Genomic DNA, 52,007 nt, shown 5'->3' on the forward strand with positions numbered 1-52,007 from the left:
AGCATCGAGCCGGGCAAGACCTACACCATCGGCTTCGCCATCCACGACGACCACACCAACGCCCGCTTCCACCACGTCTCGGTGGACTACAAGCTGGGCCTGGACAACGCCGAGGCCGGCATCAACGTGGTGAAGCAGTAACGAAGCGAGAGCCCTCTCCCCAGGGGAGAGGGCTCTTCGCTCGCCATCGTTCGCTTTCCTTTTTCGCCATCCCCGCGAAGATGGGGGTTCAGAGACCCGCGCGAAGCTCCGGCTTCGTGGGGTATCCTGGATCCCCGCCTTCGCGGGGATGACGTTTTTGAGAGCGCTTGTTCCGTCAGGAGGGTCCCCATGCGCCGAATCGCCCTGTCCGCCCTGCTTTTCGCGTCGCTCCCGGCCACCGCCGCCGAGGTCGCGGTGCGGATCGACAAGAGCGCCTTCGACCCCGCCCGGATCACCGTCAAGGCCGGCGACACGGTCACCTGGACCAACGCCGAAAAGCGCACCAGCCACGACGTGATCTTCGAGGACGGCGAGCGCTCGGTGCGCCTGTTGCCGGACGACGCCTGGTCGCGCACCTTCGCCACGCCCGGCCGCTACCCCTACCACTGTGAGCCGCACCCGCACATGAAGGGCGAGGTCGTGGTGGAACCCTGACTTGACAACGGTCAAGCAAACCCTTGCCGAATTGCGCGAGCATACCGGCCATCGGGGAGGCATCGCCTCCAATCCCCAGCGAGCGTGAAGACCCATGGCCGTCGGACGAGTGTATCTGGTGGGTGCGGGGCCGGGCGATCCGGACCTTCTGACCGTCAAGGCGCTCCGGCTGATCCGGGAGGCCGAGGTGGTGGTCTACGACCGCCTCGTCGGCGCCGGCATCATCGACCTGATCCCGCGCCGGGCGGAGCGCGTCTTCGTCGGCAAGGCGCCGCGCAACCACGCGGTGCCGCAGCACGAGATCAACGCCATCCTGGTGCGCCTCGGCCTGTCCGGGCGCCGGGTGGTGCGCCTGAAGGGCGGCGACCCCTACGTGTTCGGCCGCGGCAGCGAGGAAGCGCTGGCGCTCGCCGAGCACGGCATCCCCTTCGAGATCGTCCCCGGCGTCACCGCTGCCACCGGGTGCGGCGCCTACGCCGGCATCCCGCTGACCCACCGCGGTCTGGCGACCGGCGTGCGCTTCGTCACCGGCCACGGCAAGGACGACGAGGCGCTGGAGCACGACTGGGCCAGCATGGCCGACCCCAACACCACGCTGGTGCTCTACATGGCGCTGATGAACCTGGGCGAGATCCGCGCCCGGTTGCTCGACGCCGGCATGGACCCCGCAACCCCCGCCGCGGTGGTCGCCGCCGGCACCACCGACCGGCAGGCGCTGGTCACCGGCACGCTGGCCGACCTGCCCGAGCGCGTCGCCGGCGCCGACCTGCCGCCGCCGTGCCTGATCATCATTGGCCGCGTCGTCTCGCTGGCTCCCAAGCTCGCGTGGTTCGAGGCGGCGGAACCGCTTCTGGAGGCGGTGAATGCGTAACGTGCTTCTGCTGGCCGCTGTGGTGATGACCGCGGCGCCGGCCTGGGCCGGCGATCCGATTCCCTCGCCGGCCCGTCAATCCGAGCTGGACTACATGCTGCGCCAGGACTGCGGGTCCTGCCACGGCATGACGTTCAAGGGCGGCCTTGGCTCGCCGCTGCTGCCCGAGCATCTGGAGGGCAAGTCCGAGGACGCCCTGGCCGATGTCGTGCTGGACGGCATTCCCGGCACCCCGATGCCGCCGTGGCGCAGCCTTCTCACCCACTCCGAGGCGCGCTGGATGATCGCGCGCCTGCTCCGGGGACTGGAACAATGATCGCCAAGCTTCTGTATTCCGGCCTCGTGGCCTCCCTGATCGCGGGCACCGCCTTCGCCGGCGAGCCGCGCGGCACCAACGACATGGGCATCGTCGTCGAGCGCGCCATCGGCAAGGTGCTCGTGGTCGAGACCACCAAGCGCACCGTGCTGGGCGAGGTGGAAGGGCTGGGCGACCTCAGCCACGCCGCCGCGGTGTTCTCGCGCGACGGGCGCTACGCCTACGTCTTCGGCCGGGACGGCGGGCTGTCGAAGGTCGACATCCTGACCAACACGCTGGTCAAGCGCGTCATGCAGGCGGGCAACTCCATCGGCGGCTCGATCTCGCAGGACGGCACGCTGATCGCCGTGCAGAACTACGAGCCCGGCGGCGTGAAGATCTTCGATGCCGACACCCTCGACCAGCTCGCCGACATCCCGGCGACGTACGGGGAGGGCGGGGCGCGCTCCAAGGTGGTCGGCTTGGCCGACGCGCCGGGCAAGCGCTTCGTCTGGACGCTGTACGAGCCCGGCGAGATCTGGGTGGCCGACGTCGCCGACCCGAAGAACCCGCAGATCCGCAAGTTCAAGAACGTCGGCAAGCAGCCCTACGACGGCCTGATCACCCCGGACGGCCGCTGGTACATCGCCGGCCTGTTCGGCGAGGATGGGCTGGCGCTGCTCGACTTGTGGAACATGGACGCCGGCGCGCGGCGCATCCTCGACGGCTATGGCAAGGGCGACCCCGCGCTGCCGGTCTTCAAGATGCCGCACCTGCGCGGCTGGGGCTTCGCCGACGGCAAGATGTTCCTGCCCGCCATCGGCCGGCACGAGGTGCTGGTGGTGGACGTGAAGACCTGGAAGGAGGTCGGCCGCGTGCCGGTCAAGGGCCAGCCGGTCTTCGTCATGCCGCGCCCGGACGGGCGGCAGGTGTGGGTGAACTTCGCGCTGCCCGACAACGGCTTCATGCAGGTGATCGACGTGCCGAGCCTGAGCGTGCAGAAGACGCTGGAGCCCGGCCCCGGCGTCCTGCACTTCGAATTCACGCCGCGCGGCGAGACCGTATGGGTGTCGGTGCGCGACAAGGATGCCGTCAAGATCTACGACACCGGAACGCTGAACGAGGTGACGCAGTTCAAAGCCGACAAGCCCAGCGGCATCCTGTTCACCGCCCGCGCCAACAAGATCGGGCTGTAATCCCGTCCGACATCTTTCATTCTTCGTCATCCCCGCGAAGGCGGGGATCCATAGTTCCCAACGCGGCAAGCCATGGCACTTATGGATCCCCGCCTTCGCGGGGATGACGGAGGGGGAGCAGAATCGTAATGGAAACCGCATGATGGACGAGCTCGACCGCCGCCTGCTCGACGAGTTCCAGCGCGGATTCCCGCTGGACCCGCGCCCCTATGCGGCGATGGCCGACCGCCTCGGCTGCACCGAGGGCGAGGTGCTGGAGCGGCTGTCGCGCCTAAAGGGGCAGGGCGCCGTGGCCCGCGTCGGCGCGACGTTCCGGCCGCACCGCGTCGGCTCCTCGACGCTGGCCGCCATGGCGGTGCCGGAGGAGCGGCTGGAGGGCGTGGCCGCCCTGGTCGACGGCTTCGAGGAGGTCAACCACAACTACCAGCGCGCCCACCGGCTGAACCTGTGGTTCGTCGTCACCGCGCCGACCCGCGAGCGGGTGGAGGGCGTGATGGTCGCCATCTCCCGCGCCACCGGGCTGGAGGTGCAGGAGTTCCCGCTGGTACGCGCCCACCGCCTGGACCTGGGGTTTCCGCTATGGAACTGATCGCGAGAGAGCGCCTGCTGGGCTGGCTGCGCCGCGGCCTGCCGCTGGTCGAGCGCCCCTACCGCGCCGTCGCCGAGGACATCGGCTGCACCGAGGACGACGTGATCGCCGAGATCGCCCGGCTGAACGAGACCGGTGCGGTGTCGCGCTTCGGCGTCATCGTCGACCATCAGGCGCTGGGTTACACCTCCAACGCCATGGTGGTGTGGGACATTCCCGACGAGGCCGTGGACGCGGCCGGCGAGCGGCTGGCCGGCTGCCGCGGCGTTTCGCTGTGCTACCAGCGGCCGCGCCGCGGGGCGGAGTGGCCGTACAACCTGTTCACCATGATCCACGGCCGCGACCCGGACGAGGTGGCACGCTGCGTCGACGCCCTGGCCGAGACCTGCGGCCTGACCGGTGTGCGGCGCGAGCTGCTGTTCACCGTGCGGCGCTTCAAGCAGACCGCGCCGTGCTACGGCGCCCGCCGGGCATGACGGAGAGGGCATGATGGAGTTGGACACCACCGACCGCGCCCTGCTGAACCGCCTGCAGGACGGCATTCCCCTGGTCGACCGCCCCTTCGCCGCCGTGGGGGAGGAACTGGGCCTGTCCGAAGACGCGGTGCTGGCCCGCGTCGCGGCGATGAAGGAGGCCGGCGTGCTCAGCCGCTTCGGCCCGATGTTCCACGCCGAGCGCATGGGCGGCGGCCTGACGCTGGCCGCCATGGCGGTTCCGGCGGCGGACTTCGACCGCGTGGTCGAGCAGGTCAACGCCTTCCCCGAGGTGGCGCACAACTACGCCCGTGAGCACGCGCTCAACATGTGGTTCGTCGTCGCCACCGAGACGCCGGAGCGCGTCGCCGCGGTGTGCGCTGCCATCGAGGAGCGCACCGGACTGCCGGTCTACCCGTTCCCGAAGCTCGCCGAGTACTACCTGAACCTGAGGTTCAAGGCATGAGCGCCCCGGTCATGAAACAGGGCTCGCTTCTGGACGAGATCGACCGCCGCATCATGCTGGCGACGCAGGAGGGCCTGCCCATCGTGGCGCGCCCCTTCGCCGCGGTGGCGGAACAGGTCGGCGTCCCGGAATCCGAGGTGATCGCTCGGTTCCGCTTCATGCAGGATCAGGGCATCGTCCGCCGCGTCGCCGCGGTGCCGAACCATTACCGGCTCGGCTACACCGCCAACGGCATGACCGTGTGGGAAGTGCCGCTCGACGTCATCGACGAGGCCGGTCAGCGCCTCGCCGCGCTGGAGTATGTCAGCCACTGCTACCGCCGTCCGGCCAAGCCGCCGGAGTGGCCGTACACGCTGTTCGCCATGGTGCACGCCACCGACCGCGCCCAGGTCGAGGCGCGGGTGGCCGAGATGGCGGCGCTGCTGGACGGGCTGGCGCGCAGCCACACCGTGCTGTACTCGACGAAGATCCTCAAGAAGACCGGGCTGCGCATCCAGGGGTGATATCAAAGGCGCTTGATGGCTTCCATCAAGCGCCTTTGATGCAAACCCGGCAGCTCAATGCAACGCATTGAGCGAGAGGGTCATACGGCCGGCCGGTCATGGAAGCATCCATGCGCCGGCCGTATGACACCCGCCTCCCGCGCTCTCCGGCGCGGGAGGCGGGGACGCGACGTTACGCCAGCACCGCCACGTCCTCGAAGTCCAGACGCGGGCTGCGCGGGAACAGCTTGGCGGCGTCGCCGTAACCGAGGTTGCACAGGAAGTTCGCCCGCACGTTCCGGTCCGGGAAGAACTCCGCTTCCACCTTGGCGGCGTCGAAGCCCGACATCGGGCCGACGTCCAGGCCCACCGCGCGGGCGGCCAGCATCAGGTAGGCGCCCTGCAGCGAGCTGTTGCGGAACGCCGATTCCTGGATCATCGCGTCGTTGCCGGCGAACCACGGGCGCGCGTCCACGTGCGGGAAGACCCGCGGCAGCGTCTCCACGAAGTCCAGGTCGTACCCGACGATGGCGGTGACCGGAGCGGCCATCGTCTTGTCGACGTTGCCGGCGGACAGCGCCGGCTTCAGGCGCTCCTTGCCCTCCGGCGTGCGGACAAAGACGAGGCGCATCGGCTGGGTGTTGACCGCCGTCGGACCCATGCGGGCGAGGTCGTAGACCTGCCGCAGCAGGTCGTCGGACACCGGGCGGTCGAGCCAGCCGTTGTGGGTCCGCGCCTCCAGGAAGAGCCGGTCCAGCGCCTGCTGGTCCAGGGCGGTCGCGGGCTGAAGGGAGACGGTGTCGAGCGGCATGGGAAACTCCGAAATCCTGTGGTCGCCTCAGATTTATTCAATCTGATCGGCGATACAAAGGCGCTGATTCCCAACATTCTGTTGTTGAAATGACAACAAAAGCGGGGCGCCGAGCCGACATGACTTCGGTCAAGTAACCTCCGCTTCCCCCGCCGTATCAATGGGCTGAACGGCAGGGAGTCTCCGTCCGATGTTCCGCTTGAGCCAGTACATGCGCGCCCTGGTCGCGCCGGTCGCCCCGTCCGAGGCGCCGCGCCGGGGGGCCGCCCCGCACCCCTCCTCCGGTGCTCCCGGGGGTCCTCTCGGCCCGGTGGTGATCTGGAACCTGGTGCGGCGCTGCAACCTGTCCTGCCTGCACTGCTACTCCTTCTCCGCCGACCACGACTTCCCGGGCGAGTTGAGCACCGCCGAGGTGTTCCGCGTCCTCGACGACCTCAAGGCGTTCCGCGTGCCGGTCCTGATCCTGTCGGGCGGCGAGCCGCTGATGCGGCCGGACATCTTCGAGATCTCGGCCCGCGCCAAGGAGCTGGGCTTCTACGTCGGCCTGTCCTCCAACGGCACGCTGATCGACGAGAGCCGCATCGACGCCATCAAGGCCGCCGAGTACGACTACGTCGGCATCAGCCTCGACGGGCTGGAGGAGACGCACGACTTCTTTCGCCGCCGCAAGGGCGCGTTCCAGTCCTCGCTGCACGGCATCCGCCTGTGCCGGCAGGCCGGCATCAAGGTCGGCATCCGCCTGACGCTGACCGAGCAGACGGCGCAGGACATGCCGGCGCTGCTCGACCTGATGCTGACCGAGGACATCGAGAAGTTCTACCTGTCGCACCTCAACTACGCCGGCCGCGGCAACACCAACCGCGAGCGCGACGCGCTGCACGCGACGACGCGCCACGCCATGGACTATCTGTTCGAGACCGCCTACGACGACGCCACCTCCGGCCGTCACCGCGAGATCGTCACCGGCAACAACGACGCCGACGGCGTCTACATGCTGCACTGGGTGCGCAAGCACCTGCCGGACAAGGCCGCGGCCTTCACGAAGATCCTCCAGCGCTGGGGCGGCAACGCGTCGGGCGTCAACATCGCCAACATCGACACGCAGGGCGATGTCCATCCCGACACCATGTGGGGCGACCACACGCTCGGCAACGTCCGCAAGCGCCCCTTCGGCGAGATCTGGACCGACCTGTCCGATCCGCTGCTGGCGGCGCTGAAGCAGCGCCCGCGCCCGGTGACCGGCCGCTGCGGGTCCTGCTCGTACCTCGGCATCTGCAACGGCAACACGCGGGTGCGCGCCTTCCAGACCACCGGCGATCCCTGGGCCGAGGATCCCGGCTGCTACCTCACCGACGACGAAATCCGCGCCGCGGAGCTGATCCATGCGTAAGTCCATCCTCGCCGCCGCCCTGCTGGCGCTGCTCCCCGGAACCGCGTCCGCCCTGGAGGGCGCCGCGGCCACCTACGCCGAGCATTGCGCGGCCTGCCACGGCGGCGACCGGCTGGGCGCCATCGGCCCGGCGCTGCTGCCCGACAACCTCGGCCGCCTGAAGCCCGCCGAGGCCGCCAAGGTGATCGCGCAGGGGCGCCCCGCCACGCAGATGCCGGCCTTCTCCGACAAGCTCAACGAGCAGCAGGTGAAGGATCTCACGGCCTTCATCTTCAAGGCGCCGGACAGCGACCCGAAGTGGGGCGAGGCCGACATCAAGGGGACGCACGTCGTCCACAAGACGCGCGATCAGCTGCCGGCCAAGCCGGTGTTCCAGGCCGACCCGCTGAACCTGTTCACGGTGGTGGAGGCCGGCGACCACCACGTCACCATCCTCGACGGCGACAAGCTGGAGCCGCTCGACCGCTTCCAGAGCCGCTTCGCCCTGCACGGCGGCGTGAAGTACTCCCCGGATGGCCGCTTCGCCTACTTCGCCTCGCGCGACGGCTGGATCGCTGTCTACGACCTGTACAGCCTGCAGACGGTGGCCGAGGTGCGCGCCGGCATCAACACCCGCAACATCGCGGTGTCGGAGGACGGGCGCTTCGTCGCCGTCGGCAACACGCTGCCGCGCACGCTGGTCATCCTCGACGCCAAGGACCTCAGCCTCGTCAAGATCATGCCGGTGGCGAACAAGAAGGGCGAGACCTCGCGGGTCAGCGCCGTCTACTCCGCCCCGCCGCGCAAGAGCTTCGTCGTCGCGCTGAAGGACATCCCGGAGATCTGGGAGATCGCCACCAACGACGACGCGCCGCCGGTGTACACCGGCCTCGTCCACACCTACGAGAAGGGGCTGGACGAGGGCGTGCCGGAATCCGTGGGCCGCTTTGCGCTGCGCCGCACCGAGATGGCGGAGCCGCTGGACGATTTCTTCTTCACCACCGACTACAGCGGGGTGATCGGCGCGTCCCGCGACGGCGCGCAGGGCACGGTGATCAACCTCGACGCCCGCCGCAAGGAGGCGACGCTGGACCTGCCGGGCATGCCGCACCTTGGCTCCGGCATCTCGTGGATGCTGGACGGCCGGCGGGTGATGGCGACGCAGCACCTCAAGGGCTCGACCATCTCGGTCATCGACATGCAGGACTGGAAGACGGTCAAGCGCATCGACAGCCTGGGGCCCGGCTTCTTCCTGCGCAGCCACGAGAACAGCCCCTACGCCTGGGCCGACGCCATGCTGAGCCCGAAGAAGGACACCATGGCGATCCTCGACAAGCGCACGCTGGAGATCGTCCGCACCATCACGCCGGAGCCCGGCAAGACCGCCGCCCACGTCGAGTTCACGCGCGACGGCCGCTACGCCCTGGTCAGCGTGTGGGAGGACGACGGCGCCCTGGTGATCTACGACGCGAAAAGCTTCGAAGAGGTCAAACGTTTGCGCATGCGCAAACCGGTCGGCAAATACAACGTGTACAACAAGATCACGCTGTCCGAAGGGACGAGCCACTGATCAAGAAGCCCTCTCCCGCCCCGGGAGAGGGAGGGACCCGCGGCGGAGCCGCGGGAGGGTGAGGGTAAGTCCAAGGATCCTTGGCCGTACCCTCACCCGGCGCCTGCGGCGCCACCCTCTCCCGGGGCGGGAGAGGGATTGTAGGAGCCCCATGACCGATATGACCATTGACCGCCGCACCGAGGATTTCTCCGGCCTGCCGGGGAACCTCATGATGTGGATCCTGATCCTCAGCGAGATGGCCGTGTTCGGCGTCGCCTTCGTGGGATTCGAGGTCGCCCGCGCCTTCGATCCGACGACGTTCGACGCCGGGCAGGCGCACCTCGACCGGCTGCTGGGCGGCCTCAACACGCTGGTGCTGGTGACCAGCGGCTACATCGTGGCGTTGGGCGTCGAGGCCGGGCGCAAGGGCCTGAAGGCCAAAGCGAGCCGCCTGTTCATCGCCGCCTCCGCCGTCGGCAGCGTCTTCCTGGTCATCAAGATGATGGAGTACTCGGCGACGCTGAGCGCCGGCTACACCATCGACAGCGACGCCTTCTTCGGCCTGTACTTCATGCTGACCGGCTTCCACGCGCTGCACGTGGTGTTCGGCATCGGCCTGCTGCTGGTGGTGTCGTTCTGGAACAGCGTGGAGAACCTGGAGACCGGTGCCGCCTTCTGGCACATGGTCGATCTGATCTGGGTGCTGCTCTACCCCATCGTCTACCTGATCCGCTGAGGTGTCCCATGGCTTTGAACCGTTTGACCATCGCCTGGGGCGTGCTGCTCGGCCTGTCGGTCACCGCGCTCATCGTCGGCAACGCGGCGCCGGGGCATGCGCATGAGGCGCTGGGCGTGGCCGGCGTGGCGGGCGTGCTGCTCACCGCCTTCCTCAAGGGGCGGGAGATCCTGCTGCACTACCTGGAACTGAAGCACGCCGGCCGCGGCTGGCGCATCATCCTGCTCACCTATCTGCTGCTGGTGGCGGCGCTGGTGCTGGGGGCCTACGCGGCCGAGCATCTCGGTTGGATCGCAAGCCTGCGCCATTGAGCGCTCACGCCGGCTTCTTCGCCCCCGTGTCGCTCAGCGCGTTCTCCGCCATGCGCTTGACCGCGGGGTAATCGGCCTTGCCCGAACCCATGGTCGGGATCGCCTCCACCCACAGCACGGTCTTGGGCACCAACAGCTCCGGGATGCCGTGGGCGCGGGCGAAGGCGAGGAACTCCTCGCGGTGGGCGCCGGCGCGGCTGGTCAGCAGGACGATGCGCTCGCCCTTGCGGGTGTCGGGTAGTGCTACGGCGGCGTGCGCGTCGTCCGGCCACAGCTTCGCGGCGTGCGCCTCGACCCCGGCCAGCGACACCATCTCGCCGCCCAGCTTGGCGAAACGCTTCACCCGGCCGACGATGCGGGCAAAGCCGTCGGCGTCCACCGCCACGATGTCGCCGGTGTCGTGCCAGCCCTCGTGCGGCGGGATCAGCAGCGCCGGCTGGCCCGACAGGTAGTAGCCGAGCATCACGTTCGGGCCCCGCACGAACAGCTGCCCGCCCTCGTGCACGCCTTGCACCGGTTCCAGCCGGTGCTCCATGCCGGGCAGGAAGCGGCCGACGGTGCCGTCGCGCGCGTGCGTCGGCGTGTTCACCGCCATCACGGGCGTCGTCTCGGTGGCGCCATAGCCCTCCAGGATGCGCACGCCGAAGCGCTCCTGGTAGAGCCGGCGCGTGTTCTCGCGCACCGCCTCCGCCCCCGCCACGGCGTAGCGCAAGGACGACAACTCGCCGTCCGAGGCGGCGCGGGCGTAGCCGGTGAGGAAGGTGTCGGTGGCGAACAGGATGGTCGCCTTCAACTCCGCCACCAGTTCCGCCACCGCGCGGTAGTGCAGCGGGCTCGGGTAGAAGCAGGTCGGCACGCCGAGCAGCAGCGGCAGCAGCAGCCCCGCCGTCAGGCCGAAGCTGTGGAAGACGGGGAGCGGATTGACCACCCGGTCGGTCGGCCACAGGTCCACCACCGCCGCGATCTGCGCGGTGTTGGCCAGGAAGTTGGCGTGGCTCAGCACCACGCCCTTGGGCGTTCCCTCCGAGCCGGAGGTGAACAGCACCGCCGCCGGGGCGTCGGCCGCGGCGTTCCGGCCGCGCATCAGCGCGGGCAGCCGCGACACCGCGAGACCCCAGAGCTTGTCGAGCGCGCCGACCTCCTTGCGCACGTCCTCCAGGTAGACCAGCCGCGTGTGGGCGGCGAGCGCGTCGGCGATGCGCTCCAGCCGTCCAAGCGCGATGAAGCGGCGCGAGGTCAGCACCGTGCGCACCCGGGCGGCGGCGCAGGCGGAGACCAGCGCGTCCGGCCCCATGCTGTAGTTCAGCAGCGCCGGCACCCGGCCGAAGGCCTGCAGGCCGAACAACGTGACCGCCACCGCGTTGGCGTTGGGCAGCAGCACGCCCACCACCTCGTCCCGCACGCTCAGCCGGCCCAGCGCCCGGCCCAGCGCGACGCTGGCCAGCACCAGCCGTCCGTAGGTCAGCGGCTGCCGCTCGGCGTCGTTGAGGATCGGCACGCCATAACCGAAGCGGCTGCGGGCGTCGAGCAGGGCGTCGAAGACGCTGCGGTCGCGGTCGTAGGCCCGCAGCGCCGCATCGGCCATCACGTCGTAGAGCGCCCCGGCCAGGGCCGCCCGCCGCGTCCGGCCGCGCAGGGCCGCGTTCACCGACAGGCGGCGCGCCGGCAGCACGGTCAGCACGATCTTCGGGAACCACCGCACGCCCGGCCAGCCCTTGGACAGCGAGAACGGCGTGAACGCCGCGCCGTCGATGCGCACGGGCAGCACCGGAGCGTCGGCGGCGTGCGCCAGCAGGGCCGGCGCGCCGTACACCGGGGCCAAGTCCTCGGCGCGGTCGGCGACGCCCCGGGGGAAGACCACGCACCGCCGGCCGCCGCGCACCGCCTTCACCAGCGCGCGCAGCGCGCAGGGAGTCTCCGGGCCGAGCCGCACCGTGTCGAAGAGGCCGAGGATCCGCCGCGTCCAGCCGCCCCCGGCCCGGCGCGGGTCCACGGCCAGCACCGCATCGCCCGGAAGGAAGGCGGCGATCAGCAGGGCGTCGAGGCGCGACTGAGGGTTGGCGACGACGACGGTGCCTCCCCCGGCGGCGCGGGCGTTCTCCAGCCCGCGCACCTCGACCCGGTAGGCGAGCCGGAACAGGGCGCGCAGCAGCGCTTTGGCGATCATGGTCGCACCGTTTCACATCCATTCCGAGAACAGCCGGCACGCGCCAAGCTCACGAACGGCGCGGGCCGTCCCGGACTCTAGCGGATCTCTGTTACGGGCGGATGCGCGGCGTTGCCGCAGGGCGCCGAGGTCTCAGTGGACGCTCAGCGGCTCCATGTCGTTGAGGCGCAGCGCCGCGAAGGCGACGTCGCGGGAAGGGAAGCGGCCGAGAAAGCTGCCGTCGGCGGCGTGCACCGTCACGGACGTGCTGCCGCGACGTTTGGCGCGTTTCACGTAGGCGTGCTCCAGGATGCCGAGCTGGGCGAATTCGTCGGCCGCCGGGAACGGCTGCGGTGCGCTGAGCATGATGACCTCCTCCGTCTGGCGGTTCGGGTTGCGATAGACCCAATGTAGGCGCCGGGTCGGGGTAACGCTGTGATGCACATCACGAATCCGCCCGATTTTGCCGCCGTCCGCTGCGGAAGAGGGGGCGGGCGATACCTCACCCCGCCGGGGCTGATGAACGGACTGCACGCAGGTGTGAGCCGCCTCATAGTTCCTGCGCGAAGAAGAGGTCATACCGGGCGCGTTCACTCCGCCATCTACCGTCGGAGACGTGGACGAGTCCCCCCGCCGCTCCGATGGTTGGGATATGCCGTGTATGGAGGTCGCCATGCGACACGCTGCCCGCGCCGCCCTTCTCGCCGCTCTTCCTTTCGTCTGGGCTGCCTGCGTGCCGGCCATGCACGGCGCCGCCGCGGCGGACGCGGTGGTGATCGCCGCCACCGCGCCCGGCTACGCGCCCGGACAGCTGATTCCCGACGGGACCGGCGTGCGGTTGCCGGACGGCGCCAGCGCGCATTTCCTGTTCGCCAACGGCCGCACGCTTACCGTCAAGGGGCCGTACGACGGTCCGCTGGAGCGCCAGGGCGGTGCTGGAGGCAACCGCCTGACCGACCTTCTCGGCCGGCCGCTGCTGGCCCAGGACGAACTGGCCGCCTCGCGCGCCGTGACCCCGGCGCGGACCGGCGGCGGGCTGCCGACGGTCGATCCGGCGCTCGGTGGCACCCAGTGCGTGCCGGCCGGCGCGCGGGCGATGCTGCGGCGGACGGCGGACCCCGACCTCACCCTCGCCGACCCGGTGACGGGCCGCCGCGCCCGCATCGCCTGGGCTCCCGGCGAGGCCGAACGGCCCTGGCCGGACGGCATGGCGCCGGTGGACGGCCGCACCGTCGAGGTGACCTCGGCGGGCGGGCGGCGCAGCCTCGTGCTGCGCGTCGTCGATCCGGCGGGCGACACCACGGCGCTGGCGGTGCGCCTCGCCGCGGCGGGCTGCGCGCCGCAGGCGGCGGCGCTGCTGACGCCGGTGCGCGACGCGCTGGCGCCGCTCGACCTCTACCTGTCCACCGACCGCGGCTCCTATCCATCCTACAAGGCGGGGGAGCCGGTGCGGCTGCTGGTGCAGACCAACCGCGACGCCCACCTCGCCTGCACGCTGCGCGACGGGCGGGGCACCACGGTGCTGCTGTTCCCGACCGGCGAGTCCCGCGGCTCGCAGGTGCCCGGCCACGCGCCGCTGCTGCTGCCGGGCGACCGCATGCCGATGCCGCTGCGCGCCGGCACCGACCAGGAGGTGCGCTGCTACGCCACCGAGCGCGACCTGTCCGACGCGCTGCCGCGGACGTCCGGCCTCGTGCCGCTGACCGCGGCGGAGGCGGAGGGGCTGGAGCGCGCGCTGGCCGGGGCGGCCGGGCGGCTGGTGATGAGTCAGGTGATCCTGCGCGTGGAGGCGCGCTGAGGGTGGAAAGGGGTATGCCCCCCTGTTGGCGGTAGCCCGGCTGCCGCCTTGCCCGCAGGCCGCTTCCCACGACAATTCGGTAATCCCCAAGTGTGGGTTTCGCGTTGTGGGTTTCGTTTGGAGTGGCCGGCGGTATGCGTTTCCTACGGATCTTCCTGCTGATGCTGCTGGGCATGGGCGCCGCCCATGCCCCCGCCCGTGCCGAGGACCCGCAGCGCATCGCGCTGGTCATCGGCATCGGCACCTACGCCCAGGCGCCGGAGCTGCCCAACGCCCGCAACGATTCCCGCGCCTTCGCCGGGGCGCTGCGCAAGCTGGGCTTCGCGGTGGAGGAGCGCAACGACCTGCCCAACCGCGGGCTGGCCGAGGCGCTGCGTGACTTCGGCGTGCGCGCGCAGAAGGCCGAGGTGGCGCTGATCTACTTCGCCGGGCACGGCATGCAGGTGGGCGGCACCAACTACCTGATCCCGGCCGACGCCAAGCTGGCGCGCGAGCGCGACCTGGTCTACGAGGCGCTGCCGCTCAACCTGCCGCTCGGCGAGGTGTCGCAGGCGCGCAAGCTCGGCATCCTGATCATCGATGCCTGCCGCAACAACCCGTTCGTCGAGCGTCTGGCCCGCTCCACCCCCGGCCGGGTCGAGGCGCACGCCGGCTTCGCCCGCATCGACGATACGCCCAGCGACACCCTGGTGGCGCTCGCCACCCGCGCCGACGCGGTGGCCGAGGACGGCGCGGGCGAGCACAGCCCCTACACCGAGGCGCTGCTGAAGAACCTGGAGGTGCCGGGGCTGGAGCTGAGCCTGTTCTTCCGCCGGGTGCGCGACAGCGTCATGCAGACGACGCAGGGCCGCCAGGAGCCGTACATCTACGGCTCGCTCGGCGCCACGCCCTTCTACTTCAACCCGCAGCCGGAGAACCGCCCGCCGGAGCTGGGCGCCCTGAAGCCCCTGGAGCTCTCCGATCGCGCCGGGGCGGAGCCGATGCACATCGCCCGCCCGACCGATCCGGACGGCGACCAGCTGTTCGCCCAGGTCACCGGGCTGCCGCGCGGCGGCGCGGCGCGCATCGGCGACCGCGTGGTGCTGATCGGCGACTACCTGACGGTGGACCAGCTCGCCGCCGTGACCTTCAAGCCCGACGCCTCGCACGTCGGCGATGCCGGCAGCTTCGACTTCGCGGTGATGGACGGCCGCGGCGGGGTGGCGCGCGGCCGGGTCCCGGTGACCATCAAGCCGAGCAACCGCGCGCCCATCGCGGCGGCCGAGCGCACCGTGCACGCCGCCGCCACGGCGCTGCGCATGGAGCCGCCGGTCGATCCCGACGGCGATCCGCTGACCCTCACCGTCTCCGCCGTGCCGGAGCGCGGCGCGGTAAAGGACGGCGTCCGCACGCTGAAGCCGGGCGACCGCCTGAGCCCCGAGCAGCTGGCCGGCCTGACCTTCGAGCCGGAGCGCGGCGCCACCGGCCGCGCCGGCGCGTTCGCCATCCAGGCGGACGACGGTCGCGGCGGCCGCACCATGCAGAGCGTCGTCCTGGAAGTGGATCCGCCCGGCGCCGCGCCGCCCGACGTCGACGTGGAGGAGGCGCTGTGGCGCCGCGTCCGCGACAGCCGTTCGGCCGGCGAGGTGGAGGGCTTCCTGCGCTTGTTCGCCGAAGGCCCGCACGCCGCCCTGGCGCGCGAGCGGCTGGCGTCGCTGGTGGCGGAGGGCGAGGGCGGAGTCACCAGCCTCGCCGCCGCCCAGCCTCCTTCCTCCCAGCCGCCGCCGGCGCAACCGAAACCCGCGGAGCTGAAGGTGGAGACCTCGGCCGACGGCATGTACGTCGCCGTCGCCGACGCCAGCCTGCGCGCCGGGCCGGACAACCGTTCCGACGTGGTCGGCAACGTCGGCCGCGGCGCCACCGTGCGGGTGGTCGGCCGCGTGCAGGACGCCGACTGGTACCGCGTCGCCATGGAGGACGGCGTGCAGGGCTTCCTCTCCGGCCCGACGCTGCGCCCGGCCGGCCGGGAGGACCGCCAGCGCCTCGCGCTCGCCGCCCCGCCCAACCCGCAGCCGCGCGCCGAGACGCCCAACGCCTTCCAGGACTGCGCGGAGTGCCCGAAGATGGTGCACATACCCGCCGGCGGCTTCCTCATGGGCTCCGACAAGGGCGATACCTCGCAGCGCCCGGCGCATCGGGTGACGGTCAAGCCTTTCGCGCTGGGCACCTTCGAGGTGACGGTGGCGGAGTGGCGGGCCTGCGTCGAGGCCGGCGGCTGCTCCGAGATGCCGCGCATGGCGAACGCCACCGACGACACGCCGGTGCACAACATCCACTGGGGCGACGCGCAAGCCTACGTGGCGTGGCTCAGCAAGAAGACCGGTCAGCGCTACCGCCTGCCCAGCGAGGCGGAGTGGGAGTACGCGGCGCGCGCCGGTTCCACGTCACACTACGCTTGGGGCGATACCGGTGGGGTGGGCAACGCCAACTGCCGCGACTGCGGCGGCACCTTCGACCGGTTGCGGCCGGCTTCGGTCGGCAGCTTCAAGCCGAACGCCTTCGGCGTGCACGACATGCAGGGTGGCGTCGCCGAGTGGGTGGCCGATTGCTGGAACGCCAGCTACAAGGGCGCGCCGGCCGACGGCGCGGCGTGGACGTCCGGGGAGTGCAAGAAGCGCGTGCTGCGTGGCGGCTCCTGGCGCGACGAGCTGGAATCGATCACCGTCACCGCGCGCCTGGGCTACGACGCCGACGTGCGCTACGTGGCGGACGGCTTCCGGGTGGCAAGGGATCCGTAACGTGCAAAGCCCTCCCCCAGCGGGGCTGAGGGAGGGCCATTACTCGTCGTCGTCCAGATCCACCGTGACGCCGCCGGTCCGCACACGGACCCGGCCGTTGCTGGTGTCCACCACGACGTCGTCGTTCAGCGCCGGCATGCTGGGGCAGGCGTTCTGCCCCTTGCGCGTGTCGCAGACGACGCGCTGGTTCGGCGAATGGCTGCAGGTGGTGCGGCCGTTGACCGTCTGGCAGGACAGCGAGCCGGAGCCTTCGACGCAGGTGGTGTGGCCGTTGACGGTCTGGCAGGCGAGGTTCTCCGCCGCCGCCGGCTTGGCCGCCAGAGGCATGGCCAGCAGGGGCAGGGCGAGCAGGGCGAGGGAAAGCGTGCGCATGGTCCGCGGTCTCCGTGCCGATGGGGAGCGCCACCCTGCGGCGACGCCGCCTCGGCCGCTGTGAGCCGGCTCACATCCTGCACCCTTTTCTCTCGTGATCCGGTGGCGCGAAATCGGTAATCCCGAAGCACAGGCCGGAAGGATTCCTGTGTTTCCCAGGGCACACCTCCACGCTTCGAAAGTACATCTGCGCTTCGCCAAGACACCGATGGCGCGCGTGCAATGTTAACGTCACGCCGAAGCTGTGGAGGTTGCGGTGACGCGGATCCTTGTTCATCTGGTGTTGTGCGTCGTCCTGCTTGCCGGCGGTCCGGCACTGGCGGCCGAGAAGCGAGTGGCGCTGGTCATCGGCAACGCGCGGTACGAGCGCGGCGGCGCCGTGCCGGCCGCGGCGGCCAACGCTGCCGCTGTGGCGGAGGCGTTGCGGCAGACCGGCTTCGACGTGACGGTCGCCAACAACCGGGAGCATCGCGGCCTCGTCGCCGCGCTCAGCCACTTCGCGACACGGGCGCGCGGGGCGGAACTGGGGGTGATCTACTATTCCGGTCTCGCGCTGGCGGTGGGCGGGCGGAACTTCCTGGTGCCGGTGGACGCCAAGCTGGAGGCGGAGGGCGACGTGGTGATCGACACCCTCGACCTCGATCAGGTGCTCCAGCAGATGCAGGCGCCGAAGCGCGGCGTGCTGCTGCTCGACCCCGTGGTGCCGAACCCGGTTGCCGAGGCGCTGAAGACGGTGCGACCGGTGCCCGGCCCGCCGGGGCCGGCGGACACCCTGCTGATCGCCTACGCCCACCAGCCCGATACTCCGCCGGTTCCCGCCCGCGGCAGTGGACCCGGCCCTTTCGCCGCGGCGCTGGCGGAGGAACTGGTCAAGCCGGGCGCCGACCTGCGCGGCGCGCTGACGGAGGTTCAGCGCAGCGTCGCCGCCCGCACCGGCGGCGCGCAGAAGCCCTGGATGCAGGATCGCCTCGGCCCCACGGTCGCGCTGCTGCCCGAGCCGCCGCCGGAGCCGAAGGTCGAGCCGCTAGACGGCTCGTTCGTCACCACCCGCGACGTGAACCTGCGTCAGACGCCCGACAGCAAGGCGGCGGTGCTGCGCCGGCTGGCGCGCGACACCACGGTCACCGCCACCGGGCGCGTGCGCCAGGGAAGCTGGACGCGCGTGACCGTCGATGGCCAGCAGGGCTTCGTTTCCAACGACTATCTCAAGCGCCCCGGCCCACCGCCGGCTTCTCCGGCGCCCGTGGCAGCCGATACCGGCGTGCGCCGCGTGCTGCGCGACGCCACGCTGTTCGACCGACCGGTGCTCGGCGCGCGCGGGGTGCGCCAGCTGCCGGCCGGCATGCTGCTGACGGTGGTCGAGCCGGTGGCGGACGGCAATTGGGTCAAGGTGCGCGACCGCTTCGGCCAGGAGGGCTACGTCAGCGCCGGCACGCTGGGCATCGGCGAGGGTGAGGAGCGCATCCTGTCGGGCACCTCCGCTCCGCCGCCGTCGCCCGGCGGCTCCTCCGAGCAGGAACCGCCGCGGGCGGCGCGCGAGAGCGTCTCCGGAGGCGAGAGCGCCGCCAATCGCGCCCGCGCCATGGCGCAGCGGGGCACCGAGGCGCAAGAGCGCGCCCGCACGGCGGCGGAAACGGCGCGCAGGGGCACGGCGACCGCCTGGGTGCACCGCTTCACCAACGGCGACGTCTACGAGGGCGAGTGGATGATCTCTCCGTCCGGCGGCATGCGGCATGGCTACGGCGTCTACCACTTCGCCGACGGCCAACTCTATGAGGGCGAGTGGCGCAACGACGAGATGGCCGGCGCCGGGGTCATGGCCTTCCGCACCGGCGACCGCTACGCTGGCGGCTTCCGTGCTGGGCAGCCGGAGGGGCTGGGCGTGTTCCGCTACGCCAACGGGGACGGCTACGCCGGCGAGGTGCGCGCCAACAGCCCGGCCGGCGTTGGCGAACTGTCCTTCGCCAACGGCGACCGTTACCAGGGCCCGGTCTCCGGCCGGAAGCCGAGCGGCAACGGCGCGTCGGACCGGCTGGGCGCGTGGCAGGGCGCGGGGGCGGCGGAGTAGGCCCTGGCCTCGCCGCCGCCCCGGCGTTATACGGGAGGACCCACCTCCGGAGGTCTCCGCATGTCCACCATCCTGTCCCTGGCGGCCGAACTGGCGGCCGGCAGCACCACCAGCGTCGAACTGACCGGGCGCGCGCTGGCCCGCATCGCCGATCCGGGCGGGGAGGGCGCGCGGACGTTCACGCACGTCGACCATGAGGGCGCGCTGAAGGCGGCGCAGGCCAGCGACCTGCTGCGCGCGGCCGGCGTCGTGCCGTCACCGCTGGCGGGGATCCCGGTGTCGGTGAAGGACCTGTTCGACGTGGCCGGGCAGCCGACGCCCGCCGGCTCCCTGGTGCTGAAGGACGCGCCGCCCGCCGCCAGGGACGCGCCGGCCGTCGCCCGCCTGCGCGCGGCTGGGGCGGTGATCGTCGGGCGCACCAACATGACGGAATTCGCTTTCTCCGGCCTCGGCGTCAACCCGCACTACGGCACGCCGGGCAACCCGTTCGACCGCGCGCGCATCCCCGGCGGCTCGTCGTCGGGGGCGGCGGTGTCGGTGGCGGACGGCATGGCGGTGGCGGCGGTGGGCAGCGACACCGGCGGCTCGGTGCGCATCCCCTCCGCCTTCTGCGGGCTGGTCGGGCTCAAGCCGACGCAGGCCCGGGTGCCGCGCGACGGCGCGCTGCCGTTGTCCTGGACGCTGGACACGGTCGGGCCGCTGGCGCGCTCGGTCGCGTGCTGCGCGATCATGGACGCGGTGATGGCCGGCGCCGCGCCGGTGGTGCCGGAGGCGCTGGAGCTCGCCGGGCTGCGCATCGCCGTGCCGACCACCGTGGTGTTGGACGGCATGGACGACACCGTCTCCGCCGCCTTCGAACGGGCGTTGGAGGCGTTGTCGATGGCCGGCGCGCGGGTGGCGGAGATCGAGCTGCCGACGCTGGCCGCCATCCCCAAGGCCAACGCCAAGGGCGGCTTCGCCTCGCCCGAGGCCTACGCGTGGCACCGCGAGCTGCTGGCGCGCGCCGGCGACCGCTACGACCCGCGGGTGAGCGTGCGCATCCTGCGCGGGCAGGAGCAGAGCGCGGCCGACTACATCGAGCTGACCCGCCTGCGGACCGCGCTGATGGCCGAGGCGGAGGCGGCGACCCGCGCCTTCGACGCGCTGGCGATGCCGACCGTTCCGGTGGTGCCGCCGCGCTTCACCGAGCTGGAGGACGACGCGGCGTACGCGCGCATCAACATGCTGGTGCTGCGCAACCCGTCGCTGTGGAACTTCCTCGACCGCCCGGCGGTGTCGCTGCCGATGGCCACCGGCGGCCTGCCCGCCGGCCTGATGCTGGTCGGCAAGCGCGGACATGACCGGAACCTGCTGCGGGTCGCGCGGGCGGTCGAGCCGGTGGTCGCCTAGATACAGCGACCGCCGTCCACCTCCATGCACACGCCGGTCAGGAATTCCGCCTCGTCGGAGCACAGGAACAGCGCGGCGTTGGCGATGTCCCTGGGCTGCGACAGGCGGCCCAGCGGCACCGAGGCGCGGAACTGCGCGCGCTTCTCCGGCGTGTCCTCGCCCATGAACAGGTGCAGCATGCCGGTCTCGCCGGCCACCGGGTTGATGGCGCAGACGCGGATCTTCTCCGGCGCCAGCTCGACCGCCATCGACTTGGTCAGCGTGATCGCCGCGCCCTTGGAGCCGTTGTACCACGTCAGCCCCGGCCGCGGCCGCACGCCGGCGGTGGAGGCGATGTTGAGGATCATGCCGCCGCCCTGGCGACGGAACACCGGCACGGCGTGCTGCGCGGCGAGGTAGATGGACTTCACGTTGACCGCGTAGACGCGGTCGAAGGTGGCCTCGTCCACCTCCAGCATCGGGCCGTTGCGGTGCGTGTAGCCGGCGTTGTTGACCATGACGTCGAGCCGGCCGAAGGCGCTCACCGCCGCCTCCACCATCGCCTTCACGTCGGCGTTCACCGACACGTCGGCCTTCACCGCGATGGCGCCGTGGCCGGTCTCGGCGGCGACGCGCTTGGCCGCCTCCTCGTTGATGTCGGCGACGACGACCTTGGCGCCCTCCGCCGCGAACAGCTTGGCCATACCTTCGCCGAAGCCCGAACCGCCGCCGGTGACGATGGCGACCTTGTCTTGTAGGCGCATGTGTCTCTCCCGTTGGTCCCTTTTGCCCCCTCCCTAGCCCTCCCCCGCTGCGCGGTGGAGGGGATCAAAGCCCCCTCTCCCGCGAAGCGGGGGAGGGATGGGGAGGGGGCCGCGCTTTTAGTCGTGCTTGATGGCGACGGTCTTCACGGCCGAGAAGCCGTACAGCGCCTCGAAGCCCTTTTCGCGGTTGAAGCCGCTCTTCTTCACGCCGCCGAACGGCAGCTCGACGCCGCCGCCGGCGCCGTAGTTGTTGATGAACACCTGCCCGGCGTGCAGGCGCCGCGCCATGCGCAACTGCCGGCCGCCGTCGCGCGTCCACACGCCGGCCACGAGGCCGAAGGGCGTGCCGTTGGCGATGCGGACCGCCTCCTCCTCCCCGTCGAAGGGAATGAGGGCGAGGGCGGGGCCGAAGACCTCCTGCTGCTCGATCGCGCAGCCGGGCGCCACGTCGCCGAACAGCACCGGCGCGACGTAGAAGCCGCCCTTGGGCGCGCCATCGACGATGCTGCCCTCGGCCAGCACCGGGAAGCCGTTCGCCCGCGCCGCCGCGACCATGCCGGCGACGCGGTCGCGCTGCTGCGCGTTGATCAGCGGGCCGACGTCGTGGTCTTCCAGCGCCGGGCCGACCTTCAGCTGCCTGAAGCGGTCGGCGATCATGGCGGCGAAGCGCTCGTAGATCGGCCGCTCGATCAGCACGCGGCTGCCGGCCGAGCAGGTTTGCCCGGCGTTCTGCACCGAGGCCCGCACCACGAAGGTCAGCGCCTGTTCCAGGTCGGCGTCGGCGAACACCACCTGGGGCGACTTGCCGCCCAGCTCCAGCGTGACCGGCACGATGTTGCGCGCGGCGGCCTGCTGCACCAGCACGCCGACCTCCTGGCTGCCGGTGAAGGAGACGTGGTTGATGCCGGGGTGGCCGGACAGCGCCGCGCCGGCCTCCTCGCCGTAGCCGGTGACGACGTTCAGCGATCCCGCCGGGAAGCCTGCCTCGTGGGCCAGCCGGCTGAGGTGCAGCGTGGTCAGCGAGGCGTCCTCGCCCGGCTTCACCACGCAGGCGTTGCCCATGGCGAGCGCGGCGCCGACGCTGCGGCCGATGATCTGCAGCGGGTAGTTCCACGGGATGATGTGCGCCGTGACGCCGTGCGGCTCGCGCAGGGTCAGCACCGTGTAGCCGTTCTGGTACGGGATGGTGTCGCCGTGCACCTTGTCGGCGGCCCCGCCGTAGAACTCGAAGTAGCGGGCGCAGGCCGTCACGTCCGCCTTCGCCTGGGCGAACGGCTTGCCGACGTCGCGGCTTTCCAACTCGGCCAGGGCGTCGGCGTCCCGGAGGATGAGGGCGGAGAGCCGGAACATCAGCCGCCCGCGCTCGGCGGCGGTGAGCTTGCCCCAATCGCCGTCCAGCGCGTCGCGGGCGGCGGCCACGGCGCGGTCGATGTCCGCCGCCGTGCCGCGCGGGATGGCGGCGAAGGTCTCGCCGGTGGAGGGATCGACGCAGGGGATCGTCCCGCCGCCCAGCGCATCGACGAACGCGCCGCCGATCAGGAGCTTGGTTTCGATCTTGGTCATGGCCGTTTTCATGTTCCTTCTTTGACCGTCATCCCCGCGAAGGCGGGGATCCATTCCTTCCCGGTGCGTCGCTTCGTCGCGAAGCCTGGATCCCCGCCTTCGCGGGGATGACGGCCGAGAAAGTGGCGAATGTCCTCAGTACACCAGCCCGCGGAAGAACAGCGTCACCGCGGGCACGTAGGTGATGACCATCAGGCAGGCGAAGACCACGATGACGAACGGCACCAGCCGGCGGATGATCTGCTCCAGGCTCAGGCCGGCGACCTGGCAGGCGGCGAACAGGTTCACGCCGAAGGGCGGCGTGATCATGCCCATGGCGAGGTTGACCACCATGATCAGGCCGAAATGCACCGGGTCGACGCCGAAATGCACCGCGACCGGCGCCAGGATCGGCGCCAGCACGATGATCGAGGCGGAGGTCTCGACGAACATCCCCACCACGAACAGGAACAGGTTGACCGCCAGCAGGTAGCTGCCGGCGCTGCCGAACGTCTCGGAGATCCAGGCGCCGATGGCCGCCGGAACGCCGGCCCGGGTGATCAGGAAGCTGAACAGCCCGGCCGCCGCGATGATGAACATGATCACCGCCGACGACAGCACCGACTTGCGCAGGATCGGCGCCAGATCGGCCCAGGTCACCGCGCGGTAGACGAACATGCCGACGATGAAGGCGTAGACCACCGCCACCACCGACGCCTCGGTGGGCGTGAACACGCCGCGGTAGATGCCGCCGATGATGATGAAGGGCATCAGCAGCGCCAGCGCCGCGCGCTCCGTCGCCTTGACGAAGCCCATGCGGCCCTCGCGGTCCCGTTTGCCCCAGCCGTTGATCTTGCAGGTGACGTAGGTGAACACCGTCAGCGCGCCGCCGATCAGCAGCCCCGGCCCGATGCCGGCGATGAACATCTCGCCGATGGAGACCTCGGCCGACACGCCGTAGAGGATCATCGGGATCGACGGCGGGATGATGACGCCCAGCTCCGCCGAGGTGGCCTGCAGCGCCGCGGCGAAGTCTTTGGGGTAGCCGTGCGCGATCATCGCCGGGATGATGATGGCGCCGATGGCGAAGGTGGTCGCCACGCTCGACCCCGACACCGACGCGAAGATCATGCAGGTCAGCACGCAGGAGCAGGCGAGCCCGCCCTGGATGTTGCCGACCACCGACTTGGCGAACTCCACCAGCCGGGCGGAGATGCCGCCGGCCTCCATCAGGTTGCCGGCCAGGATGAAGAACGGCACCGCCATCAGCGGGAAGCTGTCGATGCTCGTCATCAGCTTCTGCGCGACGACGATCAAAGGCATGGTGGTGAAGAACGAGATGCCGCCGATGGCCGCCGCCGCGATGGCGACCGCGATCGGCACGCTCAGCGCGAACAGCGCCACCATGACGATGAGCATGAAGCTGGTCATGGCGTCACACCTCGTACACTTCCTGGGGGGCGGTGGACACCGGCTCGTGCCGGCGGACGGCGGCGATCTCCTCCGCCGCGCGGGCGAGGAGGCCGACCATGGACAGCACCGCTCCCACCGGGATGGCGGCGTAGACCCAGGCGATGGAGATGCCCTCGCCGGTGAACGGGTTGTCGACGCCGGCCAGCATCTGGAACTGCGCCCGGCCGACCATCTGCCAGCCGGCCCAGGCGATCACCGCCAGCACCCCCAGCGACAGGCCGGTGATCGCCGCCACCAGCGCGATGCGCGTGCTGCCGCGGGTGCGGGCGTGCACGAACTCGACGGTGATCAGCGCGCCCTGCCGGAAGGCGACGGCGACGCCCAGGTAGACCATCCAGATGTCGATGGAGCGGGCGGTCACCTCCGACCAGGTGGAGGGCTCCTCGAACACGAAGCGGGTGATGACCTGATAGAACGACACGATGCAGGCCAGCACCAGCAGCGCCATTGCGGCCCGCATGGTCCAGCGCATCAGGAACCTCTCGAACGCCGACAGGGCCGCGAGCATGGGGACTCCTAAGAGCGATGCCCCCTCCCTGACCCTCCCCCGCTGCGCGGTGGAGGGCATGGCGGCGGAGCCCCCTCTCCCGCGGAGCGGGGGAGGGATGGGGAGGGGGCATAGGCGGTCAGTACTTGTAGTTCCTGATCTCGTCGATCTTCGCCTGGCCGAACTTCTTGGCGTACTCGTCGTACGCCGGCTTCAGCGCGGCCTGGAAGGCGGCGGCGTCGACGCCGGTGGTCACTTCCATGCCCTGCTTCCTCAGCTCCTCGATGCCGCTGGCGGCGTCGTCCTCGGCCTTCTGGCGCATGGCCTTGGCGCCGGTGAGCGCGGCCTGCTTGAACCAGCCCTTCTCCTGGTCGGAGAGCTTGTTCCACACGTTCGGCGACAGGATGATCAGCGCCGGGGAGTACACGTGCTGGCTCACCGTCAGGTATTTCTGCACCTGGGAGAACTTGGCGCCGAGGATCACGCCGATGGGGTTCTCCTGGCCGTCCACGGTGCCCTGCTGCATGGCGGTGAACAGCTCCGGGAAGGCCATCGGGGTGGGGAGCACGCCCAGCGTCTTGAAGGCCGTCATGTGCACCTGGTTCTCCATGGTGCGGATCTTCAGGCCCTTGGCGTCCTCCGGCGTCTTCACCGGCTTCTTGGAGTTGGTCAGGTTGCGGAAGCCGTTCTCGCCCCAGGCCAGCGCGATCAGGCCGTGCTTGGGGAACTGGTCGAGGATCTTCTGGCCGATCGGCCCGTCCAGCACCGCGTGCGCGTGCTTGTAGTCCTTGAACAGGAAGGGGATGTCGGTGACCAGCGTGTCGGGCACGAAGTTGCCGACCGGGCCGGTCGAGGTGGCGACGATGTCGACCGTGCCGATCTGCGCGCCCTCGACCATCTCGCGCTCGCCGCCCAGCGCGTTGGCCGGGAACTGCTTGATGGTCCACTTGCCGTTGGACAGCCGGGTCAGTTCCTCGTTCATCGCCGTGACGCCGACGCCGTAGTGCGAGGTCGGCGGCAGCGAGTAGCCGGCCTTCAGCTCCTCCGCCGACGCGGGCGCCGCGGCGAGCCCGAAGCCGAACACGGTGGCGGCGATGATGGTCCTCAGGTGCATTGGTCTACCTCCCGTTTTATCGTTGTCGCTGGAGCGCTCACGCCGCGAGATAGCGGTGCGCCCAGTTCAGTCCGTCCAAGGTTCCGGCCCGCGGCCGGTATTCGCAGCCGACCCAGCCGGCGTAGCCGGTGGCGTCCAGTTCGCGCAGCAGGTGGTGCGGGTCGCACTCGCCCGAGTCCGGTTCGTGCCGGTCCGGCACGCCGGCGATCTGCACGTGGCGGATCGCGGGGCCGAGCCGGCGCATCCGCATGGTCAGGTCGCCCTCCATGATCTGCGCGTGGTAGAGGTCGAACTGCAGGCCGAGATTCGGCGCGCCGACCCGCTCGATCACCGCCATCGCCTCGTCCGAGGTGCGGAGCAGGTAGCCGGGCATGTCGCGGCTGTTCAGCGGCTCGATCACCACCGTGCGGCCATGGTCGTCGGCGCGGTGCGCGGCGTGGCGCAGGCGCTCGACATAGAGGGTCAGGGCGTCGGCGCGGTCCAACCCTGCGGGTGGGATGCCGGCCATGACGTGCAGCGTCGGGCAGTCCAGCGCCTCGGCGTAGATCAGCGCGCGCTCCACCGATTCCACGAAGTCCGTCTCGCGGTCGGGCAGGCAGGCGAGGCCGCGCTCCCCCGCCGCCCAGTCGCCGGGCGGCAGGTTGAACAGGGCGACCTGCACGCCGGCGAACTTGCGGGCGCGGGCGACCTCCTCGGGGGCATGGTCGTAGGGGAAGAGGAACTCGACGCCGCGGAAGCCGACCTCGGCGGCCGCGCGGAAGCGGTCGAGGAACGGCAGCTCGGTGAACAGCATCGTCAGATTCGCGGCGAGCCGGATCATGGCGTCTGCCGGAGTGCGGACGTGGTTCGGGCGGCGTGGGTCGTCATGGTCCTCCCTGGCGCGTCTGGTGCGCGCGTTCGTGGGAGGCGATTGTTGACACGAATGCTTTGGTCGTCAAGCAATTAGCGCCGCGCCGCCGGGGCGTCGCCCGGCGGCGCGGCACCAAAGGAGGTCAATGGTCCCAGAACGTCGGCATGGCCGTGCTGGCGGTGTAGCCGTGCTCGCCCATGGCCGACCAGCCGAGGTCGTGGATGCCCATGCCGAAGGCCGGAGAGGTGGCCTGCAGCATGTACTTGCCGTAGTAAGCGTCCACGAACATCGGGTTGCCGGTCACGTCCGCCTGCCCATAGGTCGGCACGTTGTAGACGAGGTTCTGGTCGATCACCGGATTGTTGGCGGTCAGCAGCTCGTGGTAGTCGTCCACCGGCAGGGTGCCGGCGACGATGTTCTTGATCACCACGTTGTTGATCGGCGTGCCGAGGTCGCCGAACTTCGGGTTCCAGCCGATGCGGATGAACTCCTCGGCGTTGCTGGTCATGATGGCGACGTTGTTCTCCACCAGATTGTTGTCGCCGCCATGGATGTGCACGCCGGCCTGGCTGGTGTGCTTCAGGAAGTTGTCGCGCACGGTGACGCCGCCGGTCAGGTCGTCCAGGTAGACACCGAAGCCCTTCCACTGCGACAGCCACTGGTCCGAGGCGTTGGTGGCGAGGCCGCCCACCCCCTCGATCCAGTTGTTGCGGACGATCATGCCGGTATCGACGCTGGAGCGGCCGAGGATCTCGATGGCGCCGGCGTCCGCCGTCTCCCGCACCGTGTCGGTGATGTGGTTGTTCTCGATGATGTTGCCGGTGTTGATGTTGGTCGCGTTGTAGTTCTTGAACGAGATGCCGTAGCGGGCGCTGTGCGCGATGTCGTTGTTGGAGATGACGTTGTCGTCGGCGCCGGTGGCCATGATGCCGGCCACGTGCTTGCGCACCTCGCCGATGTGCTGGATGTCGTTGGCGTAGATGCGGTTGGCGTTGCTGTCGTTGACCAGCTCGATGCCGTGGTTGGCGACGTGGGCGATCTCGTTGCCGCCGATCAGGTTGTTGCCCGCCGACTTCAGCAGGATGCCGGTGCCGACGTTCTCGAAGCTGTTGTTGCCGATCCTGTTGCCGCTGGCCGAGATCAGTTCCAGCGCCGCATAGTCGGTGCGGCCGTCGGTGAAGCCCAGCCCCTCCACCGTCACGCCGGTGGTGCCGTTCAGCTTGATCATGGTGCCGAGCCGGCCGACGGTGACGCCCGCCGCCTCGAAGCCGGCGGAATCCGCCGGCTTGATGACCAGCCGGCCGTCGGAGGCGCGGTAGGCGAACTCCCCGGCCTGATCGACGAACGACGCGTTGTCGAGCAGGCGGTAGGTGGCGCCCTCCTGCAGCACGAAGGGGATGGCGTTCTTGAAGGTGATGGTGCGGGTTGCGTCGTCGATGCGCGCCACCTCGACGATGGCGTCGGTCAGCCGCTCCACGTCGAAGACCTGGATCTTGGTGCCGGGCGCCAGATCGGCGGCCGAGACGTCGCCGGCGTGGTAGCGGATGGCCGAGGCGCTGGGCCCGTTGGAGGCCGCGTCGGCGAAGAACCAGCCGGACTTGACGTCGGCGGCGTCCCAGGCGCCTTTCTCGGCGAGGTGCTGGCGCACGCCGCCGATCATCACGTCGAAGCCGCTGGCGGCCGACACCTTGGCGGAATAGACGCCGTTGCCCTCGTGCACCCAGCCGGTGACCTTCTCGCCGCCGCTGAGGGTCGGCGTCTCGCCCGGGTAGTTCTTGAAGGAATGGCCGTTGTCGAGGGAGGTCAGCTCCAGCGTCTTGGTCAGGCTGTACTTGCCCTCGCGGACGTAGGTGGTGTCGATGTCGCTGGTCCGCATGGCGTCGCGGGCGCGCTCCAGCGTGGCGAACGGGCCGTCGGTGCCGTCGGCGTTGGGCGCGGACAGCTTGCCCGACCACGTGTCCTTGCCGTTGGCGGCGACGTAGAAGGCCGGGCCGGTCGGCGGCGGCAGGATGGGCTTCTCGAAATAGACCGACGGCGCGGTGAAGCCGAGGGCGCCGCCCCAGTACAGCCCCTCCTGCCCGGCGACCACGTCCTTGCCGTCGAACGCGCCCTTGTCGTAGGTGACGCCGGAGTCGGTGACCTTGACCTCATGGCCGTTGATCGTCACCGACTTGACGAACAGGTTGCGGTCCTGGCCGTTGGCGACCCCGTCGTTGTCGTAGTGGATCTGCACCTTGTGGGCGACGGTCGGGTCGAGGTCCGTCGTGAAGGTGAAGGGGGTGACGGCGCCCGAGGTGGCGCGGCCCTCGCCGATCTGCACGCCGTCCACCAGCACCTTGAAGTGCGGCGCCACGCCGCCGGCCGAGGAGCCCCAGGCGTTGACGACGATCTCCGCCGGCTTGGTCGGCGCCGGCTCGGGCGGGGGCGGGGGACGGACGATCGGGCCGCCGAATTCCTCCTCGCCCAGGCCCCAGCTCAGGGCGCCGCCCCAGTACAGGCCCTCCTGCCCGGCGACCACGTACTTTCCGTCCACCACGCCCTTGTCGTAGGAGGCGCGCGAGTCGTTCGCCGCGAACTCCTTGCCGTCGATGGTGATGGAGCGGACGTAGAGGTTGCGGTCCTGGCCGTTGGCGGTGCCGTCGTTGTCGTACCAGACCTGGACCTTGTGCGCCTCGTCCGGGTTTAGCGTGGTCTTGAAGCTGTAGGCGGCGAGCGAACCGGTGGCCGTGCCTTCGCCGACCACCACGTCGTCCACCAGCAGCTTGAAGTGCGCCTGCTTGCCGCCCGCGGCGTCGCCCCAGGCGTTGACGGTGATGGTGCTGGTCATCGACGGCGGCACCACCACCGGCGGCGGGGGCGGCGGCAGGAAGGCGGAGGCGGGCAGGGCGACGTTGAGCGCGCCCTTCCAGTACATGCCCTCCTGGCCCGAGATCACGTCCTTCCCGTCCAGCGCGCCCTTGTCGTAGGTCACGATGCGGTCGGTGGACTTGAAGACGTTGCCGTTCACCTCGAATGACTTCACGAACAGGTTCATGTCCTGCCCGTTGATCGTGGCGTCGTTGTCGTATTCGAGCTGCAGCAGGTGCGCGCTGTCGGACGGGACGTCGGCGGTGAAGACGTACTTGGTGGGATCGGAGGTACTGACCGTCGCCTCGCCGATCTTCTGCCCGTCGAGCCGCAGGATGAAGTGCGGCCAACGCCCGCTGGCGACCTGGCCGTAGGCGGTGATGGTGAAGGTGGTGGGGATGGTGGTCATGGTCGAAGCCTCGCTCGTGCGTTTGCACGCGATGCTCCGTTCGCTGGGTTAACCGCGGGAAACCAATGATGGTTAAGATTTGGCGAAGCGTTGCTTGTCACAGTGACAATTATCGGGCACAGCGGTTGGCCATCCCGGGACGCGCTCCGCGCATGCGCGCCATGCGGCGCCGGGCGGCCCTGGACAAGGCACGCGTGATGGTGCTTGGCTAGGCCCCAACAATCAGTCAGGAGGGACGACGGGACATGGCGTTGTTGGACGAGTCCGCCAAAGGCGTCTTCATCATAGCGGTCACCCCGTTCACGGACGGCGGCGACCTCGACCTCGCCAGCACCGACCGCATGGTCGATTTCTACCTGGAGCGCGGCGTCACCGGAATCACGGTGCTCGGCATCATGGGCGAGGCGCCCAAGCTGACCGCCGAGGAATCGCGCACCTTCGTGCGCCGCGTGCTGAAGCGCGTGAACGGCCGGATCCCCACGGTGGTCGGGGTCTCCAGCCCCGGCTTCGCGCCGATGAAGGAACTGGCCGACGCGGTGATGGACGACGGCGCCGCCGGCGTCATGGTCGCCCCGGCCGGGCACCTGCGCAGCGACGACCAGATCTACGGCTACTACGCCGGAGTCGCCGAGGCGCTGGGCAAGACGCCGTTCGTGCTGCAGGACTACCCGCTGACCACCAACGTGCAGATCCCGGTGGGCGTGCTGAACCGCATCCTCAAGGACATGCCCACCTGCGTGATGGTCAAGCACGAGGACTGGCCCGGCCTCGGCAAGATCAGCGCGTTGCGCGCCGCCTCGGACAAGGGCGAGGTGCGCCGCGTCAGCATCCTGACCGGCAACGGCGGCCTGTTCCTGCCGGAGGAGATGGGCCGCGGCGCCGACGGCGCGATGACCGGCTTCGCCTTCCCGGAGATGATGACCGGCGTGGTGGACGCCTACGGCAAGGGCGACGTGGAGCGCGCCCACGACCTCTTCGACGCCTACCTGCCCTACGCCCGTTACGAGCAGCAGCAGGGCATTGGTCTGGTGGCGCGCAAGTACGTGCTGGCCAAGCGCGGCGCCATCGCGTCCGCCGCGTTGCGCAAGCCCGGCGGCAAGCTCTCGCCCGCCGACGTCGCCGACATCGAGCTCCTGCTCGCCCGCCAGGATAAGCGCCTGAAGGAGATCGCCTGATGGATCTGGGAATCGCCAACCGCCGCGCCCTGGTGCTGGGCGCCAGCCGCGGCCTGGGCGCCGCCTCCGCCCGCGCGCTGCTGGCCGAGGGCGCCACCGTCATCGCCGCCGCCCGCACCGAGGCGCGCACGCAGGAGTGGATCGACGCCCTGCCGGACGAGCAGCGCAAGCGCGCCCGCGCGCTGCCGGTCGACCTCGCCGACCGCGCGTCGGTGGACCGGCTGGCCGACGCCGTGCTGGCCGAGGGCGGGGTGGACATCCTGGTCAACAACTCCGGCGGCCCGCCGCCGGGCATGGCGCGCGACGCGACGCTGGAGCAGTGGACGCAGCAGTTCGCCATGATGGCCGGCCACCTGTTCCATCTGGCGCAGCGCCTGCTGCCGCCGATGGAGGAGCGCGGCTGGGGCCGCATCATCACCATCGGCTCGTCGGGCATCGAGCAGCCGATCCCCAACCTCGGCCTGTCCAACGGCATCCGCGCCGCGATCCTCGGCTGGTCGAAGACGCTGTCGAACGAGGTGGCGTCGAAGGGCATCACCGTGAACATGGTGCTGCCCGGCCGCATCCAGACCGAGCGCATCGGCGAACTGGATTCCGCCAACGCCAAGCGCCTGGGCAAGACCCAGGACGAGATCGCGGCGTCGGCGAAGGGTGCCATCCCCGCCGGCCGCTACGGCCAGCCCGAGGAGTTCGGCGACGCGGTCGCTTTCCTCGCCAGCGAGCGGGCGCGCTACATCACCGGCGTGAAGCTGCGCGTGGACGGCGGGCAGACCAAGGGGGTGTAAGTCCTCAACGCCATCTTTCCGTCATCCCCGCCTTCGCGGGGATGACGGCTCCTTTTTGGGGAGACCTGCGATGACTGCCCCCGTCTGCCTGATCGTCCAGCCGATCCACATCGCTGGGGAGCGCCGGCTGGAGGAGGCGGGGATCGCGCTGAAGCGCGCGCCCTCCGCCGACACCAGGGACGTGGTGCCGCTGATCGGCGACGCCGACGCCGCCATCACCCGCAACGCCGGGCTGAAGGCGGCGTCGATGGACGCCGCGCCCCGGCTGCGCATCGTCGCCAACCACGGCGTCGGCGTGGATCAGATCGACATCCCGCACGCCACCGCCCTCGGCATCCCCGTCACCAACACGCCGGGCGGCAACACGGTGTCGGTGGCCGAGCAGGCCATCGCGCTGATGATGGCGCTCGCCAAGCAGATCGTGCCGGCGCACCGGGCGGCGCAGGCCGGCGACTTCGACGTGCGCTACCGGCTGCCCTTCGCCGAGGTGTCGGGCAAGGTGCTGGGCATCGTCGGCTTCGGCGACATCGGCCGGGCGACCGCGCGCATGGCGCACCACGGCTTCGGCATGCGCGTCATCGTGCACAGCCCGTCGGCCCCGAAGGAGCAGATCGAGGCGCTGGGCTACGCCAAGGTGGACAGCCTGGACGACCTGCTGCACGCCGCCGACGTGGTGTCGCTGCACCTGCCGCTGCGGGACTCGACGCGAAACCTGATCGGCCGGCGCGAACTGGCCCTGATGAAGCCCACGGCGTTGCTGCTCAACACCGGCCGCGGTCCGACGCTGGACGAGGACGCGCTGGTCGAGGCGCTGCGGGAGAAGCGCATCGCCGGGGCGGGCCTCGACGTGTTCTCGCGCGAGCCGCTGCCGGCCGGGCACCCGCTGCTGGGGCTGGAGAACGTGGCGCTCAGCCCGCACACCGCCAGTTCGACCGAGGAGTGCCTGGTGCGCATGGCGCTGATGGTGGCGGAATCGGTGATCGACGCGCTGGCCGGGCGCCAGCCGCTGCATCTGGTGAACCCGGAGGTGTGGGTCGGGCGGCGGTCGTAAGTGGCGTTTGCCCCCTCCCTAGCCCTCCCCCGCTTCGCAGGGGAGGGAACTCCGCCGCTCTGCCCCCTCCCCTGCGAAGCGGGGGAGGGATGGGGTGGGGGCCGCAACCTACCCCACCTCCACCCGGTTCCGTCCCGACCGCTTCGCCAGATACAGCATCTCGTCCGCTTTGCTCATCATGGCGTCCAGGCTGCCGGCGGTGCCGGTGCTCACGCCGATGCTGGCGGTCACCGGGACCGTCTTGCCGTCGATGGTCACCTCGATGCCGGAGATCGCCGCGCGCAGCCGCTCGAAGAAGCCGTACACCCCCTCCGGCGCGAGGTTGATGGCGAGCACGGCGAACTCCTCGCCGCCGATGCGGGCGATGATCTCGGCCTCGCGGGTGATGGCGCGCAGGTTGCGGGCCACCGCCTTCAGCACGTGGTCGCCGGCGTCGTGGCCCAGCGTGTCGTTGATCCGCTTGAAATGGTCGATGTCGAGGATCGCCGCGGTCAGCGCTATGGTGCCGCGCTGCATGCTGGCGAACAGCGTCTCGCCGACGTCGTAGAAGTGGCGGCGGTTGTACAGCCCGGTCAGGTAGTCGGTGGTCGACACCTCGCGCAGCGAGGTGATCAGCTCCAGCAGCTCCATGTTCTGCGCGACGCGGCAGTAGAATTCCTCGCGCAGGAACGGCTTGGGCAGGAAGTCGTTGGCGCCGGCCTTCAGGAAGCGCGCCGACATCGCCGTGCCGCCGCCCGACGACAGGCCGATGATGCACAGCCGCTCCTTGGAGTGGGTGGCGCGCATGCGCTTCACCATCTCGATGCCGTCCATGCGCGGCATGTGGAAGTCGCTGATGACGAGGCTGACGTCCGGGTGCTCGGCCAGCTGCTCCAGCGCCTCCTGGCCGTTGGTGGCGAGCAGGACGCGGAAATTGTACTGCCGCAGCAGGTCGCCGATGTAGGAGCGCGAGGTGACCGAATCGTCCACCACCAGCGCCTTGGCGTGCCGGTTGCGCACCAGCCGGCGAATCACCGAGACCAGCTGGCCGATGCTGGCCGGCGTGTCCTTGACGATGTAGTCGATGACGCCCTCGGCGGTCAGGCGCTCGCGCAGGTCCTCGGAGTAGGTGCCGGAGAACACCACGGTCGGCACGCCGGTCTCGCGGCACAGAGAGGCGACGGCGCCGTCGGCGGCGTCCGGCAGGATGACGTTGAGCACCGCCACCAGATACTCCCGCCCGTGCGACCGCAGCGCCAGCCGCGCCTCGGCGAAGGTGCCGCAGGTCTCGACGGTCAGGCCGGTGGCGGCCTGGATCTCCTCCTGCAGCACGGCGGCGAAGAATCGCGAGCTCTCGACCACCAGGATCTTCTGCGCCACCTCGGCCGGCGCCTCGCTGCGGGCGCGCTTGCGCAGGAAGCGGGCGTAGTCCATGTCCGCGACGAGGATGTGGTCGAGGATCCAGGACTGCAGGAAGCGGGCGACCCGCTCCGGCTGGCCCTCGCCGGCCATGGCGCGGATCTTCTCCAGCTGGGCCAGCAGGTGCGCGTGCGAGGCCTTGTGCGCCTCCGCCTCGGGATAGCCGGTCTCGTCGAGCAGCGCCTCTTCCCGGCTGAAGTGCTGGCGGGTGTAGGCCTCCAGATCGCGGAGCGCGGCCTTCACGACGTTGGGGCCGCGGCCGTCCAGCATGGCCGCCAGCACGTCGTTGGTCAGCGCGAAGAGGTGCTGGTGGTCGGTGTCGAGCGCGGCGGCGCCGACGGCCAGCGCCTCGCTCCAGCGGATTCGTACGTCAGGCATCGGCGCCCATCGGTCCTCACGAGGTGGACGCCGCGGCCGCCGTGCGCAGCAGCTCGGGGTCGAGGCGTTCGGTCTCCGCCAACAAGGTACGCATCTCTTCCGAGATCCACCAGCGGGACTTGCGCCGCTCGCTCACCGCCACAGCCAGAACGCGTTCGATCAGCCGCAGCTCGGCCGGGCCGCAGCGGACGCGGTTCGGCAGCGCCTCGCGCACCACGCTCAGCAGCCCCTCGTCCAGCGCGGTGATCTCAACCGGGTAGCCGACGAGCTCGGCGATCTCCGTCAGGTGCGCCAGGGTGGCCAGCCGGTCCTCGCGCGGGGAGGCGACGATCTGCCGGAACAGGCCGGTCAGGTGCTCGCCCACCGACGGCGGCCAGGGGTTGGGGGAGGCGACCAGCCCGCGCCGCCACAGCCGGTCCTTGAACTGCCGCACGAACCGCACCCCGGACAGCGCGGCGGCGGGCGGCACGTGCTCGTTCAGCTCCAAGATGCGGCGGGTCAGCGTCGGGATCAGCTCCTCTTCCAGGAGGGTCAGCAGCTCGCCGATGGAGGCGCGGATCTCGGCCTCCGAGCGCTGGTTCTGGTCGAGGTGGGCGGCGTGCGCGGCGTCGTACCAGCCGAAGTAGCGGTCGAGCAGCGTGTCCGGGTGGGCGGCGCGCTGCATGCGCGCACCGCCGGCGCCGCGGGCGCCGAGGCCCTGGCGCATCGCTTCGCGCAGCCGCTGCCCGGCGAAGCGCAGGTGCGCGACGATGGCCGAATCGACCAGCGGCAGCGCGAATTCGTGGTGCAGCACGACGGCGGTGGAGGGCTCGGCGCGGCCGTGCACGTGCGCCGCGGCGTAGAGGGCCGCCGCCTCCGGCCGCCGGGACGAGCGCTCCAGCAGCCCTTCGACCAGCGCGACGATCTCGCCGGCTTCGGCCTGGTGCGCCGGGCGGGGAACGTCGGTCCAGGCGGGGGCGGCCTCCAGCACGGTGAACAGCGTGTCGAAGTCGCCGGCGTCCAGTGGCGCCGGGGCGCCCCGGTCGGCGGTGGGCAGCAGCTTCAGCCGCTCGGCGTTGGCGGCGGCGAGGAACTTGGCGCGGGCCTGCGGGACCGCGCGCAGGGCGGACAGCTTGGCGAGGCTTTCCAGGCGCAGCATGTCCGCCCACTGGCGCGCGGAATCGGATGCGAAGATGCCGTCGAGCGGCATGGTCCGGCTGCGCTCCTCGATGGTGCCCTGGATCGCCACGGCGACGTGGGCAAGGCGCGGCGACAGCGCCCGCCACCAGCCGCCGGCGTCGGCGATGTGCACGCAGCCGGGCAGGCGGCGCTCGGCGTACAGCAGTTCGTCGTCGCGGACGATCACCGGCTCCAGCCAGCCGGTCCACAGCCGGCGCGCGTGCTCCGTCCGGTTGCCGTTCAGCACCTCCAGCAGCGCCGCGGCGATGTGCGCGCCCACGGGGTCGCTGGTCAGCTGCTTATCGACCAGATAGTCGAAGAGCTGGGCCTTCACGCCGCGGTTCAGCGGCAGCAGCGTCTGCTTGACCTTTTCCAGGCGCGCCTTCAGCGACGGCTTCGCATCGGTCATCGGCTTCCCCGCCGGCCCCAGAGATGATTCCACGCTTCACGATATAGCTTCCAATTGGTTAAAATTGTCTGCATGGTCGAAGCGCCAAACGGACGCATCGCGATGGGCGCTTTGGTGGTGAGGAATGCCTGCGGCTGCGTGTATCATGCCGCTCCCCGGACAATCGGTTAATCACTCTGGACAGGTCGAGCAAGCCTATGGCGGAACGGACGCAGGCCGAGATCGAGAACATCAAGGGCATCATCATCGCCCACCAGAACTGGCTGAAGCGCAAGGGCGGCAAGCGCGCCGACCTCAGCTTCCGCGACCTGACCGGCCTCAACCTTCCGAAGATCGACCTGACCGGCGCCAAGCTGTCGGGCGCCAGCCTGTGCGGCGCCAAGCTGATGGGCGCCAACCTGTCGCAGTGCGACCTGTTCGGCGCCGACCTGGAGGGGGCGAACCTCACCGCCGCCAACCTCTCCGCCGCCGACCTGCGCGGCGCCAACCTGCACAAGGCGGCGCTGACGGACGCCATCCTGCGCGGCGCCGACCTGCGCGCCGGCGCCGTCATGGCGGACGGTGGGGCGGGCAAGACGCAGGGCGGCGCGGCGCGCCTGACCGAGGCGCAGATGGACCGCTCGATCCTCGCCGGGGCGAACTTCGCCGGCTGCGACCTGTCGGGCGCCGATCTCGGCGACGCCGACCTGTCGGGCGCGGAGCTGACCGGCGCGGTGCTGGTGGGCACCGACCTCAGCGGCGCCACGCTGGACGGCGCGGCCTTCAACGGCACGGTGATCGATCCGGCGACGCTGAGCCGCACCTACATCCCCTTCGCCCTGCCGCCCGACGCCATCGCGCAGCCGTCCTACACCACCATGGACAAGGACGCCTTCATGGAGGCTGTGGCGGCGCACGAGCGCTGGGTGGATAGCGAAGGGCGGGAGGGGCAGCGCCTGGACCTCGACCTCGTCACGGTGCCGGACACCGATTTGTCCGGCCGCATCCTGTCGGCGGCGCGCATCCGCCGCTGCCGCTTCCCCAGGGCCAGGTGGCGCAAAGTGGGGCTGGAGATGGCCGACCTCTCCTACTGCGACCTGGAGGGCGGCGACCTCGGCGAGGCCGACCTGCGCGGCACCACGCTGCGCCGCGCCCACCTGGGCGCCGCCAAGTTGGCGGGGGCGAACGCCAAGCCGCTGATGCTGGCCGGCGGCAAGCCGTGGCCGACCAACCTGGACGGCGCCGACCTGTCCTTCGCCGACCTGCGCAACGCCGACTTCGGCGCCGCCATCCTGCTGAACGCCAAGCTGGACGGCGCCAAGCTGGAGGGCAGCGGCATCGCCCCGCCGTCCCCCGAATCCGCCCCGCCGCCGCGCCCGACGACGCCGACCGAGCAGCGCCGGCACAAGCGCTACGTCCGCCCCGTGGTGATGGTGCAGACCGAGCGCGGCGTGCACCACACCCGCAACTGGTCGCTGGGCGGCATGTGCTTCCGCATCTACGACCAGGAGGCGGTGTTCCGCCGCGGCGAGGTGGTGAAGGCCTCGCTGTCGATGGCCGACCGCATGGACATCACCGCCCAGGCCGAGTTCATCGTGCTCTCGGTCAACCCGCAGAAGGGGCAGGTGTCGGTGCGGTTCGAGCGCTACGGCGACGACCTCAAGGCGTTCCTGAAGTTCGCCTTCCAGGAGAACCTGCGGCTGGGCGGGTGAGGACCGGTCGCAGAGGAGGGCGGCGGCTTACGCCGCCTTCTTCTTGGCGCCGATCCTCGGTTCCTCGCCCTTCAGCAGGCGGCGGATGTTCGCCTCGTGCCGCACGAACACCAGCACGGCGATCAGCAGGCACAGCGCCGCCACGTCCGGCCCGGCGAGGAACCACGCGGTGACCGGGCTCAGCCCGACCGCGACCAGCGCCGACAGCGACGAGATGCGGAACAGCGCCGCCACCACCAGCCAGGTCAGGCAGGCGGCCACGCCCACCGGCCATGCCGCCGCCAGCAGCACGCCCAGCGTCGTCGCCACACCCTTGCCGCCCTTGAAGCCCAGCCACACGGGGAAGCTGTGCCCGAGCAGCGAGCCGCCCGCGGCGAACAGCGCCGCGTCGTGCCCGGCGAGGTACAGCGCCAGCAGCGTCGCGATGGCGCCCTTGCCGCTGTCGAGCAGCAGCGTGGCGAGCGCCAGCGGCTTGTTGCCGGTGCGCAGCACGTTGGTGGCGCCGATGTTGCCGGAGCCGATCTTGCGGATGTCGCCGTAACCGGCCAGCCGCGTCAGCACCAGCCCGAACGGGATCGAGCCCAGCAGGTAGCCCAGCAGGGCGCTTGCCGCGAGAGTCAGCACCGGGTCAGCCTTCCGCCTGCCAGACCGTGCGTCCGTCCACCACGGTGCGCAGCGGCCGGCCCTGCACCGGGCGGTCCTCGAAGGGCGAGTTCTTGGACTTCGACTTGAAGGCGGCCGGGTCCACCGTCCACGGCACCTCCGGGTCGAAGACCAGAAGGTCGGCGGAGGCTCCCTTGGCCAGACGGCCGGCCGGCAGGTCGAGGATGTCCGCCGGCTTGCAGGTCACGCAGGCCAGCGCCTGGAGCAGCGACAGCTTCTTCTTGTGCGCCAACTCCAGCGTCAGCGGCAGCAGCGTCTCCAACCCGATCACGCCGAACTCGGCCTGGCCGAAGGGCAGGCGCTTGTAGTCCTGGTCCTGCGGGATGTGGTCGGACGCGATGGCGTCGATGGTGCCGTCGGCCAGCCCCTCCACCACCGCGCGGCGGTCCATCTCGCCGCGCAGCGGCGGGGAGACCTTGGCGAAGGTGCGGTACTCGCCGACGTCGGTCTCGGTCAGCGCCACGTAGTGCGGGGCGGTGTCGCAGGTGACCGCGAGGCCGCGCGCCTTGGCGCGGCGGATGATTTCCACCGACTCGCCCGTGGTGACGTGCGCGAAGTGCAGCCGGCCGCCGGTCAGCTCGACGAGGCGCAGGTCGCGCTCGATCATGATGATCTCGGCTTCGCGCGGGATGCCGGTGAGGCCCAGACGGGTGGCGATCTCGCCGGCGTTCATCATGCCGCCCGACGCGAGGCTCGGCTCCTCCGGGTGCTGGATGATCAGCTTGCCGAAGCCCTTGGCGTAGCTCAGCGCGCGGCGCATCACCTTGGCGCTCTCGATGGCCCGGATGCCGTCGGTGAAGGCCACCGCGCCGGCCCGCGAGAGCAGGCCCATCTCGGTGATTTCCGACCCCTGGGCGCCGCGCGTGGCGGAGGCGTAGGCGTAGACCTTGACCAGCTTCACCTCGCGCGCCCGGCGGGCGAGGAACTCCAGGCCCGAGACGTCGTCGCGCACCGGCGTGGTGTTGGGCAGGCAGACGATGGAGGTGACGCCGCCGGCCGCCGCCGCGCGCGACACGCTCTTGATCGTCTCCTTCTGCTCGTTGCCGGGCTCGGCGACCATGACGCGCATGTCGACGAGGCCGGGGGCGAGGCACTGGCCGCCGAGGTCGACCACCTCGATCCCCTCCGGCACACCGTCCTTGAACAGGCCGGGGCCGAGGTCGGCAATCTTTGTACCATCGGTCAGCAGCGCGCCCGGCGCGTCCAGGCCGGTGGCGGGGTCGAGCAGGCGGGCGTTCACATAAGCGACCCGATTGGACATGGGGGCGGTCATCAGTTGGCTCCCCGGCGGTCGCGGGTCAGGATGTCGAGGACGGCCATGCGCACGGCGACGCCGAGTTCCACTTGGTCGAGGATCATCGAGCGCTTCAGGTCGTCGGCCACCTCGGAATCGATCTCGACGCCGCGGTTCATCGGGCCGGGGTGCATGATCACCGCGTCCGGCTTGGCGACCTCCAGCTTCTCGTACTCCAGGCCGTAGAAGTAGAAGTACTCGCGCGTCGAGGGCACGTACTGGCCGCTCATCCGCTCGTTCTGCAGGCGCAGCATCATCACCACGTCGGCGTCCTTGAGGCCCGAGAGCATGGTGTGGTGCACCTCGCAGCCCAGCCGCTCGATGGCGCTCGGCACCAGCGTCGGCGGGCCGACGACGCGGACCCGCGCGCCCATGGCGTTCAGCAGGTGGATGTTCGAGCGGGCGACGCGGCTGTGCAGGATGTCGCCGCAGATCGCCACGATCAGTCCCTCCAGCCGGCCGAGGCGGCGGCGGATCGCCAGCGCGTCCAGCAGCGCCTGCGTCGGGTGCTCGTGGTTGCCGTCGCCGGCGTTGATGACCGCGCAGTTGACCTTGTCGGACAGCAGTTTGACCGCCCCCGATTCGGAGTGCCGCACCACCAGCGCATCGACGTGCATGGCGTTCAGCGTCGCCGCGGTGTCGATCAGCGTCTCGCCCTTCTTCACCGAGGACGCGTCCACCGACATGTTGATGACGTCGGCGCCCAGCCGCTTGCCGGCCAGCTCGAACGACGTGCGGGTGCGGGTGGAGTTCTCGAAGAACAGGTTCATCACCGTCCGCCCGTGCAGGAGCTGCTCCTTCACCACGGGCTTCCGGTTGTGCTCGACGTAGCCGTCGGCCAGGTCGAGGACGAGGGAAATCTCACCCGCCGTCAAACCCTCGATGCCGAGCAGGTGACGGTGCGGGAATCGCGTTGCGGCTGGTCCGGTCATGGGGCGCGACTATAGGAGCGGCGCGGGCGGCCCGCAAGGTGGTGAGAGGCGTGTGGTTGCCCCTCCCTAGCCCTCCCCCGCTTCGCGGTGGAGGGAACTCCGCCGTCGCGTCGGCAGCCCCCTCTCCCGCAACAGCGGGGGGAGGGACGGGGAGGGGGCACTGCGCTACGCCCGCTCCGGCAGGCCCATGCGCGCCGCGTAGTCCTCGACCTCGGCGAACAGCCACTCGCGGAACACCTTGACCTTGGGGCGCTGGAAATAGTGCGTGGGGGCGACGAAGTAGTAGGCGTACAGCCCGGTCAGCGCCACGTCGAACGGCCGTGCCAGCCGGCCGGCGGCGAGGTCGTCGGCGGCCAGCACCTGCCGGGCGAGCGCCACGCCGTGGCCCTCCATCGCCGCCTGGATGGTGTGCGACGAATCGGTGAAGTGCAGGCCGCGCGTGGCGTCCATCCCGTCCACCTTGGCCAGCGCCAGCCAGTCGCCCCAGGTGACGATGTAGTCGTCGTGCAGCAGCGTGTGCTTCTTCAGGTCGGCGGGCGTCGCCAGTGTCGGCAGCAGGCTCGGGCAGCACACCGGGAAGATGTCCTCGTTCAGCAGGCGCTCGACGCGCAGGTCGGGCCAGTCGCCGCTGCCGAAGCGGATCGCCACGTCCACGTCCTGCTGGTTGAAGTCCACCATCTGCGAGGTGGTGTGCAGCCGCACGTCCAGCTCCGGGTGCGTCGCCTGGAACCGCCCCAGCCGGAGCACCAGCCACTTCGCCGCGAAGCTCGGCATGGTGGAGATGGTCAGCGTGCCGGTGGCGTCGCGGCGGATCACCCGTTCGGTGGCGCTGGCCATCAGGTCCAGCGCCTCGCGCAACGGCGGCAGGTAGGTCTGCCCGGCGTCCGTCAGCACCAGCCCGCGGTTCACCCGGCGGAACAGCGGCACCCCCAGCCATTCCTCCAATCCCTTGATCTGATGGCTTACCGCAGCTTGGGTAACGTGTAGCTCGTCGGCGGCCTTGGTGAAGGACAGCAGGCGGGCCGCCGCCTCGAAGGCGCGCAAGGCGTTGAGCGGTGGCAGGCGGCGGCTCACGGGGCGCTCCGGTCGGATTAGGTTTCCTAATCGATCCTATGAGAAAGCGTCGTTTGTCCGCAAGAACCGGGTGGGCCATCTTCCTTCTCGGAAACACACTCATCGCCACGCAGTTCGATAGGGAGACGAAGCCATGAGCCAGAGCACGAACACCGTCTTCGCCCGCACGACCTCGCGGCCGGCGAACGGCCTGCTGCAAGCGGTCGGCCGCGCGGTGGTCAGCGCCACCGACACGCTGGCCACCTGGCAGGAGCGGCGGCGCCAACGCCGGGCACTGGAGGCGCTGCCCGACCATCTGCTGCAGGACATCGGCATCTCGCGCGCCGATGCCGGCAGCGAGGCCGACAAGCCGTTCTGGCAGGGTTGAGCCATGAGCGACGAACGCCGCGTCTGGACCGGCGGCTGCGCCTGCGGCGGCATCCGCTACGAGATCACTGTGCAGCCCGGCCCGATCTCGTTCTGCCATTGCGGCCAGTGCCGCCGCCAGCACAGCCACGTCGGCGCCTACACCACCTTTTTGAAGGACGGGCTGCGCCTCGTGAAGGATGAGACGCTGACCTGGTACCAGTCGTCGGGGAACGCGCGGCGGGGGTTCTGCTCCCGCTGCGGCTCCGGCGTGATCTGGGAGGGCATCGGCTCGGCCCGCATCGACGTGGCGGCCGGCACCCTCGACGAACCCACCGGGCTGCACGCCGACAAGCACATCTGGGTGGACTTCAAAGGCGACTATTACGAGATCGGCGACGACGGGTTGGCGCAGAAGACAAGCACCGATCCGGATGGCAGCTCGACGGTGGTGTCGTAAGGCGCGGCCTACCCCAACACCACCAGGACCAGCGGCAGGCTCAGCGCCGCCAGCAGCGTCTGCACGGTGATGACGGTCGCCATCAGCGTGTGGTCGCCGCCCATCTGGCGGGCCAGGATGTAGGCGCTCGGCGCGCAGGGGAGGGCGTTGAACAGCACCGCCACGGTGAACGCCAGCCCCTCCACCCCGAACGCCACGCAGGCCACCGCCGTCAGCGCCGGCAGCAGCAGCAGCTTCACGGCGCCGGACACCAGCACGCCGCGCCCGGCCGAGCGGATGGCGCCGAGGTCCAGCCCGGCGCCCACCGACAGCAGGCCGAGCGGCAGCGCGGCGCGCGCCAGGATCTCCACCACGTCGCCGATCAGCGGCGGCTTGCCGGCGCCGCTCAGCGTCAGCGCGGCGCCGACGACCGCGGCGACGATCAGCGGGTTGCGCACCAGCCCGCCGAGGATCGCCTTGGCGCTCGCTCCCCTGGCGTCGCGGCCGTGGCCGGACAGCACGATGATGCTCAGCACGTTGACCAGCGGGATCAGCAGCGCGATCCCCACCGCCGTCAGCGTCAGCCCCGGCGCGCCGTACAGCGCCCGCGCCGCCGCCAGGCCGACGTAGGTGTTGAAGCGGACGCCGCCCTGGAACACCGAGGTGAAGGCCGGCCCGTCCAGGCCCCACAGGCGGCGCCCGGCCACCAGCAGCGCCGCCGCGGCGAGCGTCGCCGCGACTAGCGCGGCGGCCATCGGCAGCACGTCGAACGCCGCGAGGTTGGCGCGCGCCAGTTCATCGACGATCAGGCAGGGGAAGAACAGCACGTAGGTGACGCGCTCGGCCGGCAGCCAGAACGCCGCCGGCACCAGTTCGAACCGCCGCAGGGCATGGCCGACCAGAATCAGCAGGAAGATGGGCGCCAGCGCGCCGACGACGGTGGCCATCGCCGGTCAGTCGTCGCGCTCGTCGTCCAGGTCGTCCTCATCCTCGCGCGCCGCCGCCTCGGCCTGCCGGCGGGCGTGGGCCAGCGAGTCGATGGCGCCCTGCAGGATGTAGGCGGCGGCCATCTTGTCCACGACCTCGCCGCGGCGCTTGCGGGTCATGTCGGCCTCGTCGGTCATGAAGCGCTGCACCGCCACGGTGGACAGCCGCTCGTCCCAGAAGGCGATCTCCGGCTCCCAGCCGCCGAACAGGTCGGCGCGCTGCACCAGCGTCGCCGCGAAGGCGTTGGTCGCCTGTGCCCGCTCTCCCTGCGAGCCGTCCATGTTTAGCGGCAGCCCCAGCACGAAGCCGCCGACGCCGTAGTCGCGCACGATGCGCGCCAACTCCTTCGCCTCCTCGGTGAACTTGGAGCGGCGGATGGTTTGGATCGGCGAGGCGACGGTCAGCCCCGGGTCGCACACGGCGAGGCCGATGGTCTTGGTTCCGAGGTCGAGGCCGAGCAGGCGTGCCCCCTTGGGCAGCGCGGCGGCGAGGTCGGTGAGGGTGCGGATCATGAGCCGAACCTTAGGCGCACGCCTTCGGTCCGGCAAGCGTTCGCGGCGTCGAAAGCGACGGTCGAAAAGGACGTATGACGAACAGTTCCGTTTTCTTTGCGCGGCCGCGCTCCACCTTGCCTTTACAGGACGCTTTCCGGAGGACGCCATGCTGAGGGTCGCTGCGGCGCTGGTGGTGGGGCTTGGATTCGGGGCGGCCGCCCAGTCCGCCGCCGGTGCCCCACCGGTCAGCGAGGTGGTCGATCCGCGCACCTCGCCCATCGCCTTCGGCGACCCGGTCTACGGCGGGCCGCGCCCGAACGAACTGCGCCGGCTGGAGCACGGCGGCATGGACACCTTCACCGCCCGCTGGCTGCGCGACGCGGGGCAGACGATCGTCCTCTACAGCCAGGCCGGCGACGGCGAGTTCATCTCCAAGCACACCGAGCCGGCCGAGGTGCGCGAGCGCTTCATCCCGCCCGGCGGCTCCGGCCGCTCGCTCGGTGGCGGGACGACTTTCGGCGCTGGCCGGGTCTACGCGTTCGAGCGCTATGAGATGACACTGTCCGGCAATGCCTACGGCTGCTTCGTCGCGACGTCCGTGACCGCGGGCGACCTCGTGCTGGTCAACCAATGCCGTACCGACCCGGCGGCGCCTTCCGATGCCGACGTGGCGGCGGCGCTGGCGCGGCTGCGCGTCGCTTCACCCCCGCGCGAGCCGGAGGCGATGGCGCTGGGCGGGAAACGAATCTAGGCCCCTGCAACGTTGCGTACCCCCGCCGCGGGTGCTAGCTTCCGAGCCGTTTTTCCCGATACGGCGGAAGAGAGTACCAGGCATGTCGCTCGACAAGGCCACCGTGGCCAAGATCGCGCATCTGGCCCGCATCAAGGTGCCGGAGGAAGAGCTCGGCCACCTCGCGGGCGAGCTGAACAACATCCTCAGCTTCGTGGAGCAGCTGAACGAGGTGGACACCGGCAACGTCCCGCCGATGACCTCGGTCGCCGCGCAGAAGCTGCGCCGCCGCCAGGATCAAGTCACCGACGGCGGGTACCCGCAGGACATCGTCAAGAACGCCCCGGAAGCGGCCGAGGGCTATTTCGCCGTGCCGAAGGTGGTCGAATAACATGACCCAGCTCACCCACCTCACCATGGCCGACGCCCTCAAGGGGCTGGCCGAGAAGCAGTTCACCGCGGTCGAGTTGACCGAGGCGCACGTCCGCGCCATGGAGAAGGCCCGCCCCCTCAACGCCTTCATCACCGAGACGCCGGACAAGGCGCTGGAGATGGCCAAGGCGTCCGACGCGCGGCGCGCCAAGGGCGAGGCCGGCCCGATGGACGGCCTGCCCATCGCGGTAAAGGACCTGTTCTGCACCAAGGACGTGCTGACCACGGCCGCCAGCCACATCCTCGACGGCTTCCAGCCCGGCTACGAATCCACCGTCACCTCCAACCTGTGGCGCGACGGCGCCGTCATGCTGGGCAAGGTGAACCTGGACGAGTTCGCCATGGGCTCGGCCAACATCACGTCCTACTACGGCGACGTGATCAACCCGTGGAGCCCGGGCGAGCCCGGCAACTGGCCGCGCAAGCTGGTGCCCGGCGGCTCGTCGGGCGGCTCGGCCGCCGCGGTGGCGGCGCGCGTGGCGCTGGGGGCGACCGGCACCGACACCGGCGGCTCGATCCGCCAGCCCGCCGCCTTCACCGGCATCGTCGGCATCAAGCCGACCTACGGCCGCTGCTCGCGCTGGGGCGTGGTGGCCTTCGCCTCGTCGCTCGACCAGGCCGGCCCGATGACCCGCACGGTGCGCGACAGCGCGATCATGCTGCGCTCCATGTGCGGCTTCGATCCGAAGGACTCCACCTCGGTGGACATGCCGGTGCCGGACTTCGAGAAGGCTCTCACCGGCGACATCCGCGGTCTGCGCGTCGGCATTCCCAAGGAATACCGCGTCGACGGCATGCCGGCCGAGATCGAGGAGATGTGGCGCAAGGGCATCGAGTGGCTGAAGGCCGCCGGCGCCACCCCGGTGGACATCAGCCTGCCGCACACCAAGTACGCGCTGGCCGCCTACTACATCGTGGCGCCGGCCGAGTGCTCGTCCAACCTCGCCCGTTACGACGGCGTGCGCTACGGCCTGCGGGTCGAGGGCAACAGCCTCAACGAGATGTACGAGAACACCCGCGGCGCCGGTTTCGGCAAGGAGGTCCGCCGCCGCATCCTGATCGGCACCTACGTGCTGTCGGCCGGCTACTACGACGCCTACTACCTGCAGGCGCAGAAGGTGCGGACCCGCATCAAGTGGGACTTCGACCAAGCCTTTGAAAAGTGCGACGTCATCCTGACGCCGACCGCCCCGTCGGGCGCCTTCGCCATCGGCGAGAAGATGGACGACCCGATCCAGATGTACCTGAACGACGTGTTCACGGTGCCGGTCAACCTCGCCGGCCTGCCGGGCATGAGCATCCCCGCCGGCCTCGGCGCCGACGGGTTGCCGCTGGGCCTGCAGCTGATCGGCAAGCCGTTCGACGAGGAGACGCTGTTCCGCGTCGGCGGCGTGATCGAGGACGCCGCGCAGTTCACCGCCACCCCGCCGTTCATGGCCTGAGCGGGACGGAGAGTTAGACCATGACCTACATCCAGGGTGAAACGGGCGATTGGGAAGTCGTGATCGGGCTGGAGGTCCACGCCCAGATCGTGTCCAACGCCAAGCTGTTCTCCGGCTCCGCCACCGCGTTCGGCACCGCGCCGAACAGCCAGGTCAGCTTCGTGGACGCGGCGTTCCCGGGCATGCTGCCCGTCATCAACGAATTCTGCGTCGAGCAGGCGGTGCGCACCGGCCTGGGCCTGAAGGCGCAGATCAACAATTACTCGGTGTTCGACCGCAAGAACTACTTCTACGCCGATCTGCCGCAGGGCTACCAGATCAGCCAGTACCTGCAGCCGATCGTCGGCAAGGGCGAGCTGGTGCTCGACCTGCCGGACGGTTCGACCCGCACGGTCGGCATCACGCGCCTGCACCTGGAGCAGGACGCCGGCAAGTCGCTGCACGACCAGCACCCGTCGAAGACCTATATCGACCTGAACCGGTCGGGCGTGGCGCTGATGGAGATCGTGTCGGAGCCCGACCTGCGCTCGGCCGAGGAGGCCGGGGCGTACGTGCGCAAGCTGCGCTCGATCCTGCGCTACCTGGGGACCTGCGACGGCAACATGGAGGAAGGCTCCATGCGCTGCGACTGCAACGTCTCGGTGCGCAAGCCGGGGCAGCCGTTCGGCACGCGCTGCGAGATCAAGAACGTCAACTCCATCCGCTTCGTGATGGCCGCCATCGAGTACGAGGCGCGCCGCCAGGTCGAAGTGCTGGAGGAGGGCGGCACCATCGTCCAGGAGACGCGGCTGTGGGACACCACCAAGCTGGTGACCCGCTCCATGCGTTCGAAGGAGGAGGCGCACGACTACCGCTACTTCCCCGACCCCGACCTGCTGCCGCTGGAGCTGGATCCGGAGTGGGTGGAGGACATCAAGCGCACCCTGCCCGAGTTGCCGGACGAGAAGAAGGCCCGCTTCATGGCGGACTTCAAGCTGTCCGCCTACGACGCCAACGTGCTGGTCAACGAGAAGGCCAAGGCCGACTACTTCGAGACCGTCGCCAAGGGGCGTGACCCGAAGCTGGCCGCCAACTGGGTGACCGGCGACCTGTTCGGCGCGCTCAACAAGGCCGGCCTGGAGATCGAGCAGAGCCCGGTCAAGGCCGAGGACCTCGGCGGCCTGATCGACCTGATCGCCGACAACACCATCTCCGGCCGCATCGCCAAGGACGTCTTCGCGATCATGTTCGAGACGCCCGGCAAGAAGCCGGCGGATATCGTTGCGGAGAAGGGCCTAAAGCAGGTGACCGACACCGGCGCCATCGAAGGCGCCATCGACCAGATCCTGGCCGCCAACGCCGACAAGGTCGAGGAGTACAAGTCCGGCAAGGACAAGCTCTTCGGATTCTTCGTCGGTCAGGCGATGAAGGCCACCCAGGGCAAGGCCAATCCGGCGCTGGTCAATGAAATTCTTCAGAAAAAGCTGAACGGGTAGGCCGTTCGGCACGGCTGCGCATTGTGGACGCCGCGGGGTATGCTCCGCGGCGTCTTTTTTTGTGCGCGCATGGAATTTTTGGCGCAGTGTGATGACTGATTTTGGCGGTGCAGCATACTCCCGTATCTTTGACCCTGCGATGACAAAGGGATTGCATTTCCTCGAATGCAAGTTTCCAGTGTCCTTCTCGGGGAGGTTCGATGGATCCATTGGGTCTGCCAGTCACGGTGATCGTCGCGCTGGCGGTGCTGGCGGGGTGGATCGGCTATGCGATGGGACGCCGGGCCGAACGTCCGGACGACGCGCCGCCCCCGCCGACTGATGCCGATGGTGATTCGCGGCTGCGTGCGCTGCTCGACACCGCGCCGGTCGGCGTCATCATCAACACCCGCGACGGCGAGATCCTCTACCGCAACGCCCGCGCGCTTGAGGTCTTTGGCCAGACCGCGGAGGAGTTCGCCGCCGACGGCGTCCCATCGCTCTACGCCAGGCCCGAGCAGCGCGAAGAGTACATGGAGCGGTTGTACCGCGCCGGCGCCGCGACGAAGGACGAGGTGCTGCTGCGCCGCGGATCGGGCGAGCTCTACGTCGGCACCATGACTTCGGCGCTCACCGAATACGCCGGGCGGCGCTGCCACATCACGTGGTTCTACGACATCAGCCAGCAGATCCAGGCCAAGGCGGAGAAGCGCGACATGGCCGTGCGCCTCGCCATGGCGCTGGAGGCCACCAACGCCGCGGTGTGGGACGCCGACGTGGTGGCCGGCACCTGCTGGTGGTCCGACACCTTTCCCCGCATGCTGGGCTTCCAGACGACTCCGGCCATGCCGCCCGATTTCTGGGAGCGGCGCCTGCACCCGGAGGACCGCGCCCGCGTGCTGGCGCACACCCACGCCCACCTGCGCGGCGAGAGCGCGGCGTACGAGTACGTCTACCGCCTGCACCGCGAAGACGGCACCTGGATGTGGGTGGAGGCCAAGGGGCGCGCGGTGCTCGACGAGAGCGGGCGGGTGGTGCGCTACACCGGCATCATGACCGACATTTCGGCCCGCCGCCGACAGGAGGAGCTGCTGCGCGCCAGCGAGGAGCGCCTGCTGGCGATCCTCGAGGCATCGCCGATCTCGGTGAACATCTCCAGCAAGGATGGGCGCTGGCTGTTCTCGAATCCGCAGACCGCGCGCATCTTCGGCCTGACCCGCGCCCAGATCGAGCGCACCTCGATTCCCGACCTCTACGTCGACCCGGCGGTGCGCGCGCGGCTGAGCGCCCGGCTGGAGGCCGAAGGCGCTTTCCGCGACGCCGAGGTGGCGTTCCGCCGTCCCGACGGTAGCGTGGTGTGGGTGCTGGCGTCCTGGGATTCCATCGAGTTCGACGGCGAGAGCGCCTACCTCACCTGGCTCTACGACATCACCGACCGCAAGGCCGCGGAGGCCGAGCTGAAGGCCGCCAAGGACGCCGCGGAGCGCGCCCTCGCCGCGCTCCGCGCGGCGCAAGAAAGCCTGATCCAGGCGGAGACCATGGCCTCCCTGGGCCAGCTGGTCGCCGGGGTGGCGCACGAGATCAACACCCCCATCGGCATCGGCCTGACCGCCGCCACCCACGTCGCCGAATCCACCGCGCGCGTGCGCGAGCGATTCGAGGGCGGCGGCATCCGTCGCAGCGACTTCACCGAGTATCTCGGCACGGTGGGCGAGGGGGCGAAGCTGCTGGTCGCCAACATGAACCGCGCGGCGGAGCTGATCCAGAGCTTCAAGCAGGTGGCGGTCGACCAGTCGTCCGGCGGGCGGCGCGCCTTCGACCTCAAGACCTACATCGGCGAGGTGCTGTTCAGCCTGCGCCCGCGCCTCAAACGCACGCGCCTGGCGGTGGAGGTGGAGTGCCCGGAGGGCCTCGCCATGGACGGCTTCCCCGGCGCGCTCAGCCAGGTTCTGACCAACCTGACCATCAACGCCATCGTGCACGCCTACGCCGAGGGGCAGGCCGGCACCATCCGAATCACCGTCGAGCCGCGCGGCGCCGACGAGGTGGAACTGGTGTTCTCCGACGACGGCAAGGGCATTCCGGCTGCGGTGCTGCCGCGGATCTTCGACCCCTTCTTCACCACCAAGCGCTCGGAAGGCGGCAGCGGTCTGGGGCTGCACATCGTCTTCAACACCGTCACCCAGGTGCTGGGCGGCCGCCTGTCGGTCGATTCGCAGGAAGGGCAGGGCACCCGCTTCACTCTGGTGCTGCCGCGGACGGTGCCGCAGCGCGCCGACGAACCGATGATGGTGTGACCGGGGGCGCGGCCGGTCAGGCCGCGTGCAGCTCGTGGTACTGCAGGTGCTTGGGGCGGCGGCCGCGACGCTTGGGGGCTTGGAAGGAGAGCGTCCGGCCGTCCTGGCCCTCGGATTCGGCGCGCAGCTCCTGGATGCAGCGTTCCAGCAGCTCCTTCTCGCGCGCGTCCTCGCGGTCGGTGATCTCCAGGCAGCTCAGCTTGATTTCGGCCAGATCCAGCAGGGTTTCGACGCAACGCTTGGACAGGCTCATGGCAGCCTCCCGAACCGGTGGTTTTCTCTGTATGGGGATGATGCTACCCGGCGATGAGCGCAATGTCTATAAAATTTTATCTGAATTTGTCACGAATGAGCCACAATGGGGTGCGGGGTGTCGCATGGGGACGTGCGTCCGCTCCGCCTGCCACGATCCGGAATATTTCCCCTGCAAGGCGTTGACAAGCGGCACCCAGGGCCGCTAGAACGGCTTCCACCACGGCGCCCCCCGAAACGGGGGTGTCCACCGGGGAGCGGTGGGTGAGTGGCTGAAACCAGCAGTTTGCTAAACTGTCGTACGGGGATTACTCGTACCGGGGGTTCGAATCCCCCCCGCTCCGCCACCTTCCCTGATCAAGTTCTTGATCGGGAAGGCCAATCAGGGACGAACTCAGCCAGCGTCCCACACACTATCCAATAGTGCAAAGCGACTTGCGGCGAACCGCAACGAACCGTGGGCCCCGCAACCTGGGGCGTGCCCGGTCGCGTCCGGCGTTGAGTCGCCGCGTTCTCCGCAGGGGGAGGGTGGTTTCCCGACTCGAAGGCACCTCCCGCCAGTCAAGACAGGCGGCGGCCGGCGGGAAGCGGCAGCGCGTACCATCGTTACGATGCGTTACCAAAGGCCCGAACAGCGGACATCAACCAGCAACAGCCCAGGCGCACGATGCCATCGTCGGGTTTGGACCCGGCTTTGACAAAGGACAGCACCTCAATGAAACGCCCGTTCGTTGCCATGTTCGCCGTCGTCGTGGCCATCACCGGCATCGGCAGTTCGGCCGCCTTCGCCCGTGACGGGGACTACGGTCGAGACGCGGGGTTCCAACGCGTCCAGCATGACCAAGGGCCGGATGGCCGTCGCTGGGACCGCGACCGTCGAGAGGATCATGAGAGAGTCCGCGTCGAGGAGTACCGCCGGCCGCGAGGGTACGAGGCGCGCCATTGGGCTCCCGGATACAGGTTGCCGCCGTCCTATCGTGCCGCGCGCTACGTCGTCGTGGAGCCGGCCCGTTATCACCTCCGCCCGGCGCCACGCGGGCATCAGTGGATCCGCGTGAACAGCGACGTGCTGCTGGTCGCGTCGCGAACCGGCGTCATCGTCAAGGTGGTGCCTGGACTGTTCCGCTGACCGCGCTGGAGTCGGAGGGGGGCAGGGAAGTGCGTTGCTTTGTGGCCCGGCTCACATCGGCGCCGGGTGGGGTCGGGTAGGGTTCCGGTCATCGAGACCCCCCGCCGGACGCGCAGCGCCGGCCCCACCCAGGAGACCGCCCCATGATCCGCACTTCCCTGCTCGCCGGCTTCGCCACCCTGGCCCTGCTGTCGGC

48 protein-coding genes and 1 tRNA gene are annotated in these 52,007 nt (G+C 70.2%); 29 read left to right on the plus strand and 20 right to left on the minus strand.

Going from position 1 to position 52,007, the window contains the following annotated elements:
• The first annotated feature begins 330 nt into the window (after positions 1-330).
• From ACRWK7_RS19005 to ahbB (ACRWK7_RS19040), 8 genes are all read left to right on the plus strand, one after another.
• A complete protein-coding gene (locus tag ACRWK7_RS19005) occupies positions 331-636 on the plus strand; it encodes a cupredoxin domain-containing protein (RefSeq protein ID WP_431857857.1) in 306 nt (101 codons plus the stop codon).
• A 94-nt stretch (positions 637-730) separates the two neighbouring features.
• On the plus strand, positions 731-1,507 hold the full coding sequence (gene cobA / locus ACRWK7_RS19010; protein ID WP_431857858.1) for a uroporphyrinogen-III C-methyltransferase: 777 nt from the start codon (positions 731-733) through the stop codon (positions 1,505-1,507).
• Entirely contained in the window at positions 1,500-1,823 is a 324-nt protein-coding gene (locus tag ACRWK7_RS19015) for a c-type cytochrome (protein WP_431857859.1), read from the plus strand. The genes cobA and ACRWK7_RS19015 overlap by 8 nt, the downstream gene beginning before the upstream one ends.
• Complete coding sequence (locus ACRWK7_RS19020) at positions 1,820-2,998, plus strand: cytochrome D1 domain-containing protein (RefSeq protein WP_431857860.1); 1,179 nt, start codon at positions 1,820-1,822, stop codon at positions 2,996-2,998. Before ACRWK7_RS19015 ends, ACRWK7_RS19020 begins: the two co-directional genes overlap by 4 nt.
• A gap of 139 nt (positions 2,999-3,137) precedes the next feature.
• Positions 3,138-3,587, plus strand: coding sequence for an AsnC family transcriptional regulator (locus ACRWK7_RS19025; protein WP_431857861.1), 450 nt, complete (start codon positions 3,138-3,140; stop codon positions 3,585-3,587).
• A complete protein-coding gene (gene ahbB / locus ACRWK7_RS19030; RefSeq protein ID WP_431857862.1) occupies positions 3,578-4,063 on the plus strand; it encodes a siroheme decarboxylase subunit beta in 486 nt (161 codons plus the stop codon). The genes ACRWK7_RS19025 and ahbB (ACRWK7_RS19030) overlap by 10 nt, the downstream gene beginning before the upstream one ends.
• A gap of 10 nt (positions 4,064-4,073) precedes the next feature.
• The gene (locus ACRWK7_RS19035) at positions 4,074-4,526 is read left to right on the plus strand and encodes an Lrp/AsnC family transcriptional regulator (RefSeq protein WP_431857863.1); all 453 of its coding nucleotides are present in this window, start codon (positions 4,074-4,076) and stop codon (positions 4,524-4,526) included.
• Positions 4,523-5,029 (plus strand): siroheme decarboxylase subunit beta, encoded by a 507-nt coding sequence (ahbB, locus tag ACRWK7_RS19040; RefSeq protein WP_431857864.1) that lies wholly within the window; start codon positions 4,523-4,525, stop codon positions 5,027-5,029. Before ACRWK7_RS19035 ends, ahbB (ACRWK7_RS19040) begins: the two co-directional genes overlap by 4 nt.
• Positions 5,030-5,201: 172 nt before the next feature.
• On the opposite strand, the gene ACRWK7_RS19045 is transcribed toward ahbB (ACRWK7_RS19040), so the two are convergent.
• Positions 5,202-5,819: a malonic semialdehyde reductase gene (locus ACRWK7_RS19045; protein ID WP_431857865.1), complete on the minus strand. Its 618-nt coding sequence runs from the start codon at positions 5,817-5,819 to the stop codon at positions 5,202-5,204.
• 190 nt (positions 5,820-6,009) lie between these two features.
• On the opposite strand from ACRWK7_RS19045, the gene nirJ reads away from it, so the two are divergent.
• The 4 genes from nirJ to ACRWK7_RS19065 all read left to right on the plus strand — a co-directional run bounded on the left by nirJ (position 6,010) and on the right by ACRWK7_RS19065 (position 9,787).
• A complete protein-coding gene (gene nirJ, locus ACRWK7_RS19050; RefSeq protein ID WP_431857866.1) occupies positions 6,010-7,209 on the plus strand; it encodes a heme d1 biosynthesis radical SAM protein NirJ in 1,200 nt (399 codons plus the stop codon).
• Positions 7,202-8,758, plus strand: coding sequence for a cytochrome D1 domain-containing protein (locus ACRWK7_RS19055; RefSeq protein ID WP_431857867.1), 1,557 nt, complete (start codon positions 7,202-7,204; stop codon positions 8,756-8,758). The genes nirJ and ACRWK7_RS19055 overlap by 8 nt, the downstream gene beginning before the upstream one ends.
• A 151-nt stretch (positions 8,759-8,909) precedes the next feature.
• Positions 8,910-9,476, plus strand: coding sequence for a cytochrome c oxidase subunit 3 family protein (locus tag ACRWK7_RS19060; RefSeq protein WP_431857868.1), 567 nt, complete (start codon positions 8,910-8,912; stop codon positions 9,474-9,476).
• Positions 9,477-9,484: 8 nt separating this feature from the next.
• The gene (locus ACRWK7_RS19065; protein ID WP_431857869.1) at positions 9,485-9,787 is read left to right on the plus strand and encodes a cytochrome C oxidase subunit IV family protein; all 303 of its coding nucleotides are present in this window, start codon (positions 9,485-9,487) and stop codon (positions 9,785-9,787) included.
• A 4-nt stretch (positions 9,788-9,791) separates the two neighbouring features.
• Here ACRWK7_RS19065 and ACRWK7_RS19070 read toward each other — a convergent pair whose 3' ends face one another.
• Positions 9,792-11,954, minus strand: a complete 2,163-nt coding sequence (locus ACRWK7_RS19070; RefSeq protein ID WP_431857870.1) for an AMP-binding protein — start codon at positions 11,952-11,954, stop codon at positions 9,792-9,794.
• Between the two features lie 132 nt (positions 11,955-12,086).
• Positions 12,087-12,299 carry a DUF1150 family protein gene (locus tag ACRWK7_RS19075; RefSeq protein WP_431857871.1) on the minus strand — a complete coding sequence of 71 codons (213 nt, stop codon included), beginning with the start codon at positions 12,297-12,299 and terminating at the stop codon, positions 12,087-12,089.
• Positions 12,300-12,606: 307 nt separating this feature from the next.
• Between ACRWK7_RS19075 and ACRWK7_RS19080 the strand changes: the two genes are divergently transcribed.
• Positions 12,607-13,731 (plus strand): DUF4384 domain-containing protein, encoded by a 1,125-nt coding sequence (locus tag ACRWK7_RS19080; protein ID WP_431857872.1) that lies wholly within the window; start codon positions 12,607-12,609, stop codon positions 13,729-13,731.
• Positions 13,732-13,865: 134 nt separating this feature from the next.
• Positions 13,866-16,508, plus strand: a complete 2,643-nt coding sequence (locus tag ACRWK7_RS19085; protein WP_431857873.1) for an SUMF1/EgtB/PvdO family nonheme iron enzyme — start codon at positions 13,866-13,868, stop codon at positions 16,506-16,508.
• 39 nt (positions 16,509-16,547) lie between these two features.
• Here the strand turns inward: ACRWK7_RS19085 and ACRWK7_RS19090 are convergent, their stop codons facing one another.
• Positions 16,548-16,880 (minus strand): hypothetical protein, encoded by a 333-nt coding sequence (locus ACRWK7_RS19090; RefSeq protein WP_431857874.1) that lies wholly within the window; start codon positions 16,878-16,880, stop codon positions 16,548-16,550.
• 256 nt (positions 16,881-17,136) lie between these two features.
• Here ACRWK7_RS19090 and ACRWK7_RS19095 point away from each other — a divergent pair, with 256 nt between their 5' ends.
• Both ACRWK7_RS19095 and ACRWK7_RS19100 read left to right on the plus strand, forming a co-directional pair.
• Positions 17,137-18,948, plus strand: coding sequence for an SH3 domain-containing protein (locus ACRWK7_RS19095; RefSeq protein ID WP_431857875.1), 1,812 nt, complete (start codon positions 17,137-17,139; stop codon positions 18,946-18,948).
• 60 nt (positions 18,949-19,008) lie between these two features.
• Entirely contained in the window at positions 19,009-20,337 is a 1,329-nt protein-coding gene (locus ACRWK7_RS19100) for an amidase (RefSeq protein ID WP_431857876.1), read from the plus strand.
• On the opposite strand, the gene ACRWK7_RS19105 is transcribed toward ACRWK7_RS19100, so the two are convergent.
• The 7 genes from ACRWK7_RS19105 to ACRWK7_RS19135 all read right to left on the minus strand — a co-directional run bounded on the left by ACRWK7_RS19105 (position 20,334) and on the right by ACRWK7_RS19135 (position 29,802).
• Positions 20,334-21,080: an SDR family oxidoreductase gene (locus ACRWK7_RS19105; RefSeq protein WP_431857877.1), complete on the minus strand. Its 747-nt coding sequence runs from the start codon at positions 21,078-21,080 to the stop codon at positions 20,334-20,336. The genes ACRWK7_RS19100 and ACRWK7_RS19105 overlap by 4 nt on opposite strands.
• A 117-nt stretch (positions 21,081-21,197) precedes the next feature.
• Positions 21,198-22,643, minus strand: a complete 1,446-nt coding sequence (locus tag ACRWK7_RS19110; protein WP_431857878.1) for an aldehyde dehydrogenase family protein — start codon at positions 22,641-22,643, stop codon at positions 21,198-21,200.
• 135 nt (positions 22,644-22,778) lie between these two features.
• Positions 22,779-24,053: a TRAP transporter large permease gene (locus ACRWK7_RS19115; protein ID WP_431857879.1), complete on the minus strand. Its 1,275-nt coding sequence runs from the start codon at positions 24,051-24,053 to the stop codon at positions 22,779-22,781.
• A gap of 4 nt (positions 24,054-24,057) precedes the next feature.
• Positions 24,058-24,603, minus strand: coding sequence for a TRAP transporter small permease (locus ACRWK7_RS19120; protein ID WP_431857880.1), 546 nt, complete (start codon positions 24,601-24,603; stop codon positions 24,058-24,060).
• Between the two features lie 118 nt (positions 24,604-24,721).
• Positions 24,722-25,696: a TRAP transporter substrate-binding protein gene (locus ACRWK7_RS19125; protein WP_431857881.1), complete on the minus strand. Its 975-nt coding sequence runs from the start codon at positions 25,694-25,696 to the stop codon at positions 24,722-24,724.
• Between the two features lie 37 nt (positions 25,697-25,733).
• A complete protein-coding gene (otnI, locus tag ACRWK7_RS19130; protein WP_431857882.1) occupies positions 25,734-26,516 on the minus strand; it encodes a 2-oxo-tetronate isomerase in 783 nt (260 codons plus the stop codon).
• A gap of 172 nt (positions 26,517-26,688) precedes the next feature.
• Positions 26,689-29,802 carry a carbohydrate-binding domain-containing protein gene (locus tag ACRWK7_RS19135; RefSeq protein ID WP_431857883.1) on the minus strand — a complete coding sequence of 1,038 codons (3,114 nt, stop codon included), beginning with the start codon at positions 29,800-29,802 and terminating at the stop codon, positions 26,689-26,691.
• A gap of 245 nt (positions 29,803-30,047) precedes the next feature.
• On the opposite strand from ACRWK7_RS19135, the gene ACRWK7_RS19140 reads away from it, so the two are divergent.
• The 3 genes from ACRWK7_RS19140 (at position 30,048) to ACRWK7_RS19150 (ending at position 32,813) form a co-directional block, all read left to right on the plus strand.
• Complete coding sequence (locus tag ACRWK7_RS19140; RefSeq protein ID WP_431857884.1) at positions 30,048-30,977, plus strand: dihydrodipicolinate synthase family protein; 930 nt, start codon at positions 30,048-30,050, stop codon at positions 30,975-30,977.
• Entirely contained in the window at positions 30,977-31,762 is a 786-nt protein-coding gene (locus ACRWK7_RS19145) for an SDR family oxidoreductase (protein WP_431857885.1), read from the plus strand. Before ACRWK7_RS19140 ends, ACRWK7_RS19145 begins: the two co-directional genes overlap by 1 nt.
• A gap of 70 nt (positions 31,763-31,832) precedes the next feature.
• Positions 31,833-32,813 carry a hydroxyacid dehydrogenase gene (locus ACRWK7_RS19150; RefSeq protein ID WP_431857886.1) on the plus strand — a complete coding sequence of 327 codons (981 nt, stop codon included), beginning with the start codon at positions 31,833-31,835 and terminating at the stop codon, positions 32,811-32,813.
• A 108-nt stretch (positions 32,814-32,921) separates the two neighbouring features.
• On the opposite strand, the gene ACRWK7_RS19155 is transcribed toward ACRWK7_RS19150, so the two are convergent.
• Positions 32,922-34,589: a bacteriohemerythrin gene (locus ACRWK7_RS19155; protein ID WP_431857887.1), complete on the minus strand. Its 1,668-nt coding sequence runs from the start codon at positions 34,587-34,589 to the stop codon at positions 32,922-32,924.
• Positions 34,590-34,605: 16 nt separating this feature from the next.
• Entirely contained in the window at positions 34,606-36,156 is a 1,551-nt protein-coding gene (locus ACRWK7_RS19160) for a hypothetical protein (RefSeq protein ID WP_431857888.1), read from the minus strand.
• A 197-nt stretch (positions 36,157-36,353) separates the two neighbouring features.
• Between ACRWK7_RS19160 and ACRWK7_RS19165 the strand changes: the two genes are divergently transcribed.
• Positions 36,354-37,847, plus strand: a complete 1,494-nt coding sequence (locus ACRWK7_RS19165) for a pentapeptide repeat-containing protein (protein ID WP_431857889.1) — start codon at positions 36,354-36,356, stop codon at positions 37,845-37,847.
• Positions 37,848-37,874: 27 nt separating this feature from the next.
• Here ACRWK7_RS19165 and plsY read toward each other — a convergent pair whose 3' ends face one another.
• The 4 genes from plsY to ACRWK7_RS19185 all read right to left on the minus strand — a co-directional run bounded on the left by plsY (position 37,875) and on the right by ACRWK7_RS19185 (position 41,810).
• Positions 37,875-38,471, minus strand: coding sequence for a glycerol-3-phosphate 1-O-acyltransferase PlsY (plsY, locus tag ACRWK7_RS19170; protein ID WP_431857890.1), 597 nt, complete (start codon positions 38,469-38,471; stop codon positions 37,875-37,877).
• A 4-nt stretch (positions 38,472-38,475) separates the two neighbouring features.
• Positions 38,476-39,783 carry a dihydroorotase gene (gene pyrC / locus ACRWK7_RS19175; RefSeq protein WP_431857891.1) on the minus strand — a complete coding sequence of 436 codons (1,308 nt, stop codon included), beginning with the start codon at positions 39,781-39,783 and terminating at the stop codon, positions 38,476-38,478.
• Complete coding sequence (locus tag ACRWK7_RS19180) at positions 39,783-40,736, minus strand: aspartate carbamoyltransferase catalytic subunit (protein ID WP_431857892.1); 954 nt, start codon at positions 40,734-40,736, stop codon at positions 39,783-39,785. Before ACRWK7_RS19180 ends, pyrC begins: the two co-directional genes overlap by 1 nt.
• 165 nt (positions 40,737-40,901) lie before the next feature.
• Positions 40,902-41,810, minus strand: coding sequence for a transcriptional regulator GcvA (locus ACRWK7_RS19185; RefSeq protein WP_431857893.1), 909 nt, complete (start codon positions 41,808-41,810; stop codon positions 40,902-40,904).
• A 133-nt stretch (positions 41,811-41,943) separates the two neighbouring features.
• On the opposite strand from ACRWK7_RS19185, the gene ACRWK7_RS19190 reads away from it, so the two are divergent.
• Entirely contained in the window at positions 41,944-42,177 is a 234-nt protein-coding gene (locus tag ACRWK7_RS19190; protein ID WP_431857894.1) for a DUF1127 domain-containing protein, read from the plus strand.
• A 3-nt stretch (positions 42,178-42,180) separates the two neighbouring features.
• Positions 42,181-42,615 (plus strand): GFA family protein, encoded by a 435-nt coding sequence (locus ACRWK7_RS19195; RefSeq protein WP_431857895.1) that lies wholly within the window; start codon positions 42,181-42,183, stop codon positions 42,613-42,615.
• A gap of 8 nt (positions 42,616-42,623) precedes the next feature.
• Here the strand turns inward: ACRWK7_RS19195 and ACRWK7_RS19200 are convergent, their stop codons facing one another.
• Both ACRWK7_RS19200 and ruvX read right to left on the minus strand, forming a co-directional pair.
• The gene (locus ACRWK7_RS19200) at positions 42,624-43,541 is read right to left on the minus strand and encodes an AEC family transporter (RefSeq protein ID WP_431857896.1); all 918 of its coding nucleotides are present in this window, start codon (positions 43,539-43,541) and stop codon (positions 42,624-42,626) included.
• Between the two features lie 6 nt (positions 43,542-43,547).
• Complete coding sequence (gene ruvX / locus ACRWK7_RS19205; protein ID WP_431857897.1) at positions 43,548-44,093, minus strand: Holliday junction resolvase RuvX; 546 nt, start codon at positions 44,091-44,093, stop codon at positions 43,548-43,550.
• Between the two features lie 148 nt (positions 44,094-44,241).
• Between ruvX and ACRWK7_RS19210 the strand changes: the two genes are divergently transcribed.
• The 5 genes from ACRWK7_RS19210 to ACRWK7_RS19230 all read left to right on the plus strand — a co-directional run bounded on the left by ACRWK7_RS19210 (position 44,242) and on the right by ACRWK7_RS19230 (position 50,430).
• Positions 44,242-44,826: a hypothetical protein gene (locus ACRWK7_RS19210; protein WP_431857898.1), complete on the plus strand. Its 585-nt coding sequence runs from the start codon at positions 44,242-44,244 to the stop codon at positions 44,824-44,826.
• Positions 44,827-44,908: 82 nt separating this feature from the next.
• Complete coding sequence (gene gatC, locus ACRWK7_RS19215; RefSeq protein WP_431857899.1) at positions 44,909-45,196, plus strand: Asp-tRNA(Asn)/Glu-tRNA(Gln) amidotransferase subunit GatC; 288 nt, start codon at positions 44,909-44,911, stop codon at positions 45,194-45,196.
• Position 45,197: 1 nt separating this feature from the next.
• A complete protein-coding gene (gene gatA, locus ACRWK7_RS19220; RefSeq protein WP_431857900.1) occupies positions 45,198-46,679 on the plus strand; it encodes an Asp-tRNA(Asn)/Glu-tRNA(Gln) amidotransferase subunit GatA in 1,482 nt (493 codons plus the stop codon).
• 20 nt (positions 46,680-46,699) lie between these two features.
• Complete coding sequence (gene gatB / locus ACRWK7_RS19225) at positions 46,700-48,154, plus strand: Asp-tRNA(Asn)/Glu-tRNA(Gln) amidotransferase subunit GatB (RefSeq protein WP_431857901.1); 1,455 nt, start codon at positions 46,700-46,702, stop codon at positions 48,152-48,154.
• A gap of 200 nt (positions 48,155-48,354) precedes the next feature.
• Positions 48,355-50,430 carry a PAS domain S-box protein gene (locus ACRWK7_RS19230; protein WP_431857902.1) on the plus strand — a complete coding sequence of 692 codons (2,076 nt, stop codon included), beginning with the start codon at positions 48,355-48,357 and terminating at the stop codon, positions 50,428-50,430.
• 16 nt (positions 50,431-50,446) lie between these two features.
• On the opposite strand, the gene ACRWK7_RS19235 is transcribed toward ACRWK7_RS19230, so the two are convergent.
• Positions 50,447-50,683 carry a hypothetical protein gene (locus ACRWK7_RS19235; RefSeq protein ID WP_431857903.1) on the minus strand — a complete coding sequence of 79 codons (237 nt, stop codon included), beginning with the start codon at positions 50,681-50,683 and terminating at the stop codon, positions 50,447-50,449.
• A gap of 253 nt (positions 50,684-50,936) precedes the next feature.
• Here ACRWK7_RS19235 and ACRWK7_RS19240 point away from each other — a divergent pair.
• Together ACRWK7_RS19240 and ACRWK7_RS19245 are read left to right on the plus strand one after the other, a co-directional pair.
• Positions 50,937-51,029, plus strand: a tRNA-Ser gene (locus ACRWK7_RS19240).
• A gap of 368 nt (positions 51,030-51,397) precedes the next feature.
• Positions 51,398-51,811, plus strand: a complete 414-nt coding sequence (locus ACRWK7_RS19245; RefSeq protein WP_431857904.1) for an RcnB family protein — start codon at positions 51,398-51,400, stop codon at positions 51,809-51,811.
• The last annotated feature ends 196 nt before the right edge of the window (positions 51,812-52,007 follow it).

It is taken from the genome of Azospirillum sp. (assembly GCF_050789165.1).

What these genes read in the sequence shown, in the direction of transcription:
- ruvX (WP_431857897.1), bottom strand. Translation starts at nt 44,093, where the DNA reads ATGATCCGCACCCTCACCGACCTCGCCGCCGCGCTGCCCAAGGGGGCA.
- ACRWK7_RS19140 (WP_431857884.1), top strand. Translation starts at nt 30,048, where the DNA reads ATGGCGTTGTTGGACGAGTCCGCCAAAGGCGTCTTCATCATAGCGGTC.
- ACRWK7_RS19085 (WP_431857873.1), top strand. Translation starts at nt 13,866, where the DNA reads ATGCGTTTCCTACGGATCTTCCTGCTGATGCTGCTGGGCATGGGCGCC.
- ACRWK7_RS19070 (WP_431857870.1), bottom strand. Translation starts at nt 11,954, where the DNA reads ATGATCGCCAAAGCGCTGCTGCGCGCCCTGTTCCGGCTCGCCTACCGG.
- ACRWK7_RS19165 (WP_431857889.1), top strand. Translation starts at nt 36,354, where the DNA reads ATGGCGGAACGGACGCAGGCCGAGATCGAGAACATCAAGGGCATCATC.
- ACRWK7_RS19245 (WP_431857904.1), top strand. Translation starts at nt 51,398, where the DNA reads ATGAAACGCCCGTTCGTTGCCATGTTCGCCGTCGTCGTGGCCATCACC.
- gatA (WP_431857900.1), top strand. Translation starts at nt 45,198, where the DNA reads ATGACCCAGCTCACCCACCTCACCATGGCCGACGCCCTCAAGGGGCTG.
- ACRWK7_RS19180 (WP_431857892.1), bottom strand. Translation starts at nt 40,736, where the DNA reads ATGACCGGACCAGCCGCAACGCGATTCCCGCACCGTCACCTGCTCGGC.
- ACRWK7_RS19055 (WP_431857867.1), top strand. Translation starts at nt 7,202, where the DNA reads ATGCGTAAGTCCATCCTCGCCGCCGCCCTGCTGGCGCTGCTCCCCGGA.
- ACRWK7_RS19005 (WP_431857857.1), top strand. Translation starts at nt 331, where the DNA reads ATGCGCCGAATCGCCCTGTCCGCCCTGCTTTTCGCGTCGCTCCCGGCC.
- gatC (WP_431857899.1), top strand. Translation starts at nt 44,909, where the DNA reads ATGTCGCTCGACAAGGCCACCGTGGCCAAGATCGCGCATCTGGCCCGC.
- ACRWK7_RS19045 (WP_431857865.1), bottom strand. Translation starts at nt 5,819, where the DNA reads ATGCCGCTCGACACCGTCTCCCTTCAGCCCGCGACCGCCCTGGACCAG.
- ACRWK7_RS19120 (WP_431857880.1), bottom strand. Translation starts at nt 24,603, where the DNA reads ATGCTCGCGGCCCTGTCGGCGTTCGAGAGGTTCCTGATGCGCTGGACC.
- ACRWK7_RS19115 (WP_431857879.1), bottom strand. Translation starts at nt 24,053, where the DNA reads ATGACCAGCTTCATGCTCATCGTCATGGTGGCGCTGTTCGCGCTGAGC.
- gatB (WP_431857901.1), top strand. Translation starts at nt 46,700, where the DNA reads ATGACCTACATCCAGGGTGAAACGGGCGATTGGGAAGTCGTGATCGGG.
- ACRWK7_RS19110 (WP_431857878.1), bottom strand. Translation starts at nt 22,643, where the DNA reads ATGACCAAGATCGAAACCAAGCTCCTGATCGGCGGCGCGTTCGTCGAT.
- ahbB (WP_431857864.1), top strand. Translation starts at nt 4,523, where the DNA reads ATGAGCGCCCCGGTCATGAAACAGGGCTCGCTTCTGGACGAGATCGAC.
- ACRWK7_RS19155 (WP_431857887.1), bottom strand. Translation starts at nt 34,589, where the DNA reads ATGCCTGACGTACGAATCCGCTGGAGCGAGGCGCTGGCCGTCGGCGCC.
- ahbB (WP_431857862.1), top strand. Translation starts at nt 3,578, where the DNA reads ATGGAACTGATCGCGAGAGAGCGCCTGCTGGGCTGGCTGCGCCGCGGC.
- ACRWK7_RS19210 (WP_431857898.1), top strand. Translation starts at nt 44,242, where the DNA reads ATGCTGAGGGTCGCTGCGGCGCTGGTGGTGGGGCTTGGATTCGGGGCG.
- ACRWK7_RS19150 (WP_431857886.1), top strand. Translation starts at nt 31,833, where the DNA reads ATGACTGCCCCCGTCTGCCTGATCGTCCAGCCGATCCACATCGCTGGG.
- ACRWK7_RS19125 (WP_431857881.1), bottom strand. Translation starts at nt 25,696, where the DNA reads ATGCACCTGAGGACCATCATCGCCGCCACCGTGTTCGGCTTCGGGCTC.
- ACRWK7_RS19105 (WP_431857877.1), bottom strand. Translation starts at nt 21,080, where the DNA reads ATGCGCCTACAAGACAAGGTCGCCATCGTCACCGGCGGCGGTTCGGGC.
- pyrC (WP_431857891.1), bottom strand. Translation starts at nt 39,783, where the DNA reads ATGACCGCCCCCATGTCCAATCGGGTCGCTTATGTGAACGCCCGCCTG.
- ACRWK7_RS19235 (WP_431857903.1), bottom strand. Translation starts at nt 50,683, where the DNA reads ATGAGCCTGTCCAAGCGTTGCGTCGAAACCCTGCTGGATCTGGCCGAA.
- ACRWK7_RS19200 (WP_431857896.1), bottom strand. Translation starts at nt 43,541, where the DNA reads ATGGCCACCGTCGTCGGCGCGCTGGCGCCCATCTTCCTGCTGATTCTG.
- ACRWK7_RS19135 (WP_431857883.1), bottom strand. Translation starts at nt 29,802, where the DNA reads ATGACCACCATCCCCACCACCTTCACCATCACCGCCTACGGCCAGGTC.
- ACRWK7_RS19015 (WP_431857859.1), top strand. Translation starts at nt 1,500, where the DNA reads ATGCGTAACGTGCTTCTGCTGGCCGCTGTGGTGATGACCGCGGCGCCG.
- otnI (WP_431857882.1), bottom strand. Translation starts at nt 26,516, where the DNA reads ATGATCCGGCTCGCCGCGAATCTGACGATGCTGTTCACCGAGCTGCCG.
- cobA (WP_431857858.1), top strand. Translation starts at nt 731, where the DNA reads ATGGCCGTCGGACGAGTGTATCTGGTGGGTGCGGGGCCGGGCGATCCG.
- ACRWK7_RS19065 (WP_431857869.1), top strand. Translation starts at nt 9,485, where the DNA reads ATGGCTTTGAACCGTTTGACCATCGCCTGGGGCGTGCTGCTCGGCCTG.
- ACRWK7_RS19060 (WP_431857868.1), top strand. Translation starts at nt 8,910, where the DNA reads ATGACCGATATGACCATTGACCGCCGCACCGAGGATTTCTCCGGCCTG.
- ACRWK7_RS19195 (WP_431857895.1), top strand. Translation starts at nt 42,181, where the DNA reads ATGAGCGACGAACGCCGCGTCTGGACCGGCGGCTGCGCCTGCGGCGGC.
- ACRWK7_RS19035 (WP_431857863.1), top strand. Translation starts at nt 4,074, where the DNA reads ATGATGGAGTTGGACACCACCGACCGCGCCCTGCTGAACCGCCTGCAG.
- nirJ (WP_431857866.1), top strand. Translation starts at nt 6,010, where the DNA reads ATGTTCCGCTTGAGCCAGTACATGCGCGCCCTGGTCGCGCCGGTCGCC.
- ACRWK7_RS19145 (WP_431857885.1), top strand. Translation starts at nt 30,977, where the DNA reads ATGGATCTGGGAATCGCCAACCGCCGCGCCCTGGTGCTGGGCGCCAGC.
- ACRWK7_RS19075 (WP_431857871.1), bottom strand. Translation starts at nt 12,299, where the DNA reads ATGCTCAGCGCACCGCAGCCGTTCCCGGCGGCCGACGAATTCGCCCAG.
- ACRWK7_RS19190 (WP_431857894.1), top strand. Translation starts at nt 41,944, where the DNA reads ATGAGCCAGAGCACGAACACCGTCTTCGCCCGCACGACCTCGCGGCCG.
- ACRWK7_RS19020 (WP_431857860.1), top strand. Translation starts at nt 1,820, where the DNA reads ATGATCGCCAAGCTTCTGTATTCCGGCCTCGTGGCCTCCCTGATCGCG.
- ACRWK7_RS19080 (WP_431857872.1), top strand. Translation starts at nt 12,607, where the DNA reads ATGCGACACGCTGCCCGCGCCGCCCTTCTCGCCGCTCTTCCTTTCGTC.
- ACRWK7_RS19025 (WP_431857861.1), top strand. Translation starts at nt 3,138, where the DNA reads ATGATGGACGAGCTCGACCGCCGCCTGCTCGACGAGTTCCAGCGCGGA.
- ACRWK7_RS19160 (WP_431857888.1), bottom strand. Translation starts at nt 36,156, where the DNA reads ATGACCGATGCGAAGCCGTCGCTGAAGGCGCGCCTGGAAAAGGTCAAG.
- ACRWK7_RS19100 (WP_431857876.1), top strand. Translation starts at nt 19,009, where the DNA reads ATGTCCACCATCCTGTCCCTGGCGGCCGAACTGGCGGCCGGCAGCACC.
- ACRWK7_RS19230 (WP_431857902.1), top strand. Translation starts at nt 48,355, where the DNA reads ATGGATCCATTGGGTCTGCCAGTCACGGTGATCGTCGCGCTGGCGGTG.
- ACRWK7_RS19090 (WP_431857874.1), bottom strand. Translation starts at nt 16,880, where the DNA reads ATGCGCACGCTTTCCCTCGCCCTGCTCGCCCTGCCCCTGCTGGCCATG.